The organism is Klebsiella sp. Q11 (assembly GCF_964241505.1).
Taxonomy (GTDB): domain Bacteria; phylum Pseudomonadota; class Gammaproteobacteria; order Enterobacterales; family Enterobacteriaceae; genus Klebsiella; species Klebsiella michiganensis.
Window position 1 is genome coordinate 22401 of record NZ_CAXSXW010000012.1, and the last position, 57671, is coordinate 80071.

The 57671-nt window shown below is 56.8% G+C and carries 52 protein-coding genes (1 of these 52 only partly in view); 17 read left to right on the forward strand and 35 right to left on the reverse strand.

What is annotated here, in order from left to right; genetic code table 11:
* Nucleotides 1-371: 371 nt before the first annotated feature.
* Nucleotides 372-1274, reverse strand: coding sequence for a LysR family transcriptional regulator (locus ACESQ2_RS19275; RefSeq protein ID WP_004848928.1), 903 nt, complete (start codon nt 1272-1274; stop codon nt 372-374).
* Nucleotides 1275-1669: 395 nt separating this feature from the next.
* Nucleotides 1670-2440 carry an AraC family transcriptional regulator gene (locus ACESQ2_RS19280; protein WP_285924769.1) on the reverse strand — a complete coding sequence of 257 codons (771 nt, stop codon included), beginning with the start codon at nt 2438-2440 and terminating at the stop codon, nt 1670-1672.
* Between the two features lie 14 nt (nt 2441-2454).
* Between ACESQ2_RS19280 and ACESQ2_RS19285 the strand changes: the two genes are divergently transcribed.
* Nucleotides 2455-2613: a hypothetical protein gene (locus tag ACESQ2_RS19285; RefSeq protein WP_014228444.1), complete on the forward strand. Its 159-nt coding sequence runs from the start codon at nt 2455-2457 to the stop codon at nt 2611-2613.
* Here the strand turns inward: ACESQ2_RS19285 and sucD are convergent.
* The 8 genes from sucD to sdhC form a co-directional block, all read right to left on the reverse strand.
* Nucleotides 2606-3475 carry a succinate--CoA ligase subunit alpha gene (gene sucD, locus ACESQ2_RS19290; protein WP_004100288.1) on the reverse strand — a complete coding sequence of 290 codons (870 nt, stop codon included), beginning with the start codon at nt 3473-3475 and terminating at the stop codon, nt 2606-2608. The two genes, ACESQ2_RS19285 and sucD, sit on opposite strands and share 8 nt — an antisense overlap.
* Nucleotides 3475-4641 (reverse strand): ADP-forming succinate--CoA ligase subunit beta, encoded by a 1167-nt coding sequence (gene sucC, locus ACESQ2_RS19295; protein ID WP_004848923.1) that lies wholly within the window; start codon nt 4639-4641, stop codon nt 3475-3477. The genes sucD and sucC overlap by 1 nt, the downstream gene beginning before the upstream one ends.
* 99 nt (nt 4642-4740) lie before the next feature.
* Nucleotides 4741-5964, reverse strand: a complete 1224-nt coding sequence (gene odhB / locus ACESQ2_RS19300) for a 2-oxoglutarate dehydrogenase complex dihydrolipoyllysine-residue succinyltransferase (RefSeq protein WP_046878540.1) — start codon at nt 5962-5964, stop codon at nt 4741-4743.
* Between the two features lie 14 nt (nt 5965-5978).
* Nucleotides 5979-8786, reverse strand: a complete 2808-nt coding sequence (gene sucA, locus ACESQ2_RS19305; RefSeq protein WP_004130528.1) for a 2-oxoglutarate dehydrogenase E1 component — start codon at nt 8784-8786, stop codon at nt 5979-5981.
* A 379-nt stretch (nt 8787-9165) separates the two neighbouring features.
* A complete protein-coding gene (gene sdhB / locus ACESQ2_RS19310) occupies nt 9166-9882 on the reverse strand; it encodes a succinate dehydrogenase iron-sulfur subunit SdhB (protein WP_004130526.1) in 717 nt (238 codons plus the stop codon).
* A gap of 15 nt (nt 9883-9897) precedes the next feature.
* Complete coding sequence (gene sdhA, locus ACESQ2_RS19315; protein WP_025106368.1) at nt 9898-11664, reverse strand: succinate dehydrogenase flavoprotein subunit; 1767 nt, start codon at nt 11662-11664, stop codon at nt 9898-9900.
* Nucleotides 11664-12011 (reverse strand): succinate dehydrogenase membrane anchor subunit, encoded by a 348-nt coding sequence (gene sdhD / locus ACESQ2_RS19320; protein WP_004100278.1) that lies wholly within the window; start codon nt 12009-12011, stop codon nt 11664-11666. The genes sdhA and sdhD overlap by 1 nt, the downstream gene beginning before the upstream one ends.
* Entirely contained in the window at nt 12005-12409 is a 405-nt protein-coding gene (gene sdhC / locus ACESQ2_RS19325) for a succinate dehydrogenase cytochrome b556 subunit (protein ID WP_014837839.1), read from the reverse strand. The genes sdhD and sdhC overlap by 7 nt, the downstream gene beginning before the upstream one ends.
* Before the next feature lie 639 nt (nt 12410-13048).
* On the opposite strand from sdhC, the gene gltA reads away from it, so the two are divergent.
* Nucleotides 13049-14332, forward strand: coding sequence for a citrate synthase (gene gltA / locus ACESQ2_RS19330; RefSeq protein WP_004100276.1), 1284 nt, complete (start codon nt 13049-13051; stop codon nt 14330-14332).
* A 45-nt stretch (nt 14333-14377) separates the two neighbouring features.
* On the opposite strand, the gene nei is transcribed toward gltA, so the two are convergent.
* The 8 genes from nei to ACESQ2_RS19370 form a co-directional block, all read right to left on the reverse strand.
* A complete protein-coding gene (gene nei, locus ACESQ2_RS19335; RefSeq protein WP_373171120.1) occupies nt 14378-15169 on the reverse strand; it encodes an endonuclease VIII in 792 nt (263 codons plus the stop codon).
* Between the two features lie 15 nt (nt 15170-15184).
* Nucleotides 15185-15829 carry a pyroglutamyl-peptidase I gene (gene pcp, locus ACESQ2_RS19340; RefSeq protein ID WP_014228439.1) on the reverse strand — a complete coding sequence of 215 codons (645 nt, stop codon included), beginning with the start codon at nt 15827-15829 and terminating at the stop codon, nt 15185-15187.
* Nucleotides 15830-15838: 9 nt separating this feature from the next.
* Complete coding sequence (locus ACESQ2_RS19345) at nt 15839-16834, reverse strand: DUF979 domain-containing protein (protein ID WP_025106370.1); 996 nt, start codon at nt 16832-16834, stop codon at nt 15839-15841.
* Nucleotides 16831-17556 (reverse strand): DUF969 domain-containing protein, encoded by a 726-nt coding sequence (locus ACESQ2_RS19350; RefSeq protein ID WP_004130515.1) that lies wholly within the window; start codon nt 17554-17556, stop codon nt 16831-16833. The genes ACESQ2_RS19345 and ACESQ2_RS19350 overlap by 4 nt, the downstream gene beginning before the upstream one ends.
* A gap of 62 nt (nt 17557-17618) precedes the next feature.
* Entirely contained in the window at nt 17619-18365 is a 747-nt protein-coding gene (pxpA, locus tag ACESQ2_RS19355) for a 5-oxoprolinase subunit PxpA (RefSeq protein WP_004848906.1), read from the reverse strand.
* Nucleotides 18355-19287, reverse strand: coding sequence for a 5-oxoprolinase subunit PxpC (gene pxpC / locus ACESQ2_RS19360; protein WP_009651642.1), 933 nt, complete (start codon nt 19285-19287; stop codon nt 18355-18357). Before pxpC ends, pxpA begins: the two co-directional genes overlap by 11 nt.
* Nucleotides 19281-19937: a 5-oxoprolinase subunit PxpB gene (gene pxpB, locus ACESQ2_RS19365; RefSeq protein WP_004848901.1), complete on the reverse strand. Its 657-nt coding sequence runs from the start codon at nt 19935-19937 to the stop codon at nt 19281-19283. Before pxpB ends, pxpC begins: the two co-directional genes overlap by 7 nt.
* A gap of 15 nt (nt 19938-19952) precedes the next feature.
* Nucleotides 19953-20696: a type 2 GTP cyclohydrolase I gene (locus tag ACESQ2_RS19370; protein ID WP_014228436.1), complete on the reverse strand. Its 744-nt coding sequence runs from the start codon at nt 20694-20696 to the stop codon at nt 19953-19955.
* 270 nt (nt 20697-20966) lie between these two features.
* Here ACESQ2_RS19370 and dtpD point away from each other — a divergent pair, with 270 nt between their 5' ends.
* Nucleotides 20967-22448: a dipeptide permease DtpD gene (gene dtpD, locus ACESQ2_RS19375; RefSeq protein WP_064375132.1), complete on the forward strand. Its 1482-nt coding sequence runs from the start codon at nt 20967-20969 to the stop codon at nt 22446-22448.
* Here dtpD and phrB read toward each other — a convergent pair.
* Both phrB and ACESQ2_RS19385 read right to left on the reverse strand, forming a co-directional pair.
* Complete coding sequence (gene phrB, locus ACESQ2_RS19380) at nt 22411-23859, reverse strand: deoxyribodipyrimidine photo-lyase (RefSeq protein WP_224260094.1); 1449 nt, start codon at nt 23857-23859, stop codon at nt 22411-22413. The genes dtpD and phrB overlap by 38 nt on opposite strands.
* A gap of 244 nt (nt 23860-24103) precedes the next feature.
* On the reverse strand, nt 24104-24310 hold the full coding sequence (locus tag ACESQ2_RS19385; protein WP_004848892.1) for a DUF2517 family protein: 207 nt from the start codon (nt 24308-24310) through the stop codon (nt 24104-24106).
* A gap of 309 nt (nt 24311-24619) precedes the next feature.
* Between ACESQ2_RS19385 and kdpF the strand changes: the two genes are divergently transcribed.
* Genes kdpF through kdpE form a run of 6 tightly spaced genes read left to right on the forward strand, consistent with a single transcriptional unit; the run spans nt 24620 to nt 32408 of the window.
* Nucleotides 24620-24709, forward strand: coding sequence for a K(+)-transporting ATPase subunit F (kdpF, locus tag ACESQ2_RS19390; RefSeq protein WP_009651669.1), 90 nt, complete (start codon nt 24620-24622; stop codon nt 24707-24709).
* On the forward strand, nt 24709-26388 hold the full coding sequence (kdpA, locus tag ACESQ2_RS19395) for a potassium-transporting ATPase subunit KdpA (RefSeq protein ID WP_373171122.1): 1680 nt from the start codon (nt 24709-24711) through the stop codon (nt 26386-26388). The genes kdpF and kdpA overlap by 1 nt, the downstream gene beginning before the upstream one ends.
* Nucleotides 26389-26409: 21 nt before the next feature.
* Nucleotides 26410-28458, forward strand: a complete 2049-nt coding sequence (gene kdpB / locus ACESQ2_RS19400; RefSeq protein WP_046878545.1) for a potassium-transporting ATPase subunit KdpB — start codon at nt 26410-26412, stop codon at nt 28456-28458.
* Nucleotides 28459-28468: 10 nt separating this feature from the next.
* On the forward strand, nt 28469-29044 hold the full coding sequence (kdpC, locus tag ACESQ2_RS19405) for a potassium-transporting ATPase subunit KdpC (protein WP_004848885.1): 576 nt from the start codon (nt 28469-28471) through the stop codon (nt 29042-29044).
* 2 nt (nt 29045-29046) lie between these two features.
* Complete coding sequence (gene kdpD / locus ACESQ2_RS19410; protein WP_224260096.1) at nt 29047-31734, forward strand: two-component system sensor histidine kinase KdpD; 2688 nt, start codon at nt 29047-29049, stop codon at nt 31732-31734.
* Nucleotides 31731-32408 carry a two-component system response regulator KdpE gene (gene kdpE / locus ACESQ2_RS19415; RefSeq protein WP_025106379.1) on the forward strand — a complete coding sequence of 226 codons (678 nt, stop codon included), beginning with the start codon at nt 31731-31733 and terminating at the stop codon, nt 32406-32408. Before kdpD ends, kdpE begins: the two co-directional genes overlap by 4 nt.
* A gap of 233 nt (nt 32409-32641) precedes the next feature.
* On the opposite strand, the gene araD is transcribed toward kdpE, so the two are convergent.
* The 11 genes from araD to seqA form a co-directional block, all read right to left on the reverse strand.
* Nucleotides 32642-33337 carry an L-ribulose-5-phosphate 4-epimerase gene (gene araD, locus ACESQ2_RS19420; protein ID WP_025106380.1) on the reverse strand — a complete coding sequence of 232 codons (696 nt, stop codon included), beginning with the start codon at nt 33335-33337 and terminating at the stop codon, nt 32642-32644.
* Nucleotides 33327-34226: an L-ribulose-5-phosphate 3-epimerase gene (locus ACESQ2_RS19425; protein ID WP_046878547.1), complete on the reverse strand. Its 900-nt coding sequence runs from the start codon at nt 34224-34226 to the stop codon at nt 33327-33329. The genes araD and ACESQ2_RS19425 overlap by 11 nt, the downstream gene beginning before the upstream one ends.
* The gene (locus tag ACESQ2_RS19430; protein ID WP_046878548.1) at nt 34223-35701 is read right to left on the reverse strand and encodes an FGGY-family carbohydrate kinase; all 1479 of its coding nucleotides are present in this window, start codon (nt 35699-35701) and stop codon (nt 34223-34225) included. The genes ACESQ2_RS19425 and ACESQ2_RS19430 overlap by 4 nt, the downstream gene beginning before the upstream one ends.
* Nucleotides 35702-35728: 27 nt before the next feature.
* Nucleotides 35729-36658: an ABC transporter permease gene (locus tag ACESQ2_RS19435; protein WP_046878552.1), complete on the reverse strand. Its 930-nt coding sequence runs from the start codon at nt 36656-36658 to the stop codon at nt 35729-35731.
* Between the two features lie 67 nt (nt 36659-36725).
* The gene (locus ACESQ2_RS19440; RefSeq protein ID WP_004848870.1) at nt 36726-38210 is read right to left on the reverse strand and encodes a sugar ABC transporter ATP-binding protein; all 1485 of its coding nucleotides are present in this window, start codon (nt 38208-38210) and stop codon (nt 36726-36728) included.
* 105 nt (nt 38211-38315) lie between these two features.
* A complete protein-coding gene (locus tag ACESQ2_RS19445) occupies nt 38316-39182 on the reverse strand; it encodes an ABC transporter substrate-binding protein (protein ID WP_014228426.1) in 867 nt (288 codons plus the stop codon).
* 280 nt (nt 39183-39462) lie between these two features.
* The gene (locus tag ACESQ2_RS19450; RefSeq protein ID WP_004848867.1) at nt 39463-40536 is read right to left on the reverse strand and encodes an erythritol/L-threitol dehydrogenase; all 1074 of its coding nucleotides are present in this window, start codon (nt 40534-40536) and stop codon (nt 39463-39465) included.
* A 116-nt stretch (nt 40537-40652) separates the two neighbouring features.
* Nucleotides 40653-41450 (reverse strand): DeoR/GlpR family DNA-binding transcription regulator, encoded by a 798-nt coding sequence (locus ACESQ2_RS19455; RefSeq protein WP_004848865.1) that lies wholly within the window; start codon nt 41448-41450, stop codon nt 40653-40655.
* A 322-nt stretch (nt 41451-41772) separates the two neighbouring features.
* Nucleotides 41773-42192 carry an arginine:ornithine antiporter gene (locus ACESQ2_RS19460; protein WP_373171124.1) on the reverse strand — a complete coding sequence of 140 codons (420 nt, stop codon included), beginning with the start codon at nt 42190-42192 and terminating at the stop codon, nt 41773-41775.
* A 57-nt stretch (nt 42193-42249) separates the two neighbouring features.
* On the reverse strand, nt 42250-43890 hold the full coding sequence (gene pgm, locus ACESQ2_RS19465; protein WP_014228422.1) for a phosphoglucomutase (alpha-D-glucose-1,6-bisphosphate-dependent): 1641 nt from the start codon (nt 43888-43890) through the stop codon (nt 42250-42252).
* Nucleotides 43891-43921: 31 nt separating this feature from the next.
* A complete protein-coding gene (gene seqA / locus ACESQ2_RS19470) occupies nt 43922-44470 on the reverse strand; it encodes a replication initiation negative regulator SeqA (RefSeq protein WP_004848859.1) in 549 nt (182 codons plus the stop codon).
* A 184-nt stretch (nt 44471-44654) separates the two neighbouring features.
* Here seqA and ybfF point away from each other — a divergent pair, with 184 nt between their 5' ends.
* The 8 genes from ybfF to ACESQ2_RS19510 all read left to right on the forward strand — a co-directional run bounded on the left by ybfF (nt 44655) and on the right by ACESQ2_RS19510 (nt 52312).
* Nucleotides 44655-45428, forward strand: coding sequence for an esterase (gene ybfF / locus ACESQ2_RS19475; RefSeq protein ID WP_046878550.1), 774 nt, complete (start codon nt 44655-44657; stop codon nt 45426-45428).
* 133 nt (nt 45429-45561) lie between these two features.
* Entirely contained in the window at nt 45562-45855 is a 294-nt protein-coding gene (gene ybfE, locus ACESQ2_RS19480) for a LexA regulated protein (protein WP_004848855.1), read from the forward strand.
* Between the two features lie 149 nt (nt 45856-46004).
* On the forward strand, nt 46005-46535 hold the full coding sequence (gene fldA, locus ACESQ2_RS19485; protein ID WP_004100234.1) for a flavodoxin FldA: 531 nt from the start codon (nt 46005-46007) through the stop codon (nt 46533-46535).
* Nucleotides 46536-46826: 291 nt separating this feature from the next.
* Nucleotides 46827-47279: a ferric iron uptake transcriptional regulator gene (gene fur, locus ACESQ2_RS19490; protein WP_004130476.1), complete on the forward strand. Its 453-nt coding sequence runs from the start codon at nt 46827-46829 to the stop codon at nt 47277-47279.
* A gap of 129 nt (nt 47280-47408) precedes the next feature.
* On the forward strand, nt 47409-48335 hold the full coding sequence (gene tcuR / locus ACESQ2_RS19495; RefSeq protein WP_049071812.1) for a tricarballylate utilization LysR family transcriptional regulator TcuR: 927 nt from the start codon (nt 47409-47411) through the stop codon (nt 48333-48335).
* Between the two features lie 97 nt (nt 48336-48432).
* Nucleotides 48433-49836, forward strand: coding sequence for an FAD-dependent tricarballylate dehydrogenase TcuA (tcuA, locus tag ACESQ2_RS19500; protein WP_014228418.1), 1404 nt, complete (start codon nt 48433-48435; stop codon nt 49834-49836).
* Nucleotides 49823-50962 carry a tricarballylate utilization 4Fe-4S protein TcuB gene (tcuB, locus tag ACESQ2_RS19505; RefSeq protein WP_032748722.1) on the forward strand — a complete coding sequence of 380 codons (1140 nt, stop codon included), beginning with the start codon at nt 49823-49825 and terminating at the stop codon, nt 50960-50962. The genes tcuA and tcuB overlap by 14 nt, the downstream gene beginning before the upstream one ends.
* A gap of 54 nt (nt 50963-51016) precedes the next feature.
* A complete protein-coding gene (locus ACESQ2_RS19510) occupies nt 51017-52312 on the forward strand; it encodes an MFS transporter (RefSeq protein WP_032694321.1) in 1296 nt (431 codons plus the stop codon).
* Nucleotides 52313-52364: 52 nt separating this feature from the next.
* Here ACESQ2_RS19510 and chiQ read toward each other — a convergent pair whose 3' ends face one another.
* The 4 genes from chiQ to nagE all read right to left on the reverse strand — a co-directional run.
* On the reverse strand, nt 52365-52697 hold the full coding sequence (gene chiQ, locus ACESQ2_RS19515; RefSeq protein ID WP_004848843.1) for a ChiQ/YbfN family lipoprotein: 333 nt from the start codon (nt 52695-52697) through the stop codon (nt 52365-52367).
* A 46-nt stretch (nt 52698-52743) separates the two neighbouring features.
* Nucleotides 52744-54147 carry a chitoporin gene (gene chiP, locus ACESQ2_RS19520; RefSeq protein WP_373171125.1) on the reverse strand — a complete coding sequence of 468 codons (1404 nt, stop codon included), beginning with the start codon at nt 54145-54147 and terminating at the stop codon, nt 52744-52746.
* A gap of 438 nt (nt 54148-54585) precedes the next feature.
* Entirely contained in the window at nt 54586-56253 is a 1668-nt protein-coding gene (gene glnS / locus ACESQ2_RS19525; protein ID WP_014228415.1) for a glutamine--tRNA ligase, read from the reverse strand.
* Between the two features lie 178 nt (nt 56254-56431).
* A protein-coding gene (gene nagE, locus ACESQ2_RS19530; RefSeq protein WP_014228414.1) for a PTS N-acetyl glucosamine transporter subunit IIABC crosses the window boundary here: on the reverse strand, nt 56432-57671 show its 3' portion. Its footprint extends 713 nt past the window's final position; the window shows 1240 of its 1953 coding nt (coding positions 714-1953); its start codon lies beyond the right edge, outside the window; it ends in the stop codon at nt 56432-56434.

A 57671-nucleotide genomic window follows, 5' to 3' on the forward strand; every position in this document is an offset into this window, starting at 1 on the left:
CGCGCCTTGCCCGGGCTACAGGTTCACCGCCGTCTGCGGGCCGGTAGCCCGGACAGATGCGCAGCATCGCCTCCGGGAGATGATGCCGCTCTGCGCTATGCTCCCGGGGGCGGCGCTTGATGCGCCTTGCCCGGGCTACGGGTTCACCGCCGTCTGTGATCCGGTAGTCCGGACAGATGCGCAGCATCGCCGCCGGGAAATGATGCCACTCTGCGCTATGCTCCCGGGGGAGGCGCTCGACGCGCCTTGCCCGGGCTACAGGTTCACCGCCGTCTGCGGGCCGGTAGCCCGGACAGATGCGCAGCATCGCCTCCGGGAAATGATGCCGCTCTGCGCCCGGCACCGCCGTCTGCGGCCCGGATAACGCGCCGTCAGGCTGCCGAGACCACCGATTTTTGCAGCAGCCACTCGCGGAATACCTGTAAATGTCGGGATTCCGCTTTATCCTCCTGCCACGTCATAATGAAGCGGTTGCCGGTGCGAATCGGCACATCGCAGGGGATCACCATCTCACCGCTATCCAGGTCATGCTGAATGGCAAAACGCGGCAGCAGCGCCACCCCCAGGTTCGAACGCACCGCCGCAATCAGCATTGAGAGCAGGTCAAAACGCGGACCGATGTTGATCTGCGGGCTGGTGATATTCGACAGCGCAAACCACTCCTGCCAGCCGTGAATTCGCGTGCTTTGATGCAGCAGCGGAAACTCGCCCAGCAGTTCCTCGACCGCCAGCTTCTGCCCGGGTTCGGACAGCAGCCCGCAGCCGCACACCGGCAGAATTTCCTCTTCGAACAGATACTCAACCTCCGCCCACGGCGAGCAAAAATCCTCGCGCATAATGGCGGCATCGTACTCGCGGCTAAGAAAATCGCCAATATTAGCCAGCGAATGAATATTAACGATAATGCCCGGATGTAATTTATTAAACTCGCGCAGGTTGGGGATCAGCCAGTGGGTGCTAAAGGTAGGATTGACGGCCAGCTCAAGCACCTGCACCGTCGGTTGCCATGTCATAATGGAGTTGGTATCACGTTCCAGTTTGTTAAGCGTTTCCTTAACGATAGTCAAATAATGCTTGCCAGCCGCATTTAAAAAAATCCTTTTTTTAGCATGATTAAATAATGACGTATGGAGGAAATCCTCCAGCGCCGTGACCTGTCGGAACACGGCGCTTTGTGTTAAAGCCAACTCTTCCGCTGCTCGAGTATAACTTTCGTGGCGAGCCACAACCTCAAAGGTCACCAGTAATTCAGTTTTGGGGATTTTTCCTCTCATAACGTCTTCCATTTACGGCGTGCAAAAAATTGTTTAATAGATAAAAAAAGCGCGCAAGGACATCAGATTAGCCCCGGGTGTTATATTTTATTTTACCTTCAGATGTCATTGATCTATTCCATGATAAATGCACACTGTTATTGATCAAATAATAACCAATAATACCCAGGCACTACAATAAACACAATTTAAACAATGTGATTGCCATGCAAATAACAGCAATAAGTTGTCAATATTTTTTCACATTAACTTGTTTATTTGCGAAGTCAGTCGATGAGACGATGAAATTTAATTGCCCGCTGGTGAGCATAAATGAAAATTTTTCCGCGATCGGCCACACATTATGAGCGCTCCAGGAAAAATCTGTATTAACGATAAAACGGCGGCTAATCGACTTACCGTGAAGCGGCTGCGAGATGCCGATCGCGGAACGACTGCGGGCTGGTGCGATGAGCGGCGCGAAACACCCGACAAAAGTAGCTGGTTTGCGCAAACTGAAGCTTACGCGCTACGCTGTCTACCGAATATGACGGATCGCCAAGCAGTTCTCCGGCACGCTGCATTTTGCGCTGATTAACCCAGACTTTAAAATTCACCCCCTGGCGTTTTTTAAAAAAACGACTAAAATAATTTGCGCTTAAACAAACGTGAGCGGCGACGGCCTCTAAAGACAGCTCACCATATAAATTTTCATCAATATAGCGTAATGCCGACAGCAGTTTTATTTCATGCGACGATTTTTGCGAATAATAAAACTCTCTCTTATGCCACAACGGTTTCTCGTCCACTTCACTGTTTTCTGCAATCGCAGACATATTATTAACGATAAAATGCAGTAATCGTATCGCCGCCGCCCGATGCTGGTTGTCGGTCGCGTTATGATGGTCGCAAATAATATAACCGGATAATGTATTGTCCTGAATCAGCGGTAAGGCAAAGAAATTTAACCCACCATAGCCAGCAGGTAATCGATTGTCATTCGCCTCAATCACCGTGGTCTCCAGCCCGGTAGCCCGCGAAAAAAGCGCTGCCAGCGAGCTAAAGCCCTCCCATTGTTCATGCCTTTTCTTTCGCACCACATTATTCCCCACCGCCTTTTGCAAGCACTTAATATGCAAAATAGCGCGGATAAAAAGGATGATGCCGGACGCAAAAAATAATCTCATTTGAGCAGATGAATATGATTAAACGGCATGAAATCGCGGGCGAAAACGGCGTAACGCCTGATGGCGCAGCGGCAGGCAAAAAAAAGGCCATCATCAGATGGCCAACCATGTCGAAATTGGACCAGCCCTTAACCATGCAGAACGTCAGGGCTGTTTTTTTACTTATTACTTAATTACGGTTTTCAGCGCTTCGCCGATATCGGCCAGGCTGCGAACGGTCTTCACGCCAGCGGCTTCCAGCGCGGCGAATTTCTCATCCGCCGTCCCTTTACCACCGGCAATGATGGCGCCCGCGTGACCCATACGTTTGCCTTTCGGCGCGGTCACGCCGGCGATGTAGCCGACAACCGGTTTGGTCACGTGATCTTTGATGTAAGCGGCCGCTTCTTCTTCCGCGCTACCGCCGATCTCACCGATCATGACGATCGCTTCGGTCTGCGGATCTTCCTGGAACAGCTTCAGGATATCGATGAAGTTAGAGCCCGGGATCGGGTCGCCGCCGATGCCCACGCAGGTGGACTGGCCGAAGCCGTAATCAGTGGTCTGCTTAACCGCTTCATAGGTCAGGGTACCGGAACGGGAAACGATGCCCACTTTACCCGGCTGGTGAATGTGGCCCGGCATGATGCCGATTTTGCATTCGCCTGGGGTGATCACGCCCGGGCAGTTTGGCCCGATCATGCGCACGCCCGCTTCATCCAGCTTCACCTTCACGGTCAGCATATCCAGCGTCGGGATGCCTTCGGTGATAGTGATAATCAGCTTAATGCCTGCATCGATAGCTTCCAGGATGGAGTCTTTGCAGAACGGCGCCGGAACGTAGATAACGGATGCGGTTGCGCCGGTCGCTTCTACCGCTTCGCGCACGGTGTTGAACACCGGCAGGCCCAGATGGGTGGTGCCGCCTTTGCCCGGCGTTACGCCGCCAACCATTTGCGTACCGTAAGCGATGGCTTGTTCAGAGTGGAATGTACCCTGGCTACCGGTGAAGCCCTGGCAGATAACCTTGGTATCTTTATTAATTAAAACGGACATTATTTCCCCTCCACTGCGGCAACAACCTGCTGAGCTGCATCCGTCAGACTTTTCGCTGCAATAATATTCAGGCCGCTGTCAGCCAGTTTCTTCGCGCCCAGTTCGGCGTTGTTACCTTCCAGACGAACCACTACCGGGACGTTAACGCCCACTTCGGCTACCGCGCCGATGATGCCGTCGGCAATCAGGTCGCAGCGTACGATACCGCCGAAGATGTTAACCAGAACCGCTTTTACGTTGTCGTCAGAGAGGATGATTTTAAACGCTTCGGTGACGCGCTCTTTGGTTGCGCCGCCGCCAACGTCGAGGAAGTTAGCCGGTTCGCCGCCGTGCAGCTTAACGATGTCCATGGTGCCCATGGCCAGGCCCGCGCCGTTCACCATGCAGCCGATGTTGCCGTCCAGCGCGACGTAGTTCAGCTCCCACTGCGCCGCCTGAGCCTCGCGCGGGTCTTCCTGCGACTGGTCGCGCATTTCGCGCAGGTCCGGCTGGCGGAACAGCGCGTTGCCGTCAGCGCCCAGTTTACCGTCGAGACAGATCAGGTCGCCCTGCTTAGTGATCACCAGCGGGTTGATTTCAATCAGCGCCAGATCGCGCTCAAGGAAAATGGTCGCCAGGCCCATAAAGATTTTGGTGAACTGCTGAACCTGTTTACCTTCCAGACCCAGTTTGAACGCCAGTTCGCGGCCCTGGTAAGGCATCGGACCCGCCAGCGGATCGATGGCGATTTTGTGGATCAGGTGCGGGGTCTCTTCCGCCACTTTTTCGATTTCCACGCCGCCTTCGGTAGAGGCCATAAAGACCACGCGACGGGAGCTACGGTCAACAACCGCGCCCAGGTACAGCTCTTTATCAATATCGGTCGCCGCTTCAACCAGAATCTGGTTAACCGGCTGGCCGTTCGCATCTGTTTGATAGGTGACGAGGCGTTTGCCCAGCCAGTGTTCAGCAAATGCGCGAATGTCTTCTTTGCTCTTCACTACTTTCACACCGCCCGCTTTGCCGCGGCCACCAGCGTGAACCTGACATTTCACTACCCACGGACCCGCGCCGATTTTTGAAGCGGCTTCTTCTGCTTCACGCGGAGTAGTACAGGCATAACCCACCGGCGCCGGTAAGCCATAGCGGGCAAAGAGTTGTTTTGCCTGATATTCATGTAAGTTCATGTGTTCAGTCCATCCTTCAGGGAATAATTATAAACCTGTAGGCCTGATAACGGCGCTCGCGCGCTTTACCCGGCCTACGGTAGGTCATACTCTTGCTGACTACACGTCCAGCAGCAGACGAGTCGGGTCTTCCAGCAGCTCTTTAATCGCAACCAGGTAGCCAACCGACTCACGTCCGTCGATCAGACGATGGTCGTAGGAGAGCGCCAGGTACATCATCGGCAGAATTTCCACCTTACCATTCACCGCCATCGGACGATCTTTAATGGCATGCATACCCAGAATCGCGCTCTGCGGCGGGTTGATGATCGGCGTGGACATCAGAGAACCGAATACGCCGCCGTTGGTAATGGTGAAGTTACCGCCGGTCAGGTCGTCTACGGTCAGCTTGCCGTCGCGGCCTTTTACTGCCAGCTCTTTAATTTTCTTCTCGATCTCCGCCATGCCCAGCAGATCGACGTCGCGCAGAACCGGGGTGACCAGGCCGCGAGGCGTGGAGACCGCCATGCTGACGTCGAAATAGTTGTGGTACACCACGTCGTCGCCATCGATAGAGGCGTTCACTTCCGGATAGCGTTTCAGCGCTTCCACGACCGCCTTCACGTAGAAGGACATGAAGCCCAGGCGGATACCGTGACGTTTTTCAAACGCGTCACCGTACTGCTTACGCAGATCCATAATCGGCTTCATGTTGACTTCGTTGAAGGTCGTCAGCATGGCGGTGGAGTTTTTCGCTTCCAGCAGACGCTCGGCAACGCGTTTGCGCAGACGGGTCATCGGCACGCGTTTTTCCGAGCGGTTGCCCAGTTGCGCCGCCGGAGCAGCAGCAGCGGGTGCAGCCGCCGGCGCTTCAGCTTTAGCCGGCGCGCTCGCCAGATGCTTCTCCACGTCTTCACGGGTCAGGCGGCCGCCAACGCCGGTGCCTTTAATGGCCGCCGCGTCGAGACTGTGTTCCGCCAGCAGACGGCGAATCGCCGGGCTCAGCGCATCGTTGTTTTGTTCTTCCAGAGAAGCCTGCTGGCGCTGGGCCGGCGTCGACTCTTTGGCGTCGGCTTTCGCACCGGACTCTTTGCCCGCGCTGTTGCCTTCACGCAGGCGGCCCAGGATCTGACGAGAGAGCACGGTAGCGCCTTCGTCTTCAATCACCGCGTCCAGAATGCCATCCGCTGAAGCCGGTACTTCCAGTACCACTTTGTCAGTTTCGATTTCTACCAGCACTTCGTCACGAACAACCGCATCGCCCGGTTTTTTATGCCAGGTGGCAACCGTTGCGTCAGCTACGGACTCAGGCAGGTCGGGAACCAGAATATCTACGCTACTCATTATGTATCCTTTAATTAATCGACGTTCAGCGCGTCATTGACCAGATCTTGTTGCTGTTTCTGGTGAACGGACAGGTATCCTACCGCCGGAGAGGCGGAGGCCGGGCGGCCTGCATAACGCAGAGAGGCCCCAAACGGAATCACTTCACGGAAGTGATGCTGGCTGCAGTACCACGCGCCCTGGTTGAGCGGTTCTTCCTGACACCAGACAAAATCATGCACGTGCGCATACGGTTTCAGCGCTTCCTGTACCGCCTGGTGCGGGAACGGGTAGAGCTGCTCTATGCGAACGATAGCGACATCTTTTTGCTCTTTCTTGCGGCGCTGTTCCAGCAGGTCGTAATAAACCTTACCAGAGCACAGCACAACACGCTTCACGGCTTTCGGGTCGAGATCGTCGATTTCACCGATTGCCGGCTGGAAGGTGCCGTTAGCCAGTTCGTCCATGCTCGATACCGCCAGCGGGTGACGCAGCAGCGATTTCGGCGACATCACGATCAGCGGGCGACGCATACCGCGCAGCGCCTGACGACGCAGCATATGGTAAACCTGCGCCGGCGTGGACGGTACGCAAACCTGCATGTTCTGCTCGGCGCAGAGCTGCAGATAGCGTTCCAGACGCGCGGAGGAGTGCTCCGGCCCCTGGCCTTCGTAGCCGTGCGGCAGCAGCATCACCAGACCGCACATACGGCCCCACTTCTGCTCGCCGGAGCTGATGAACTGGTCGATAACCACCTGCGCGCCGTTGGCGAAGTCGCCGAACTGCGCTTCCCAGATGGTCAGAGTACGCGGCTCTGCGGTGGCATAGCCGTATTCAAACGCCAGGACCGCTTCTTCCGACAGCACGGAGTCCCAGACTTTAAAATGGCCCTGACCGTTGTGGACGTGCTGCAGCGGCGTATAGGTTGAACCATTTTTCTGGTTATGGATCACCGCATGGCGGTGGAAGAAGGTCCCGCGCCCGGAGTCTTCGCCGGAAAGACGCACCGAAATACCTTCATCGACCAGCGTGGCGTAGGCGAGGTTTTCCGCGCCGCCCCAGTCGAACAGCTTCTCGCCGGCGGCCATTGCCTGACGATCGCCATAGATTTTCGCGACGCGCGACTGCATCTCAACGGCTTCCGGCACCGTACTGATGCGTTTCGCCAGCTCCTGCAGACGCTTAGGTTCAACTTTGTCCGGATAGCTCTCATCCCACTCGTGGTTGAGGTACGGGGACCAGGTAAAGGAGTGCATGTTCATCGGACGCCACTCCTGCACCACGCATTCGCCGGCATCCAGCGCGTCGCGGTAGAGGTTAACCTGCTCGGTAGCGTCTTCCAGCGTCGCGACCTTATCGGCTTCCAGCTTGTCAGCGTAGATTTTGCGCGGGGTCGGATGCTTTTTGATTTTCTGATACATCAGCGGCTGGGTTGCGCTCGGCTCGTCGGCTTCGTTATGGCCGTGACGGCGGTAGCACACCAGGTCAATGAAGACATCGCGTTTGAAGGTATTACGGAAATCCAGCGCCAGGCGGGTCACGAAAGCGACCGCTTCCGGGTCATCGGCGTTGACGTGGAAAATCGGCGACTGCACCATCTTACCGATGTCGGTGCAGTACGGGGTAGAACGCGCATCCAGCGGGTTAGACGTGGTGAATCCCACCTGGTTGTTAATCACGATGCGTACGGTACCGCCCACTTCGTAACCGCGCGCTTTGGACATGTTCAGGGTTTCCTGAACCACGCCCTGGCCGGTGACCGCGGCGTCGCCGTGAATGGTGATCGGCAGAACTTTGTTGCTGCTCGGTTCGTCGAGACGATCGAGGCGAGCGCGTACGGAGCCGATAACCACCGGGCTGACGATTTCCAGGTGCGACGGGTTAAACGCCAGCGCCAGGTGCACCAGGCCGCCTTCGGTTTCCATGTCGGACGAGAAGCCCATGTGGTACTTCACGTCACCGGTACCGAGGTGTTCTTTATGTTTACCGGCAAATTCGTCGAACAGGTCCTGCGGTTTTTTACCCAGCACGTTGACCAGTACGTTCAGACGACCGCGGTGCGCCATGCCCAGCACCACTTCGCGGGTGCCGCTCTTACCCGCGTGGCGGATAATCTCTTTGAGCATCGGGATCAGCGCATCCCCGCCTTCCAGCGAGAAGCGTTTCGCGCCCGGGAATTTCGCCCCGAGGTAGCGTTCGAGGCCTTCCGCCGCGGTCAGCTCGCTCAGGAAGCGTTTTTTCTCTTCGGCGCTAAAGCTCGCTTTGCCTGCTACCGACTCGATACGCTGCTGGATCCAGCGTTTTTCTTCGGTAGAAGTAATGTGCATATATTCCGCGCCGATGGAGCCGCAATAGGTTTGCTTCAGGGCGGAGATCAGATCGCCCAGCTTCATCGTGTCTTTACCGATGGCAAAAGAACCTACGTTATAGATCTCCTGGAAATCGGCCTCGGTCAGATCGTGGTATGCCGGATCGAGATCCGCCACTCTCTCTTGCTGCCACAGTCCCAGCGGATCGAGATTCGCATGCTGGTGACCACGGAAGCGGTATGCGTTGATGAGCTGCAGGACTTTAACCTGCTTCACATTGGTGTCAGGGTCGGAAATCGAAGAAGTGTAACGCGAGGCATCCTTCGCCAGGCGGCGGAAATAATCACGCGTTTTGGAATGAAATTGATCCGGTTTGACTCCGGTGCCAGGTAACTGCTGGAACATAGAACGCCAGTTGGCGTCAACAGAGTCAGGATCGGTTAAGAAGTCTTCATAGAGCTGTTCTATCCAGCTCTGGTTCGAACCAGAGAGGTAAGAAGAGTCCAGCCAGGCTTTCATTGCGCCGTTCTGCATCGTGATCCCTTAAGCATTTATATGCTTATTTCGCCGTAGAAACTACCACGCACAGAAGTTGTACGTGCCGGGGTTCACTTGTTGCGGATGAGTTGTGGTTTCGTCCGCTAAGGAACCTTTAAAAACTGCCATTAATCTTCGGCGTTCAGGCTGCGGTTGCGTTAGCTGCCTTCACTTACCCCGGTCACATAGTTCACTATGCTCCCGGGGATGCGTTCAGTTGCCGCCTTACCTCGCTCTGAACGCCTTGATTACTGGTACATATTTGGCGGTTTTTAAAGATTTCCTGCTATATCCCCCGGCGGCGCGAACGCTGCCGGGGCTACTGCTTTTGGTAGCCCGGATAAGCGCTAGCGCCATCCGGGGCAGACCGGGTTACTTACGCACTGCGCTGCAGCAGCATCGACTTAATATGGCCGATGGCGCGCGTCGGGTTCAGCCCCTTAGGACACACACTGACGCAGTTCATAATGCTGTGACAGCGGAATACGCTGAAAGCATCGCTCAGCCCTTCGAGGCGCTCGCTGGTTTCGGTATCGCGGCTGTCGATCAGGAAGCGATACGCGGCCAGCAGGCCGGCCGGGCCGATAAACTTGTCCGGGTTCCACCAGAACGACGGGCAAGACGTTGAACAACATGCGCAGAGAATACACTCGTACAAACCATCGAGTTTCTCACGCTGCTCTGGCGACTGCAGATGCTCGCGAGCCGGAGGATTTTGCCCATTATTCAACAAGTAAGGCTTAATCTTCTCATATTGTGCATAGAATTGCCCCATGTCTACCACCAAATCACGGATAACCGGTAATCCTGGCAGCGGACGGATAACAATTTTCTTACCCGGCTGATTCAGCGCGGAGATCGGCGTGATGCACGCCAGACCATTTTTCCCGTTCATGTTCAGACCGTCGGAGCCACAAACCCCTTCACGGCAGGAGCGGCGGAACGACAGCGACGGGTCTTTCTCTTTCAGCTGGATTAACGCGTCCAGCAGCATCATGTCGCGACCCTCTTCCGCTTCCAGGGTGTAATCCTGCATGCGCGGAGCATCGTCTACGTCCGGGTTATAACGATAAACTGAAAACTCGAGTTTCATATTCCTGTCTCCGCATTAATAAGTACGAATCTTCGGCGGGAATGCCGGACGCAGCTTCGGTTCCATATTGACGCTACGACGCGTCATGGATTCCGACTCTGGCAGATACAGGGAATGGCACAGCCAGTTTTCATCATCACGATCCGGGAAGTCGAAGCGGCTATGCGCGCCGCGGCTTTCGGTACGGTAGTTCGCAGACATCGCGGTGGCGTAAGCGGTTTCCATCAGGTTATCCAGCTCCAGGCACTCAACGCGCTGGGTGTTGAACTCGCTGGAAGTATCATCCAGGCGGGCGTTTTTCAGACGCTCGCGGATGGCTTTCAGCTGCTCAAGGCCCTTCGCCATTGCATCCCCTTCGCGGAAGACCGAGAAGTTATGCTGCATACACTCTTGCAGCGCTTTGCGGATTTCGACCGGGTCTTCACCATTCCGGTTGCCGTTCCAGCGGTTCAAACGTTCCAGAGAAGCGTCGATCTCTTCATCCGTCGCGTCGCGCAGTACGCCCTGCTCGGCGATAGACTCTTGCAGGTGCAGACCCACCGCGCGGCCAAAGACCACCAGGTCAAGCAGCGAGTTGCCGCCCAGACGGTTCGCGCCGTGTACCGATACGCAGGCGATTTCGCCTACCGCGAACAGTCCCGGAATAACCACATCTTCGCCCTGCTCGTTGACGGTCAGCGCCTGTCCGCTCACTTTGGTCGGAATACCGCCCATCATATAGTGGCAGGTTGGGATAACCGGAATCGGCTCTTTTACCGGGTCGACGTGGGCAAAGGTGCGGGAGAGCTCCAGGATACCCGGCAGGCGGGATTCCAGCACTTCTTTACCGAGGTGATCGAGCTTCAGCTTGGCGTGCGGGCCCCACGGACCATCGCAGCCGCGACCTTCACGGATTTCGATCATGATGGAACGCGCCACCACGTCGCGACCCGCCAGGTCTTTCGCATTCGGGGCATAACGTTCCATGAAACGTTCGCCGTGTTTGTTCAGCAGGTAGCCGCCTTCACCACGGCAGCCTTCTGTCACCAGAACGCCCGCCCCGGCGATACCGGTCGGGTGGAACTGCCACATTTCCATATCCTGCACCGGCACGCCGGCGCGGATCGCCATACCAACGCCGTCGCCGGTATTAATATGGGCATTGGTGGTGGACTGGTAGATACGACCAGCGCCGCCGGTAGCCAGCACGGTGGCGCGAGCCTTGAAGTAAACCACTTCACCGGTTTCGATACACAGGGCGGTACAACCGACCACCGCGCCATCGGCGTTTTTCACCAGATCCAGCGCGTACCACTCGGAGAAAATAGTGGTGTGATTCTTCAGGTTCTGTTGATAGAGAGTGTGCAGCAGCGCGTGACCGGTACGGTCAGCCGCCGCAGCGGTACGTGCCGCCTGCTCGCCGCCGAAGTTTTTCGACTGGCCGCCGAACGGACGCTGATAAATCGTGCCATTTTCTAGGCGCGAGAACGGCAGACCCATATGATCCAGCTCCAGAATCGCTTCCGGGCCGGTTTTACACATGTATTCGATGGCGTCCTGATCGCCAATGTAGTCCGACCCCTTAACGGTGTCGTACATATGCCATTCCCAGTTATCTTCATGGGTATTACCGAGCGCGACGGTGATACCACCCTGCGCGGAAACGGTATGGGAACGGGTCGGAAAAACTTTAGAGAGCAGCGCACAGGTCTGGCCGCTCTGGGAAATCTGCAGCGCCGCGCGCATACCTGCGCCGCCGGCACCAATGACAACTGCATCAAATTCTCTGACAGGCAATTTCATTACACACCCCACACCACAACAAATCCATAAAGAACGTAAGCCACCAGCGCAACAACGATCAGCAGTTGCAGAATTAAGCGCACGGCCAGTGGTTTAACGTAGTCCGTTAATACCTGCCACATCCCGATCCAGGCGTGGATCAGAATGGAAACGAGAGCCAGCAGGGTGAAGACTTTAGTGAACGCGGAGGAGAAAAAGCCCGTCCAGACTTCCCATGAAATTTCACCGGTGGTGGCAAAGAAGCCAACCATATAGATGATGTAGAGGGTCAGAACGATAGCGGTAGCACGGACCAGAATAAAGTCATGTACGCCGTTGCGTCCTAGTGCTGAGGCGTTGCTTACCATACGAGGACTCCTGCGAGAAGTGAAAGCACGACAGTAATAACAAAAGAAATTTTGGCGGAGCGTGTCCCTACTTCGAGGGTTTCTTCAAGGTAGCCAAAATCCATCAGCAGGTGGCGAATACCGACCACCGCGTGATACGCCAGCGCGGTCAGGATGCCCCACATGATGAACTTCACAAAGAAGCTATCCATAATGGATGCCGCAGTGAGAAAACCTTCGGGAGAGGAAAGGCTGGTGCCCAGCAGCCAAAGCAGAATCCCGATCGCCACGAAGGTGATCACTCCGGATACGCGATGGAGAATGGACGCTATCGCCGTGATTGGGAACCGGATCGTTTGCAGATCCAGATTGACAGGTCTTTGTTTTTTCACATTTCTTACCATGAATAACGCCCACATGCTGTTCTTATTGTTTCCTTCCTCCGGTCTGCTTGCGGGTCAGACAGCGTCCTTATCTATAACTAAAAGTCATGTTAAAACGCCTTTCCAGGAGTTAAAGCGTGACAAAATAACGCTGGGTGGCTCGGGATTGCAGGGTGTTCCGGAGACCTGGCGGCAGTATAGGCCGTTCACAAAATCATTACAATTAACCTACATATAGTTTGTCGGGTTTTCTCCCGAACAGTGATCCATGTCACGATAACAACATATTTTTAATTTTTAATCATCTGATTTGACAAATATTAAACATTATTGTTACAACCATTACCAGATAAATGCAATAATACGCAAAAGTTATGGGGTCACTCTTTTACCTGAGAATAAGTTATGCAACAGTGAGAGAGTATTGACCGATGTAATCAGGACAGTTATTAGTGGTATATAGTTTTATAATATTCGGGCTGCTAAAACGCTGATTTGCTGTTGTTTCGTCGTAGGCTGAAGACGTACCATCAAGCGCCCTTGCTCTGTACCCTGCCCTTTTCGCGACGCAGAGCGATGTGCAACATAACAAACTGGTAATGTCATCTGCTACGGGCTGAATGCAAATCCACCACCCGGCAGCCTTAAGCAATAAAGGCGCTAAGGAGACCATAAATGTCTGATGCTAAAGCAAAAATCACCCTGGGTGGTGATACTGCTATCGAACTGGATGTGCTAAAGGGCACGCTCGGTCAGGATGTTATTGATATTCGTAGTCTTGGTTCAAAAGGCGTGTTTACTTTTGACCCTGGTTTTACCTCCACCGCATCCTGCGAATCTAAAATCACCTTTATCGACGGTGATGAAGGTATCCTGCTGCACCGCGGTTTCCCGATCGATCAGTTAGCAACCGACTCCAACTATCTGGAAGTATGCTACATCCTGCTGAACGGTGAGAAGCCGACCCAGGCCCAGTACGACGAATTCAAAACCATCGTTACCCGCCACACCATGATTCACGAACAGATTACCCGTCTGTTCCACGCGTTCCGCCGCGATTCTCACCCGATGGCCGTCATGTGCGGTATCACCGGTGCGCTGGCCGCGTTCTATCACGATTCGCTGGATGTGAATAACCCACGCCACCGCGATATCGCCGCATTCCGCCTGCTCTCCAAAATGCCGACGATGGCGGCAATGTGTTACAAATACTCTATCGGCCAGCCTTTCGTTTATCCGCGCAACGACCTCTCCTACGCGGGTAACTTCCTGAATATGATGTTCTCCACGCCGTGTGAAAAATATGAAGTGAATCCAATTCTGGAACGCGCCATGGACCGTATCCTGATCCTGCACGCCGACCACGAACAGAACGCTTCAACGTCCACCGTACGTACCGCCGGCTCTTCCGGCGCGAACCCGTTTGCCTGCATCGCTGCGGGTATTGCCTCCCTGTGGGGACCGGCACACGGCGGCGCCAACGAAGCGGCGCTGAAGATGCTCGAAGAGATCAGCTCCGTTGAACACATTCCGGAATTCGTCCGTCGCGCGAAAGACAAAAACGACTCTTTCCGCCTGATGGGCTTTGGCCACCGCGTGTACAAAAATTACGACCCGCGCGCCACCGTTATGCGTGAGACCTGCCACGAAGTGCTGAAAGAGCTCGGTACCAAAGACGATCTGCTGGAAGTGGCCATGGAGCTTGAGCACATCGCGCTCAACGACCCGTACTTCATCGAGAAGAAACTCTACCCGAACGTCGATTTCTACTCCGGTATCATCCTCAAAGCGATGGGCATTCCGTCTTCTATGTTTACCGTTATCTTCGCGATGGCGCGTACCGTGGGCTGGATTGCGCACTGGAACGAAATGCACAGCGACGGCATGAAAATCGCCCGTCCGCGCCAGCTGTATACCGGCTACGAAAAGCGCGATTTCAAAAACGATATCGCCCGTTAAGAGGGCTATCGCAGCGACAAAAAACGCGCCTGAAGGCGCGTTTTTTTATTGCTGACATCCCGGGCACCAGTAAAACGGCCGCGACGATAGCATCGTTCTCTCGATTATTCCGCCGCAGCGCTCGCAGGCCTCCCCTTCGCGATGAAAAACCTTAAAGCGAAACAGCGCGCCGTGGTGCTTATTCTCGTCCACCAGACCGCGGGTGTTGTAGGACAAGCGCGGGATCTCCAGCAGCGCATGCGCCAGCGCATCAAGCTGTTTTTCATCCAGTTCAGAGGCTTTATGCCGCCCGGTCAGCCCCACCTGCCAGAGGATCTCCACGCGCAGATAGTTACCTAATCCGGCAAGAAACGCCTGATCCAGCAGCAGACCGGAGAACTGGCGGTTGCGGAATTTCGCCGACAGCAGCCGCGCTTTGACCTGTTCAACGCTAAGGCGCATATCGAGCACATCCGGCCCGACCCGCAGCAAAAACGGATGGCGGGCGAGCTGCTCGGCCGTCAGCATCTCAATATCAGAGGCGCTGTAGAGCAAAATCGCCCTGCGCGCGGTCTGCAGCCGAACGCGCAGAACGCGCGTCGTTTCAGGCTGCGCCCCCGCGTCCACCACTCGCCAGACGCCGTACAGCTGATTGTGGCTATACAGCGTTAGCCCGCCGGAGAAGTGGGTCAGCAACGCCTTACCGCGAGTTTCAATGTGCGTCACTCGCTGGCCGACCAGCTGAGATTGGTAATGTTGTAACTGCGGGAAGGCGAACCACGCCCCGGTCAGGGGTTCGCCTTTAATCGCCGCTTCCAGGCTATCCGCCGCGCGGCGAATTTCCGGACCTTCCGGCATAATCTTGTCCTTGTGTTAATGCGTTGCCCCACCGCCGACTTTCACATCGCCATCCTGCTGCAGGGCAACAGCGATGGCCGTTTCCAGCGCGGCCTGCACCGTCTCTACCGCCATACTGGCTTCGCCGGGATGAGCCGCGGCCTGCTCCGGCAAATACGGAATATGGATAAACCCGCCCTTCGCGCCGCTGCGATGACGCAGGCTGTGCAGCAGGCCGTACATCACGTGATTACAGACAAACGTCCCCGCCGTCTGCGACACCGACGCCGGGATCCCCCGGCTGCGCAGGGCGGTGACGATCGCTTTGATCGGCAGCGTACTGAAGTACGCCGCCGGCCCGCCGGCAGCGATCGGTACGTCGATCGGCTGCAGGCCTTTATTGTCCGGGATCCGCGCATCATCGACGTTGATCGCCACCCGTTCAACGGTGATGTCGACGCGACCGCCCGCCTGGCCAATCGCCAGGGTCAGGACGGGATCCAGCTCATCCAGCGCGGCGTTCAGCGCCGTCAGAGCGTCGCCAAAGACGCACGGCAGCTGCCGCGCCGCTACCGGCTGTCCGCCGATAATAGCGCCATCCAGCCGCTTTACCACTTCCCACGAAGGGTTAACCGCTTCGCCGCCGAACGGCTCAAAACCGGTAATTAACACGCCAGCCATGATCCCTCCTTACAGGAACATCAGGAAATAGAGCAAAAATACGTTCACGATAAGCAGCATAACGCCGGTCGGCACCTGGGCTTTGATGACCGCGTTTTTATCCGGCAGCTCCAGCAGCGCGGCAGGCACGATATTGAAGTTCGCCGCCATGGGCGTCATCAGGGTACCGCAGTAGCCGGAGAACATGCCAATGGCCGCCATCACCGCCGGGTTCCCCCCGTGCTGCAGCACCAGAATCGGGATCCCGACTCCCGCCGTCACGATAGGAAACGCGGCGAAAGCGTTGCCCATTACCATCGTCAGCAGCGCCATTCCCAGGGTATAGACGGCAACGGCGATAAACCGGCTGTCTACCGCCAGGTAGTGCTGCGTCAGCAGGGAGATGCTGTTGCCAACGCCGGCGGCGGTAAACAGCAGCCCGAGCACCGCGAGGATCTGCGGCAAAATAAACGCCCAGCCCACCGAATCCAGCAGGCGGCGGGCTTCCTGTAACGGCTGCGCGGCCGTTTCATGGGTCATGCGGATAGCCATCACCAGGCCGAGCAGCGTGCCCGCGGTCATCGAAAACAGCGTGATCAGCGTGGCGTGATTGCCCGGACCAAAGATAGCGACCTGCAGCGAGGGGAGATTATTAAACAGCAGCACGCCGATCACCGTCACCACCGGGATCGCCAGCGCCGGGAAAAACAGCCGGTTGCCAAGACGCGCGGCGCTGGCGGTACGTTCTTCCTGCGAGCGCTGATGATAGCGACCGAGGCGCACGCCGCCAAAACCGGCGATCAGCGCCAGCACCACCACCACCACGCCAACGCCGATATTAACGGCCCGCTTGTCGCCGACCAGCTCATAGGTCCAGTCGCCAAACAGAAACACCAGGCCATAGAGCCCCCAGAACAGACCGGTTGTCAGCCTGCGCGGGTTGGCCTTATCGCGCCATGACATCACCGCCACCACCAGCAGAACCGCGCCCGCCAGCCAGTACAGCCAGGTTTGCTGAAAATTCATGCGGCACCGCCTTTCGCCTGCCCGGCGTTAACCTTGTCCAGCTCGCGCTGGAGATGGCGGTCGAGGCGCCACAGGCGGGCGGAGTGGATCAGGAAGGCGCAGACCGCCGTTGGGATCCCCCACAGGGCGATATGCAGCGGCTCGGTCTGAATGCCGCCCGACTCCAGCATAAAGTTATGCATAAAGATAATCGCCCCGAAGGCGACGAAAATATCTTCCCCGAAGAACAGGCCCACGTTGTCGGTCGCCGCCGACATCGCGCGCAGACGATAGCGCACCTCGCCGGGCAAGGCGCCGAAGTTTTTCTCCGCCGCCCCTTCCGCCATCGGCGCCAGCAGCGGGCGCACCATCTGCGGATGACCACCCAGGCTGGTGAGGCCCATCGCCGCGGTCACTTCACGAACGAACAGATAGACGATAAGCAGACGACCGGCGGTGGCGCTGCGGATCTTCGCGATCCACGTCTGCGCGCGCTCTTTCAGACCGTGCCGCTCCAGCAGGCCAATCACCGCCAGCGGCAGCAGCAGAATAAACGGCAGGTTGCGGGTATTAAGAAATCCTTCTCCCAGCTTTTCCAGAATGGTCGCGATCGGCATATGCGCCGTCAGACCCGTGATGATCCCGGACACAATAACCACCAGTACCGGGTTAAAACGCAGAACAAATCCGACCACGATCGCAGCAATGCCGATCAGTGGCCAGAGAGATAATGACTCTCCCATAGTTACATCCTGTATGTTGTTGTGAATTGTTGTCTAATGTTAATTGCTTGATAATATTGTTTTTATTCTTCTACTTCCGCACTGACCTGTATATTGCGCCCGGCAAAAGCCGCGCGCAAGCGGCGCGCAAAATCCAGCGCGTGCTCGCCGTCGCCGTGCAGGCAGACGGTTTCCGCCACCACGTGCGCCCATTCGCCGGTGATGCTGCGCACCCGGCTGTGCTGCACCATTTCCAGGGTTTGCGCCAGCGACTGCTCTTCGCTCTCGATCAGCGCGCCGGGCTGGGTGCGCGGCACCAGGCTGCCGTCCGCCAGATAGCCGCGGTCGGCGAAGACCTCCTGGCGGGTGGTCAGCTGATAACGCTGTCCGGCGCGAATCAGCTCGCTGCCCGCCAGGCCTACCAGCACCAGACCCGCGTCAACGTCATATACCGCTTTGGCGATAGCGTCAGCAAGCTGCGGATCTTTTGCCGCCTGGTTATAGAGCATGCCGTGCGGCTTGACGTGCTGCAGCTCGCCGCCCTGCGCGCGCACTAGCGCCGCCAGCGCGCCGACCTGATACAGCGTTTGCGCATAAACCGTTTCCGGCGGCAGCTGCATCGCCGTACGGCCAAAATTTTCCCGGTCAGGAAAGCTGGGGTGCGCGCCCACCGCGACGCCATATTTCAGCGCTTCGCGGACGCACTGCAGCATCATCACCGCATCGCCCGCATGGAAACCGCAGGCGATATTGGCGGAAGAGACCAGCTGCAGCAGCGCGCTATCGTTGGCGCAGCCTTCGCCCAGGTCGGCGTTTAAATCAATCTTCATCGTTCAGTCTCCATGCCAGCTGTTCAAAATAACGTTGTCTGTCGGCGCGCGCCTTCAGCGCCTCCTCCAGGGAGCAGGGAACAAAGTGGATCGGCTGTCCCAGCGGGATCTGCGCCAGCTGGTACATATCGGCCTCGATAATGGTCGCGATGCGCGGATAGCCGCCGGTGGTCTGCGCGTCGTTCATCAGCACGATGGGCTGGCCGTTATGCGGAACCTGTACCACGCCGGGCAGCAGGCCGTGCGAAAGCATCTCGCGGTCGGTCGTCCGCTTCAGCGGTTGCCCCTGCAGGCGATAGCCCATGCGATTGCTCTGCGGGCTAAGCTGCCACGGCGAGCGCCAGAACGTGTCCTGCGACACGCTATCAAACTCCTGGTACTCGGGCCCGGGCAGCGCGCGGATGCGGTTGCCGATGGGGAGCTGCTTCACGCCGCGCGGCCCGCGGAACTGCTTATCCGATTTCCCCAGCTTCAGCCGGTCTCCGTCCTGCAAACGTCGACCTTCCAGACCGCCAATCCCCACTTTCAGATCGGTGCTGCGCGAACCCAGCACCTTCGGCACCGCAATCCCCCCCGCCACCGCCAGGTAGCTGCGCACACCGTGCTGCGGGTTCTTGAGCACCAGATGCTGCCCGGCCTTGACCGCCGTTCGCCAGCCCACCCATACCGGCTCGCCATCGAGTTTCGCCTCGCAGGCGGCGCCGGTCAGCGCAAACCAGCCGCTGCGTTCAAACTGAATATCCACCTGACCCAGCGTTATCTCCAGCGCCGCGGCGTTAGCGCCGTTACCCACCAGCAGATTAGCGGTGACCAGCGCCGGCTTATCCATAGCGCCACAGCGGCTGATGCCCAGCTGACGCAGCCCTTCACGCCCGCCGTCCTGCACCGAGGTATACATTCCGGCGCGGATAATTTTTAACATACGCCCTCCTTTTGCGGCACGAAACGCACTCTGTCGCCGGAACGCAGCAGCACCGGCTCCTTGCGCTTCGGATCAAACAGCGCCAGCGGCGTACGCCCCAGCAGCTGCCATCCCCCCGGCGTCGCCAGCGGATAGATCCCGGTTTGCGCCCCGCCAATACCGACGGACCCGGCGGGTACCAGCAGGCGCGGCTCAGCCCGTCGCGGCATCGCCAGCTGCTCCGGCAGGCCGCCGAAGTACGGGAACCCCGGCTGGAAGCCGAGGAACCACACCACGTACTCCACCGACGAATGCAGCTCAACCACCTGCTTTTCGCTCAGGCCGCTGTGGCGGGCAATTTCTCCCAGATCCGGTCCGTATTCGCCGCCATAAACTACCGGGACCGAGACCTCCCGCGATTCCGGTTCGAGCGTATCGCACTCCTCCCACCAGAGCTGCAGGCGCTCAATCGCGTCCCACGCCGTCTGCTGCGGGTTGCGCAATATCACGGTAATGTTGTTCATGCCCGGGATGGCTTCCACCACCTCGGTATGGCCTACCAGCCGCTGGGCTAACCGCCAGATCCGCTTCTGGCTTTCCAGCGTCACCGGAGGCTCAAGCTCCAGTACGACTGCCGTTTCACCTAATAAATAACAACGCGCTCGCTGCACTTTTGCCTCCGTTCATCAGGCCGGGTTCGGGATATCAATAAACGTGACGTCCAGTTCGGTATTTTCCGTCAGCCATTCGCTTAACGCGCGAATGCCGCCGCGCTCGGTGGCATGGTGCCCGGCGGCGTAGAAATGCAGCCCCTGCTCGCGCGCCGAGTGTATGGTTTGCTCTGAAACTTCACCGGTAATAAACGCATCGACGCCAAAGCGGGCCGCGCTGTCGATAAAGCTTTGCCCACCGCCGGTGCACCAGGCCACGCGGGCGACTTTATCCGGCCCGGTGTCGCCGCACCACAGCGGTTTGCGACCCAGCCGCGCTTCAATCCATGAAGCCAGCTCCAGGCCCGATACCGCCATCGACAGTTCGCCCCACGGTACCAGCGGTTCAATTTCCCCCATCACATTGATGCCGAGCAGCGACGCCAGCTGAGCGTTATTGCCCAGTTCCGGGTGAGCGTCGAGCGGCAGGTGCCAGCCATAGAGGTTAATGTCGTTAGCCAGCAGCGTTTTGAGGCGATTGCGCTTCATGCCGCGAATGACCGGCGATTCGCCTTTCCAGAAGTAGCCGTGATGGACGATCACCGCATCGGCCTCCAGGCGGACGGCTTCATCCAGCAGCGCCTGGCTGGCGGTCACGCCGGTGACGACTTTTTGTATCGTTTCGCGCCCTTCCACCTGGAGCCCGTTGGGGGCGTAATCACTGATGGCCGCGCTATTGAGTTTTTCATTAATCAGTTGTTCCAGTTCACTATTTTTCATTGCCGTTCCACCAGGTCATCGTTCTATGCAGAGGAATAACATAACGGTATCCGTCCGGTCAGTCGATAGTTCTGCCGCTTCGCCGTCCATTTTGACTTTTCGCGAAATCCCGCAATTTGTCTACTCCCTCGTTCGCGCATTCGTGTATATTTATGCACTATTACAGCATATTAAATAACCAGAAAGCCCATAAGGCCATGAATATCGCTAGTTAATGGCTATTCATGCAGAAAGATCGACTTTCTTTTTTACGGCAGGACAAGGCATTACATGAACACACAATCCTCACAGCCGCGGGCGATTTATTACGTCGTCGCGCTGCAAATCTGGGAATATTTCAGTTTTTACGGCATGCGCGCGCTGCTGATTCTTTATCTCACCAACCAGCTCAAGTATGACGATAATCATGCTTATGCGCTGTTCAGCGCCTACTGTTCTTTAGTCTACGTCACGCCGATTCTCGGCGGCTTCCTGGCCGATAAGCTGTTGGGCAACCGCATGGCGGTGATGCTCGGCGCGTTGCTGATGGCCATCGGCCATCTGGTGCTCGGCGCCAGCGAAATCGCCCCTACCTTCCTCTATCTGTCGCTGGCGATTATTGTCTGCGGCTACGGGCTGTTTAAATCCAACGTCAGCTGCCTGCTCGGCGAGCTGTATGAACCCACCGACCCGCGCCGCGACGGCGGTTTTTCGCTGATGTACGCGGCGGGTAACGTCGGGTCTATCATTGCGCCAATCGCCTGCGGCTACGTGCAGGAGGAGTACAGCTGGGCGATGGGCTTCGCGCTGGCGGCCGTCGGCATGATCGCCGGGCTGGTGATTTTCCTCAGCGGCAATCACCATTTCCGCCACACCCGGGGCGTCAATCGCGAAGCGCTGCGGGCGCGGAGTTTCGTCTTACCAAACTGGGGCTGGCTGCTGGTGCTGCTGATCGCCGCGCCGCTGCTGATCACCGTGCTGTTCTGGCAGGAGTGGTCGGTTTACGCGCTGATTGTGGCGACGGTTATCGGCCTGGCGGTACTGACGCGGATCTACCTGCGGGCGGAGACCGCCAGGCAGCGTAAAGAGCTGCGGCTGATTATGGTGCTCACCTGCTTCAGCCTGCTGTTCTGGGCCTTTGCGCAGCAGGGCGGCAGCTCCATCAGCCTCTATATCGACCGTTTTGTTAATCGCCATTTTATGGGCTATGAGATACCGACCGCGATGTTCCAGTCGGTGAACGCCTTTGCGGTGATGCTCTGTGGGGTGGTGCTGGCGTGGCTGGTGAAGGAGAATATTAACGGCAACCGTACCGTGCGCATCTGGGGCAAATTCGCGCTGGGCCTCGGCCTGATGAGCGCCGGTTTCTGTATCCTGACCCTCAGCGCACGCTGGTCGGCGGCTTACGGCCAATCTTCAATGCCGCTGATGGTGCTGGGCCTGGCGGTGATGGGCTTCGCCGAGCTGTTTATCGACCCGGTGGCGATGTCGCAGATTACCCGTATTGAGATCCCCGGCGTGACCGGGGTGCTGACCGGTATTTATATGCTGCTCTCCGGCGCTATCGCTAACTATCTGGCAGGCGTGATTGCCGATCAAACCTCGCAGGGGTCGTTCGACGCCGCCGGGGCCGTCAACTACTCGATCAACGCCTACATTGAGGTGTTCAGCCAGATAACCTGGGGCGCGCTGGCCTGCGTCGGCCTGGTGCTGGCTATCTGGCTGTATCACGCCGTTAAGATCCGGACTCGTCGCCTGGCGATGGAGTCTTAAGCTCTCTGGCGGCTTCCCAGGCCGCCAGCGTCGCCAGCCGCGCCTGCTTGTGGTCAACAATCGGGCGCGGATAATCCAGCGTTACGCCCTGTTTCTCCGCCCACAGCCACGGTTGATGCACCGCTTTTTCAGGTACCCCGGCCAGCTCCGGCAGCCATTGACGAATAAACTGCCCCGCTTTGTCGAAGCGCTCTCCCTGGGTCGTCGGGTTAAAAATACGAAAATAGGGCGCGGCATCGGTACCCGTTGAAGCCGCCCACTGCCAGCCGCCGTTATTCGCCGCCAGATCGCCATCAATAAGCTGTTCGATAAAGTAGCGCTCGCCCAGCCGCCAGTCGATGCGCAGGTCTTTTACCAGAAAACTGGCGACAATCATCCGCAGGCGGTTATGCATCCAGCCGGTCGCATTAAGCTGACGCATTGCGGCGTCGACAATCGGGAAGCCGGTTTGCCCGCGCTGCCAGGCCTGAAGCGCGGATTTATCGTCCAGCCACGCCACGTTATCGGTCCAGTCGATAAAAGGCCGCCCCTTACATAAGTTTGGGTAGTAAACCATCAGGTGACGATAAAACTCGCGCCAGATAAGCTCGTTGAGCCATACCGATCCGGCTTCGCCATCCAGCGCCCGCGGCTGCTCAACCCGCAAACGGTGCAGGCACTGGCGCGGTGAGAGCGCGCCCACCGCCAGGCACGGCGACAGTCGGCTGGTCCCCTCGATGGCGGGAAGATCGCGCTGCTGCTCATAGTCGGCGGCCTTTTGCTGGCAGAAGCCGCGAAGCCGGGCGATGGCGCTTTTTTCATCCGCGGCGAACAGCTCGCTATCAAATGGCGTCTGCGGATAATCTATTTTCACTTCAGTCGCCGCAGCGATGGGCCCGCCCGCGCGGACTTGCGGCGCGGCGACGCACTCCGGCAGCGCTTCCTGCAAACGGCGAATAAAGGCATTTTTAAACGGCGTAAAGACCTTATACATTTCACGACTGCCGGTCAGTACGCTGCCCGGCGGCAGCAGAACGCTGTCATCAAAGCCCTGACAGGTCACCTCCGCTAAGGTTTTCTCCACCGCCGTATCGCGCTGGCGTTCATTGATTTCGTACTGGTAGTTATAAAACAGATGGGTCACCTGCCGCTGCCGGCAAATGCTGGCGAGCAGCGCCACGCTGGCGGTGAAATCTGCGGCATGTTCAATCTGCAGCGGGATCCCCTTTTCGGCCAGCGCCGCTTGCAGGCTGTGAAGGTGGCTGACCATAAACGCCGCCTGGCGCGGCGCCATACCGTGCTGGCGCCATTGCCCTGGCGTGGCGATAAATAATCCCAGCACCTCGGCATCGGGATCGCGGCAGGCGGCGGCGAGCGCCAGGTTATCGTGGATGCGCAAATCCGCGCGAAACCAGACCAGATGGGTGGCCATAGCATTCCTTTCATCATGAAAATTGATAAGTTCGACTTATATTTAACCCTCCCGCAGGCTTAACCTTCGGGGAGTGAATAAGTGTAAGCCACTCATGGCAAAAAAAAACCGCCGGGTAAACCGGCGGCATGATGATAAGGCAATCTGTTGGCACGCTGTGTCGGGGAAAACAGGGTAAATAAACCAGGATATCAAGCCATTAGCCCGTTTTCGCAGCGCGCGCCCGCTGAGCCATAAACCGTTATTAATAAAAATCTGCGGAGACTTTTTCAGCCTGCGCCAGCCATACCGGCTGTTCGCTGGTTTTCGCCCACACGCGGTGCAGCCAGCTGTAAAAACGGGCGCGATCTTTCCAGAACAGCATTACCGGCAGCGCCAGCACGCCAGCCGCTACGGCGAAAGCGCGACGCGCAAAGATGATATGAGCAGGATAAGTTTTGTACAACGCCATAATTTCTCTCCCCTTTGTCAGGCCGGCAAGCAAAGCCGGTAAAATTAATCTGTTTCTCTGCTTAAAATAGTACCGCTTTGGCTGTAATTTTACTACTCATCCGACCACTAAAAAGCACGTATTTAGCCTTTATTTACATTCACCCGGTAACTTAGTTACAAAAAAGTTAAATTAATACTAACCATTAGTTAAATTGTGGTCTTGGCGATTTTTATATTTTTTTTACACCCCCGCCGCTGATTTTTGCGAAATCTTTGCGCCCGACTGCCTATTCTCCTCGTAAATCAAAAAGACACCCGGAGGTGGATTGTGAGTGCAGGCGTAATCGCTGGCGTAGCGCTGGTGTTCCTGTTGCTGGTTTATCTGGTTTATGCCCTGATACACGCGGAGGCATTCTGATGGCCGCTCAAGGATTTTTACTCATCGCGAGCTTTATTCTGCTGCTGATGATCCTGGCTCGTCCGCTGGGCACGGCGCTGGCGACGATGATCAATGATGCCCCGCTACCGGGCCTGGCCGGCATCGAACGCGGTTTATGGCGGGCGGCGGGCATTCGTTCGCAGGAGATGAACTGGTATCAATATTTATTCGCTATTCTGCTGTTTAACGCGCTGGGTCTGCTGGTCCTGTTCACGCTGCTGATGTTCCAGGGCTCGCTGCCGCTCAATCCGCAGCACCTGCCCGGCCTGTCCTGGGACCTGGCGCTGAATACGGCGGTGAGCTTTGTCAGCAACACCAACTGGCAGGCCTATGCCGGTGAAACCACCATGAGTAGCCTTAGCCAGATGGCCGGGCTGGCGGTGCAAAACTTCCTCTCCGCCGCCACCGGCATCGCGGTGATCTTTGCCCTTACCCGCGCTTACGCCCGGCAGAAAGTCAGCACACTGGGCAACGCCTGGGTCGATCTGACCCGCATCACCCTCTGGCTGCTGCTGCCCATTTCGCTGCTCATCGCGCTGTTCTTTATTCAGCAGGGCGTGCCGCAGAGTTTTTCCCCGAATCAGGGCTTTACCTCGCTTGAAGGGGTGCGCCAGATGCTGCCGATGGGGCCGGTGGCTTCACAGGAAGCGATCAAAATGCTGGGTACTAACGGCGGCGGCTTCTTTAACGCCAACTCAGCGCATCCGTTTGAAAACCCAACCGCGCTGACCAACCTGGTGCAGATGCTGGCGATCTTTCTCATCCCGGCGGCGCTGTGCTTCGCTTTCGGCGAGGTGGTGGGCGATCGCCGTCAGGGACGGGCCATTCTATGGGCGATGACGCTCATCTTCATCGTCTGCGTGGCGGTAGTGATGTGGGCGGAAACCCGCGGTAACCCGCATCTGCTGAGCCTTGGCGCCGACAGCAGTATCAATATGGAAGGCAAAGAGAGCCGGTTCGGTATTCTCGCCAGCAGCCTGTTTGCCGTGGTCACCACCGCCGCGTCCTGCGGGGCGGTCAACGCCATGCACGACTCCTTTACCGCGCTGGGCGGAATGGTCCCCATGTGGCTGATGCAGATAGGCGAAGTGGTCTTCGGCGGCGTCGGCTCGGGTCTGTACGGCATGCTGCTGTTCGTGATGCTGGCGGTATTTATCGCCGGGCTGATGATTGGCCGCACCCCGGAGTACCTCGGGAAGAAAATTGACGTCCGCGAAATGAAAATGATTGCGCTGGCGATCCTCGTGACCCCAACGCTGGTGCTCCTCGGCACGGGGCTGGCGATGATGACCGAAGCCGGTCGCGCGGGCATGTTCAACCCCGGGCCACACGGCTTCAGCGAAGTGCTGTACGCCGTCACCTCGGCGGCCAACAACAACGGCAGCGCCTTTGGCGGCCTCAGCGCGGCGACGCCGTTCTGGAACCTGCTGCTGGCGTTCTGCATGCTGGTTGGCCGCTTCGCGGTCATTATCCCGGTGATGGCGATTGCCGGTTCGCTGGTAACGAAGAAAATTCAGCCCGCCGGCAGCGGCACGCTCGCCACCCATGACGCGCTGTTTATCGGCCTGCTGATCGGCACCGTGCTGTTGGTTGGCGCCCTGACCTTTATTCCCGCGCTGGCGCTCGGCCCGCTGGCGGAACACTTTTCCTTACTTTAAGCGATTGCGGAGCAACCTGTTATGAGTCGCAAATCATTAGCCCTGCTGGAGCCGACGCTGGTGCGTCAGGCCCTGCTGGACGCCGTGAAAAAACTGAGCCCTGCCGTACAGTGGCGTAACCCGGTGATGTTTATCGTCTGGATTGGCAGTCTGCTCACCACCCTGCTGGCTCTTGCCATGGCAAGCGGGCAGATCGCCGGCAGCGCCGGATTTACCGCCGCCGTGAGTCTCTGGCTGTGGTTCACCGTCCTGTTCGCCAACTTCGCCGAAGCGATGGCGGAAGGCCGCAGTAAAGCGCAGGCTAACAGCCTCAAAGGGGTCAAAAAGACCGCCTTTGCCCGTAAGCTGCGCGCGCCGCAGCACGATGCGCAAATTGACCACGTCCCCGCCGAAGAGCTGCGTAAAGGCGACGTGGTGCTGGTCGAGGCGGGGGATATTATTCCCTGCGATGGCGAAGTTATCGAAGGCGGCGCGTCGGTGGATGAGAGCGCCATTACCGGTGAATCCGCGCCGGTTATCCGCGAGTCCGGCGGCGACTTCGCCTCAGTGACCGGCGGGACGCGTATTCTCTCCGACTGGCTGGTGATCCGCTGCAGCGTCAACCCCGGCGAAACCTTCCTTGACCGGATGATCGCCATGGTTGAAGGCGCCCAGCGCCGCAAGACGCCGAACGAAATCGCGCTGACTATCCTGCTTATCGCCCTGACCCTGGTGTTCTTGCTGGCCACCGCCACCATCTGGCCCTTCTCCGCCTGGAGCGGTAACCCGGTCAGCGTCACGGTGCTGGTGGCGCTGCTGGTGTGCCTGATCCCCACCACTATCGGCGGCCTGCTGTCGGCCATCGGCGTCGCCGGGATGAGCCGCATGCTCGGCGCGAACGTGATCGCCACCAGCGGCCGCGCGGTTGAAGCGGCGGGCGACGTTGACGTCCTGCTGCTGGACAAAACCGGCACCATTACCCTCGGCAACCGCCAGGCTTCGGCATTCCTGCCTGCGCAGGGCGTGGAAGAGAAAACCCTTGCCGATGCCGCCCAGCTGTCGTCGCTGGCCGACGAAACGCCGGAAGGCCGCAGCATCGTGGTGCTGGCAAAACAGCGCTTTAATCTGCGCGAGCGCGATCTGCAATCGCTGCATGCCACCTTCGTGCCGTTTACCGCCCAGACCCGGATGAGCGGCATCAACATCGACCAGCGGATGATCCGCAAAGGTTCCGTGGATGCCATTCGCCGCCACGTTGAGGCCAACGGCGGCCACTTCCCGGCCGACGTCGATAAACAGGTTGAAGACGTGGCGCGTCTTGGCGCTACGCCGCTGGTGGTCGCCGAAGGCGAACGCGTGTTGGGGATTATCTCGCTGAAAGATATCGTCAAAGGCGGCATCAAAGAGCGTTTTGCCCAGCTGCGTAAAATGGGGATTAAGACGGTGATGATCACCGGCGATAACCGCCTGACCGCCGCCGCTATCGCCGCGGAAGCGGGCGTGGACGACTTTCTCGCCGAAGCGACGCCGGAGGCCAAGCTGGCGTTGATCCGCCAGTATCAAGCGGAAGGACGGCTGGTGGCGATGACCGGCGACGGCACCAACGACGCCCCGGCGCTGGCGCAGGCCGACGTGGCGGTCGCGATGAACTCCGGTACCCAGGCGGCGAAAGAGGCGGGCAATATGGTGGATCTCGACTCTAACCCCACCAAACTGATCGAGGTCGTACATATCGGTAAACAGATGCTGATGACCCGCGGTTCGTTAACCACTTTCAGTATCGCCAACGACGTGGCGAAGTACTTTGCCATCATTCCGGCCGCCTTTGCCGCCGTCTATCCGCCGCTGGCGATGCTTAACGTGATGCATCTGCACTCGCCTTCTTCGGCGATCCTGAGCGCGGTGATTTTTAATGCGCTGATTATCATCTTCCTGATCCCGCTAGCGCTGAAGGGCGTGAGCTATAAGCCGCTGACGGCCTCGGCGATGCTGCGCCGCAACCTGTGGGTCTACGGCCTGGGCGGACTGCTGGTGCCCTTTATCGGTATCAAAGCGATCGACCTGTTATTGACCCTGACCGGGCTGCTGTGAGGAAAAAACCATGTCATTCATTCGTCCTGCTGTTGTGCTGTTTATTCTGTTAACGCTGCTCACCGGCGGCGTCTATCCGCTGTTAACCACCGCGCTGGGACAGTGGTGGTTCCCGCAGCAGGCCAACGGCTCGCTGGTGCGGATTGACGGCGAAGTGCGCGGTTCCCGCCTTATCGGGCAGAACTTTACCGCGCCGGGCTACTTCCAGGGCCGCCCTTCCGCGACGGCGGAGATGCCGGATAACCCGCTGGCGTCCGGCGGCAGCAACCTCGCCGCCAGCAATCCGGCGCTGGACAAAGCCATCAGCGAACGGGTGCAGGCCCTGCGCGCCGCCAATCCGGACGCCAGCGCAACGGTTCCGGTGGAGCTGGTGACCGCCTCGGCGAGCGGACTGGATTACAGTCTGACGCCTGCCGCCGCTCTGTGGCAGGCGCCGCGCGTCGCCAAAGCGCGCCAGCTTAGCGTGGAGCAGGTCACGCAGCTGGTGAACGAGGCAACGCAAAAACCGTTGCTCAGTTTTCTCGGCCAACCTGTGGTAAATATACTGCAGCTGAATATGTCGCTGGATGCCCTGAAGGATAAGTAAAAATGAGTGACGAGCCGCTGCGTCCGGACCCTGACCGCCTGCTGCAACACGCCGCCGCCCCGCATCGCGGTAAGCTAAAGATATTTTTTGGCGCCTGCGCCGGGGTCGGTAAAACCTGGGCGATGCTGGCGGAAGCGCAGCGGCTGCGCGCCCAGGGGCTGGATATTCTGATTGGCGTGGCGGAAACCCACGGACGCAAAGAGACGGCGGCGATGCTTGAGGGACTCAGTACCCTGCCCCAGCGCCGCCTTTCCCACCGCGGGCGCTACGTAAAGGAGTTTGACCTTGACGGCGCGCTGGCCCGTCGCCCGGCGCTGATTCTGGTCGATGAGCTGGCGCACAGCAACGCGCCCGGCTCGCGTCATCCTAAACGCTGGCAGGACGTCGAAGAGCTGCTGGAAGCCGGCATTGACGTATTCACCACCGTTAACGTCCAGCACCTCGAGAGCCTGAACGATGTCGTCAGCGGCATCACCGGCGTGCAGGTTCGCGAAACCGTCCCGGATCCGTTTTTCGACGCCGCCGACGATGTGGTGCTGGTGGACCTGCCCCCCGACGATCTGCGTCAGCGGCTCAATGAGGGAAAAGTCTATATCGGCGGCCAGGCCGAGCGGGCCATCGAGAACTTCTTTCGCAAGGGCAACCTTATCGCCCTGCGCGAGCTGGCGCTGCGCCGTACCGCCGATCGGGTCGATGAGCAGATGCGCGCCTGGCGCGACCGTCAGGGCCAGGAAAAAGTCTGGCATACCCGCGACGCCATTTTGCTGTGCATCGGCCATAACACCGGCAGCGAAAAGCTGGTCCGCGCCGCCGCCCGGCTGGCGGCCCGGCTGGGGAGCGTCTGGCATGCGGTGTATGTTGAAACCCCCTCTCTGCACCGCCTGCCGGAGACAAAACGGCGGGCGATTCTCGCCGCGCTCAGGCTGGCGCAGGAGCTGGGCGCGGAAACCGCCACCCTCGCCGATCCTTCGGAAGAGAAGGCCGTCCTCCACTACGCCCGCGAACATAATCTCGGCAAGATAGTGATTGGCCGCCAGCAGAAAAGGCGCTGGTGGGATCGCAGCGGCTTCGCCGATCGCCTGGCCCGTCACGCGCCGGATCTCGACCTGGTGGTGATCGCGCTGGATGAAAAGGCCGCCTCCCTGCCGGCGCGCGCCAGCGATAGCCGGACGGCGATGGAAAAATGGCGTTTGCAGTTTCAGGGGTGCGTCGTCGCCATCGCCCTGTGCGCGGTTATTACCGTCGTCGCCATGCAGTGGCTGATGGCCTTTGAGGCCGCCAACCTGGTGATGCTGTACCTGCTCGGCGTGGTGATTATCGCCCTTCTGTACGGCCGCTGGCCGTCGGTACTGGCGACGGTGATTAACGTGGTCAGCTTCGATCTGTTTTTTGTCGCGCCGCGCGGAACGCTGGCGGTTTCTGACGTGCAGTATCTGCTGACCTTTGGCGTGATGCTGACCGTCGGACTGCTTATCGGCAACCTCACCGCCGGCGTACGCTACCAGGCGCGGGTGGCGCGCTATCGCGAACAGCGCACCCGGCATCTGTACGAAATGTCAAAAGCGCTGGCGGTGGGCCGCAGTCGTGAAGATATCGCCGCCACCAGCGAGCGGTTTATCGCCTCAACGTTTCAGGCGCGCAGCCAGCTGCTGCTGCCCGATGAAACATTAAGACTCACGCCGCTGACGCAGCCCGCGGCGGCAATCACCTGGGATGACGCGATTGCCCGCTGGAGCTTTGATAAAGGCCAACCCGCCGGCGCGGGCACCGATACGCTTCCCGGAGTGCCCTACCAGATCCTGCCGCTGAAAAGCGCCACCCGCACCTGGGGACTGCTGGTCGTGGAGCCGGCCAACCTGCGCCAACTGATGATCCCCGAACAGCAGCGCCTGCTGGAAACCTTCACCCTGCTGGTCGCCAGCGCGCTGGAACGGCTGGCGCTCACCGCCAGCGAAGAGCAGGCCCGGCTGAACAGCGAACGGGAAAGCCTGCGCAACTCGCTGCTGGCGGCGCTGTCCCACGATCTACGGACTCCGCTTACGGTGCTATTTGGCCAGGCGGAGATCCTGACGCTCGATCTCGCCAGCGAAGGATCGAAGCACGCGCCGCAGGCCAACGAGATACGCCAGCACGTGCTCAATACTACCCGCCTGGTGAATAATCTGCTGGATATGGCGCGGATCCAGTCCGGCGGCTTTAATTTGCATAAAGAGTGGTTAACCCTGGAAGAGGTCGTCGGCAGCGCGCTGCGTATGCTGGAGCCGGGACTCGGCGGGCGGCATATTCAGCTTGCGCTGCCGGACCCGCTGCTGCTGGTTCACGTCGACGGTCCGCTTTTTGAGCGGGTACTGATTAATCTTCTGGAAAATGCGGTGAAATACGCGGGAGCACAGGCGCAAATCGGCATTACCGCGGACGTCGATCCGCACACTTTAGTACTTGAGGTATGGGATAACGGACCGGGTATTCCCGCCGGGCAAGAACAGGCTATCTTTGATAAATTCGCTCGCGGCAATAAAGAGTCGGCGATCCCCGGCGTCGGGCTGGGGCTGGCCATTTGCCAGGCGATCGTTGAGGTGCACGGCGGGACCATTAGCGCCGCGACGCGCCCGCAGGGCGGCGCCTGCTTCCGTGTTACACTGCCGAGGGAAACGCCCCCCGAACTGGAAGAGTTAGCCGAGGAAATGTGATTAACGTTCTGATCGTTGAAGACGAAAATGCTATCCGCCGCTTTCTGCGCACCGCGCTGGAAGCCGACGGCATGCGCGTATTTGAAGCGGAGACCCTGCAGCGCGGGCTGATCGAAGCCGCGACCCGCAAGCCGGATTTAACCATTCTCGATCTTGGACTACCCGATGGTGACGGCAACGCGTTTATTCGCGAGGTTCGCCAGTGGAGCCAGATGCCGATTATCGTGCTGTCGGCGCGCACCGAGGAGCAGGACAAAATCGCCGCGCTTGACGCCGGTGCCGATGACTATCTCAGTAAACCCTTTGGTATTGGCGAGCTGCAGGCGCGGCTGAGGGTGGCGATGCGCCGCCATGCCGGCGCCCAGGCCGACGAACCGCGGGTGCGTTTTGCCGATATTGACGTTGATATCCCCGCCCGCCGCATCGTACGCGGCGATCAGGAGATCCACCTGACGCCGATTGAATTTCGCCTGCTGGCGGTACTGCTCAATAATCCCGGCAAGGTGCTGACCCAGCGGCAGCTGCTCAATCAGGTCTGGGGGCCGAATGCGGTGGAGCACAGCCACTATCTGCGCATTTATATGGGGCACCTGCGGCAAAAGCTGGAGGCCGATCCGGCGCGTCCGCAGCATTTGCTGACCGAAACGGGGATCGGCTATCGGTTTATGCCCTAGCCGTTGTCCCCGGCTCGCGCTTCGCTTAGCCGGGCTACAGGTCCGCCATCGTCTGCCAGGCGGTAGCCCGGACAGGCGCGTCAAGCGCCGCCTCCGGGAAAGGTGCCAGGCCTCATAAATCAACGCTGTTTCATCCCGGTGGCGCTGCGCTGACCGGGCTACGGGTTCACCGTCGACTGCAGGCCGGTAGCCCGGATAAGGCGTTTACGCCGCAATCCGGGGAAGGCAGGCGATTATTGTCCGTAGTAGGCCCCTGCCCCGTGTTTACGCAAATAGTGTTTATCCAGCAGCGTCGCAGAGACCGGCTGTTCGTCAATGCTCAGCTGGCGGGTCCACATATTCATATAGGCAATCTCCTCCAGCACCACCGCATTATGCACCGCGTTCGCCGGATCTTTTCCCCATGCAAACGGGCCGTGGCCGTGGACCAGCGCGGCGGGCACGCTGAGCGGATCGGTATGCTGCGCGCCCAGCGTTTCAATAATCACGTGACCGGTATTGGTTTCATAATCACCGCGGATTTCATCATCGCTGAGCGGGCGGGTACAGGGGATCGGCCCATAAAAATAGTCGGCGTGGGTGGTGCCCATCGCCAGCAGCGGCCTGCCCGACTGCGCCCAAATCGTCGCGTGGCGCGAATGGGTATGCACAATTCCGCCCACGCCGCTAAACGCCTTATACAGCTCCAGATGGGTCGGCGTATCCGACGAGGGCTTATAGCGCCCCTCCACCACCCTGCCGGTCGCCAGCTCCACCACCACCATATCCTCGGCCGTCATCACGGCGTATTCCACGCCGGAGGGTTTGATTACCACCAGCCCGGCCTCGCGATCGATACCGCTGACGTTGCCCCAGGTAAAGGTCACAAGATGAAATTTCGGCAGCGCCAGATTGGCGTCAAGAACCGCCTGCTTGAGGTTATCCAACATACTTCACTCCTGAATTCACAATGCCTTCATACTGAGGCGGGCGAAACGCCTGCTGGTGTTTATCCGTTAGCCACGCTTTAGCGTCGGCGATTCTCTCGCTGTCCCGCCCGTCATTTTTGGCCCACATCTCAATCAGCCAGGCGCCGCGATAGTTCAGCGCCGAGAGCGTACGAAATATCTCGGTAAAATCGACGCAGCCGGTCCCGAATGGTACATCGCGGAACTGCCCCAGCGAAGCGTGCGAAACGGGCTGGGTATCCTTCAAATGAATGGCGGTGATTTTATGAATGCCCTTCCTCAACTCTTCGGGAACGTCGTTTTGCCAGGCGCTTAAGTTGCCAACGTCCGGGTAGACGCAAAACCACGGACTGCAAACCTTCCGTTCGAGATCCAGCCAGCGGGAGATATTGCTCATAAAGGCAGTATCCATAATCTCCATCGACAGCATCACCTGCGCTTTCGCCGCTTCAGCCACCGCCCAGTTGATGCCCTCGATAAAGTATTCCCGGGTCTGCGCCGAAGAGGATTCGTAATAGACGTCATAGCCTGCCAGCTGGATGTTGCGAATGCCGACGTGGCTGGCAAAATCCAGCGCATCAAGCATCAGTTCCCGCGCCTTGAGCCGGGTATCGCGATTGACGCTACCAAAGGGATGGCTGCGGTGCGCGGAGAGGCACATGCTCGGCACATCAATGCCGCTGTTAATTTTGTCGGCCACGAACGCCAGCCGCTGTCCCCGGTTCCAGCGCAGCCTGGCCTGGCGCTCGGGGCTTTCGTCAACGGAGATTTCAATAAAATCAAACGCCAGGCCCGCCGCCATTTCGAAGCGTTTCGGCCAGTCCAGCGCCGCGGGGAGCGCTTTTTCGTAGATGCCAAGTCTGGGTTTCATTGCGCCGCTCCCGTCGCCATGGAGAGGCTTTGCGCGACCGCTAAGTAACGGGCGTAGCCTTCACGCAGCTGCTGATGCCGATTGCTGTCGGGTTGGTAGCAGACCACCTCGGGCTGCGTGGCGGCAATCGCTTCGCTGAAGTTAGCGTAGGCGCCGCTGCCGGCCGCGGCGCACAGCGCGGCGGCTCGACAGCCGGCCTGTTCGATATCCACCACTTCCAGCGGAAGATTGGCCGCATCGGCGTACATCTGCGTCCAGCCTCTCGACTGGCTCGGCCCGCCGGTAAAGCGAATTTTTTGAATATCCCGATTGAGTTCAATAATGCGGTCCTGATGCACCAGGTGAGAAAAAACGATGCCGCGATAGATGGCCGCAATAATATCCTTTTTCGTATGATGCCCCGCGAGGCCCACCAGCGCGCCGGGCAGATCCATCGCCAGATTGGAACCGAACAAATAGGGTAAAAAAATGAGGTTGCTGTCGGTATCTTGCGCAATCCAGCTTTCGAAATGGTCATAGCAGCGATCATCGTCAGGGAAAAACTGCTTCACAAACCAGGAGAGATTGCTCGCCGAAGTGGGGCTGCCCTCGTGAACGAAGTATTTGCCCGGAATGCAGTATTTCCCCCAGATGTAGGGAAAGTCGCTGGCAATAATGCTATCCGTCACCGAGGTGGCGATACTCCAGGTTCCGGCTACCGCGCTCAGGGTATCCGCCCGGTCAATGCCCGAGGAGACGGCGGAGGCCACCACGTCGAAAAAGCCGCCGAAAACCGGCGTCCCCGGGCACAAACCGCAATCCAGCGAGGCCTGCAGGGTAATGTGGCCCACGCAGTCCGTCGAGTTCACCACCGGCGCGGTTTTATCCGCCACTTCCTCAATGCCAAACAGCGCCATCATGTCGCGGTCATAGCGGGAGGTAAACTGGTTATAAAAATTGCTGCCGGAAATATTAGTGATCTCCGCCGTCGCCTCGCCGGTCAGGCGGAAACGAACGTAGTCGTGCACCATTAAAACGGCGTCGATCCTGTCGTAATTGGCCGGCTCATGCGCTTTCAGCCACGCCAGTAGCGACACCGGATGTCCGGTCCACAGCTGCTGCAATCCTTTTGGGTATGCCAGCTTGTCTATACCTTCGCGATACCATTTTTTGACAAACGCCAGCGCCCGAGTATCGGATGAGATAATCCCGTTGCGCACCGGCTCGCCTTTTTTGTCAATCGCGTAGAGCCCTTTGCCGTGCGAGGAGAAACCGATCCCGCCGATGCTTAGCGGCGGCACCTGGCTTTCATACAGCGCTTTTTTTATCACGCTGCAAACGCTGTCCCATAGCTCATGCATGTTCCGCTCGGTAAAGCCCGGCTGTTCGGATAATACCTGCGCATATTGCGACGCCACGTGAATCTCTTGCCCTAACTCATTATATATACCGGCTTTGGTGACCGTACCACCGATATCAACCCCGATAAAATTCATATCCCTTCGCCTCATATTTAAAATAAGTTAACGTCTGGCTGAGCTAATAAAGGTGGCGCCCCAAATAATAAGCCCTTTCACCACGTACTGAACGTAAGGTGAGATCCCCAGAAGGTTTAAACCATTATTCAGTACACCGAGCATCATGGCGCCAATCAGCGTGCCGATAATCATTCCGCGGCCGCCGGCAATGGATGCCCCGCCGAGCACCACGGCGGCAATGGCATCCAGTTCAAATCCGACGCCGGCATTCGGCTGTCCGCTCATCACCCGCGAGGTGAAAATAAGACCGGCAAAACTGGCGGTAAAACCGCTGATCACGTAAACCAGCAATTTATAATATTTCACCCGCAGGCCGCTCAGGCGCGCCGCTTCTTCATTGCCGCCGAGGGAATAAACATAGCGACCAAACGGCATATGATTCAGGACGATATAAAAGATGAGATATAAAACCACCATCAGAATAATAGGCACCTGAATACCGAACAGATATTCACGGCCCCAAAAAGCGAATGAATCCGGTAAGCCGGAGATGGGGTAGCCGCCGGTATAGATCAGCGCCAGCCCCTTCGCAATAATCATTGCCCCGAGGGTCACGATAATCGGCGGCATTTTACCGTAGGCGGTTAAAAAGCCGTTCAGCGCGCCAAAGGCGACGCCGGAACACAGGCCGATAAGAATGGCTAACCACGGATCTAAACCATAGTACTTCATTAATCCCGCCATTAGGGTACCGGCCAGGGCCATGACCGCGCCGACGGAGAGGTCGATCCCACCGGTCAGGATGGCAAAGGTCATCCCGATGGCAATGATGGCATTAATCGAGACCTGACGGGCGACGGTCGATAAGTTATCGACCGTTAAAAAGTAGTCATTAAAAATAGCCATACAGGAGAACAGGAGTACCAGACCAACAAACGGCAGGAACGCGGGCATTTTTAATAAACCATGGAGCATCTTTTTATTTTTATCAGGGGATGCGGCGGGCGCTAATGACACGTTTTCATTACTCATTTAATACTCCCTAAATAATATTACCGGCAGCGTGCAGCATAATCACAGTGGAATTGATTTGGTCGTTCTCGAGTTCGGCAACGATATTACCGTCGCGAAAAACCATTACCCGGTCGCTAACGCCAATCACCTCTGGTAGCTCAGATGAAATCATAATTATTGAAATACCCTGGGCGGTGAGGTCGCGCATAATCTGATAGATTTCTGATTTCGCTCCGACATCAATACCGCGAGTCGGTTCGTCAAAAATAAGAATATTGACATCATGATTTAACCAACGGGAAATAACGACTTTCTGCTGGTTACCGCCGCTCAACGTCCCCACCGCGGTCCCGGCATCCGGCGTTTTCACGCCAACGTGATTAATTAAACGCTCGGCGGTCAGGCGCTCTTCGTTATCGCGGATAAGCGAGAACTGGCAGGCGTGTTTGTTAAGCCAGATATTATCTTTGACCGAAAAAGGCAGCACCAGTCCCTGCGTTTTGCGGCTTTCCGGCAACAGACCAATGCCCAGACGCAGAGCCCGGTCGGTGGATTTTATCGTCACCTCTTTTCCGGCCAGCCGGACGCGCTTTTTGAAGCATTTATCCGCGCCGGTCAGGGCCAGGATCGCTTCGGAACGCCCCGACCCCACCAGCCCGGCGAGGCCCAGGATCTCCCCTTTGCGCAGCGTCAGTCGATTGAGCTGGCTACTCTCGGTAAGCTGAATTTCGGCCTCCAGCAGTATCTCATCATGCGCCAGCGTCCGCCGCTCGGGATAGATATTCTCCACCTCACGGCCGACCATCATCTGGATCATCTCAGCGATATCGATATTGTCGACCTTTGCCGACCCGATATATTTGCCGTCGCGGAGAATGCTCAGGCTGTCGCAGATCTCATATATCTCCTCAAGGTGGTGTGAGATAAAGAACATCCCGACGCCTTTGGCCTTTAAATCGCGCATCACGCGGAAAAGATGCTCCGCCTCGCTCGGGGTTAAGGTCGCTGTGGGTTCATCCAGAATGAGAATTCGCGCATCCAGCGACAGCGCTTTGGCAATTTCCACAAACTGCTGTTCGGCGACGCTGAGATGGCAAATTTGCTCATCGGGATCGAGGGTCACGCCAAGATCTTTAAAAATGCGTAACGCCTCGCGGCGCATCGCTTTACGATCTAGCAGGCCAAAACGATTTACCTTTTCGCGATTAAGGAAAATATTCTCATAAGCGTTCAGATAGGGAATAAGAGAAAACTCCTGAAAGATAATCCCTACGCCGCAGGCAATCGCGTCACGATAGTTATGAAAATGCTGCTGCTTACCGTCAATAAAAATATTACCGGCGTCAGGTTGATATATCCCGCACAGGATTTTCATTAACGTCGATTTACCCGCGCCGTTTTCACCTAATAAAGCATGCACCTCCCCTCGGCCAAGGGTGATATTGACATTATCCAGCGCCTTGACCCCGGGGAAGCTTTTACTGACGTTTTTGACTTCCAGTAAGCTGGGCATAAACATCGCTCCATAATGGCTCGATAAAATAGCGAGCCATACTTTAAGAAGAATCCGGCACGGCTCACCTGAATAAGCGAGAGCCGCTGTGGCGTAATAATGCGATTACCAGTGGAAATCTTTGGCGTTGGTTTTATCGATAAGTTTCACATCAACAGGGATCTCTTTAGGAATATTCGCCCCCCAATGTTTGGCCAGGGCAATACCTAAACCAATACGCAGCTGATCGCGCGGGAACTGAGCGGCGGTGGCAATAAACGGCGTATTACCTTTAGCAATTTCAGCGACCGCTTCCGGAGAACCATCAACGCTCACCAGCTTCACATCGCGCCCTGATGCCTGAATCGCCGCCAGAGCGCCGAGTGAGCCAACATCATTCACGCTAAAAATACCGTTGAGCGTCGGGTTGGATTGCAGCATATTTTCCGTCACGCTCATGGAGGTATCGCGCTCTTGTTTACCATTCAGTTTGGTAATCACTTTAATATTGGGATGCTTTTTCATCGCATCTTCAAAGCCGCGCACGCGCTCCAGAATAGGTACCACCGGAATCCCGTCGAGAATCGCTACGTTGCCTTTATCACCCAGCGCTTTGGCTAAGTGTTCTCCGGCAATAAAGCCCGCATCATAGTTTTTTGAACCGACAAAAGAATCGATCGGACCATTAGCCTGAGCATCTATCGCCACCACCACCACGCCGGCTTTTTTAGCGGCCAGTACGGCGGTTTCCGCACCGACGCTATCAGCCGGGTTAATCAGCAAAATATCTATTTTCTTTTGCAGCATATCCTCAACGTCGCTAATCTGCTTGGAAACATCATGCGCCGCATCCGCTGTATAGACGGTGGCGTTAATATCTTTTGCCGACTGCTCAAGCGACTCTTTCATGGTGACGAAATATTCGTTATTCAATTCCTGGAACGACATACCGATAGTCAAAGGTTTGGCATTAACGCAGGCAACCATGCTCATCGCAAGAAGTCCTGAGAGTATTGCTTTAGTCTTAAATTTTACAGGCATTCACTATCTCCTTATTGAGTAATGCGCTGAGAAATAAAATTTATTTATCAGCGTTTTCATGGTACGGATGCTGCCTGATATACTGAGCAATAAATACGCCGCTGGCAGATAGCCAGAAGCCACCGATATTGATCTCAGTTATCCCCATGATTGAAATCCAGTATTTAATGAACAGCCATCAGCGGTCATTTGCGTAATAATTAAAAATGGCGAACTTAACTAGTTAAAAAATTTATGGCTTAATGACGACCTTAATCGAATCGAGCGATTTAGCCATCTCAAAAGCGGCTTTCCACTCATCAATAGAATAGAAATGCGTCACCACGCCTTTGGCGGTCAGCAGACCGCGCGCAAAGAGATCGATGGCGATTTCATAGCTGTAAGGCCCCAGATGCGCGCCGCGGATATCCAGCTCTTTACGGTCGCCAATAATCGACCAGTCGGCGGTCGTTTCTTTACCAAACACGCTGAACTCAACGAAGCGTCCCAGCTTACGAATCATCTCCAGACCCTGGGTCACGCCGATAGGGGCGCCCGTCGCTTCGATATACACATCGCAGCCGTAACCATCGGTCATGGATTTTACGATAGCGATGGCGTCCTCTTGCGCCGCATTGATGACCACGTCGGCGCCAAACGCTTTCGCCAGCGCCAGGCGGTCGTCCATCGTGTCGATGACTACCAGTTTCTTCGGCGTTTTCAGATGAGCGACCTGCACCATACACAGCCCCAGCGGCCCGGCGCCGGCGATAACAACCACATCATCCAGTTCGATATCACCGCGGCGTACCGTGTGGATTGCGCAGGCCATAGGTTCGATCAGCGCGGCATCTTCTTCACTTAATGATTCAGGAATTTTGTGAATAATCGCCCGTTCGGAAAAACGCATATATTCAGCCATACCGCCATCGGCGACATCCTTCTGGAAACCGTAAATATCATGGGTTTCGCACATCCAGTATTTGCCGGTTTTACAGAAACGGCACTCATGGCAGGGGACAATCTGTTCAGCCAGGATGCGATCGCCAATTTTTAATTGATATTTTTCAGCGGAGCCCGGGCCTAATTCGGCAACCCGACCGTAAAACTCATGGCCGGGCACCACCGGCGTTTTCACCCACGGATTATCGCCCCAGAACATCGGCGCGCCGTCCTGGGCCTTGCAGTCGCCGGCGCAGATTCCACACCCGTCAACCTTAATGACCACTTCCTTTTCTTTGGCGACCGGGCGGGGAATCTTCTCAAAGCGATAATCCTGGGGACCATGGCAGACAACCGCTTTCATATCTTCAGGTAATTGTTCCATCGTAAACCTCTTTTTCGGATAAATAATGAAGAGGGATGGTATTGCTGGCGCAATACCCCTCCATCGGGCACAAGGACTATTCAATAATAATGCCGGTAGAATATCTGGCAGAGCGGCTATTTAGTCTCGACAATATGTACCTGGTGCTGGCGATAGGTATCAGCTGGTAATTCGTTAGTGATCAACACATCAATATCCGCCAGATCGCATATTTTATAGAGTGAATAGCGTTCAAACTTACTGCTATCGACCATCAGGATTTTTTGATCGGCAACTTTCAGCATCTCCTGCTTCAGCCGGACGTTGACTTCATTGCTGTCTTTTATTTCCAACCCGGCGTCGAGACCCTGGCAAGAAAAAAACAGCTTATTGACCTTAAAGTTGTTGATAATGAACTCGGCGACCGGACCGTGAAAATCACCGTGGCGCTCAGAATATTCACCCCCAACGCTGACTATTCTTATTTTCTTACGACAGGCTAAGGTTTGAATGATATTCAAAGAATTGGTAATCACGGTCAGCTCGATGTCAGGCAGCTGGCGCGCTAAAAACCAGCAGGAGCTGCTATTATCCATGATAATGCACTCATGCTCATGAATAAACTGCAGCGCGCCTTTAGCAATACGCATCTTACGTTCCGGCTGCTCTTTGGTGCGCTTAATAAAGGCCTCGGCTTTATCGACAAAGTTCCCGTGATTTGTCGGCGTATCGGCAGCTAAAAATGATGCATTATTTTCAGAAATCATTGCACCGCCAAAGCTGCGAACTATTTTTTTATTTCTCGCCAGCGCGGTTAAATCCCGGCGAATGGTTTCTGGAGATACACCGAATATCTGTGAGAGTTCATTAACTCTGGCGCATCCTTTTTCTACGACATATTCCACAATTAATGAATGACGTTTAACTTGTAACATAGACGTTCTCAAGAAAGCATTCAGGATTTAATGACATAAATATAACAAAATCGTCCATATCAGTAAGTGACATAAATCATACAAAATCAAAACAAGTTTTTAGCTTTTTTTAGTTTGAAGTTGATCATATATATCAGGCAACGTTCATTTTGGATGGAATAAATTTGTGATTAAAATCGCAGAATTAGCCGTGATTGTTCGTTTGCTTTAGCCGTATATTCGCCAAAACGGGCAAACCCGGTCAAAGCAATAATACCCGTTTATGCCCGATTCAGTCAGCGTAATATCCGCCAGGCCTGTGCCGTCTGGATAACACATAACGTCAAACCTTGCGACATCGCCATAATGTCACGACTTTTGCCGCCTCTGAGACCAGCAGCAGAGCAATATAGAAGGCCGCGATTTTCAACGCCATCGCCTGCGCCAGCGAGACCACCAGCGAAAGCGACGGGAGCATAAAGGCCAGACGCAGCGGCGTCTGCGCATAGGCCAGCCACGGCGCATAGCGGCTCTGGCGCCAGAAGAGAATCATCGACGCGGGAATGCTGATAGTCAGAATAAAATGAAGGGTAAACAGCCAGGCGGCCGCGGAGCCCCAGGTTTGCAGCAGGGGTAAAAATGAGAGGATATCGTCGTAAAGCGGTACTCGCCGGCGGTAGATGTTCCAGCCAATAAACTGCAAGAGATAAAAGAGATCCATCCCACCCCAAAACCAAAAAACGTTTTTTCGTTCCCGATTCATCGCTATCCCTGCGAAAAAAAACAGGCCCTGAAAAGGGCCTGTTTATCGTGCGGTCAATTACGCGTTTTTCAACACTTCGCTGACAATCTCTACCGCTTCTTTCTCAATCTGCTGACGATGTTCAGCGCCGAGGAAGCTTTCGCAGTAGATTTTATAGGCATCTTCGGTACCTGACGGACGCGCGGCGAACCAGCCGTTGTCGGTCATCACCTTCAGACCGCCAATCGCCGCCCCGTTGCCCGGCGCCGCGGTCAGACGCGCGGTAATCGGATCGCCTGCCAGGGTACTGGCGCTCACCATTTCCGGGGAGAGCTTAGACAGCGCCGCTTTCTGGGCAGACGTCGCGGAAGCCTGCAGACGGTTGTAGCTTGGCGCGCCAAAGCGCTCTGCCAGCTCGTCGTAGTGCTGCTGCGGGTTTTTGCCGGTGACTGCGGTGATTTCCGCCGCCAGCAGGCACATGATGATGCCGTCTTTGTCGGTAGACCACGGCGTGCCGTCAAAGCGCAGGAACGACGCTCCCGCGCTCTCTTCGCCGCCGAAGCCGAAGCTGCCGTCAAACAGGCCGTCAACGAACCACTTAAAGCCAACCGGTACTTCCACCAGTTTGCGCCCCAGATCGTTGACTACGCGGTCAATCATCGCCGAGGAGACCAGGGTTTTACCGACAGCCACATCTTTGCCCCACTGCGGGCGATGCTGGAACAGGTAGTTAATCGCCACCGCCAGGTAGTGGTTCGGGTTCATTAACCCGGCCGGCGTGACGATACCGTGACGGTCGTAATCCGGGTCATTGGCGAAGGCCAGGTCAAACTTGTCGCGCAGCGCCAGCAGGCCCGCCATCGCGCACTCGGAGGAGCAGTCCATGCGGATTGCGCCGTCTTTATCGAGGTGCATAAAGCGGAAGGTCTGATCGACGTGATCGTTAACGATGGTCAGGTTGAGATTGTAATGCTCAGCTATACGCTTCCAGTATTCGATACCGGAGCCGCCCAGCGGATCGACGCCCAGCGTCAGTCCGGCTTTCTGGATCGCCGCCATATCGACGATATCCGCCAGCCCTTCAATAAACGGCTGCACCAGATCCTGCTCTGTGACGTGGCCGGAGGCCAGCGCCGCATCAAGAGAAATACGCTTCACGCCCTGCAGACCGGCAGCCAGCAGTTCGTTGGCGCGATTCTCTACCACCTTAGTCACGTTGGTATCCGCCGGGCCGCCGTTAGGCGGGTTGTACTTGATACCACCGTCTTCCGGCGGGTTGTGGGACGGCGTGATAACAATACCGTCAGCCAGCGGGCCGCCCTTCTTGTTGTGCACCAGAATCGCATTGGAAATCGCCGGCGTCGGGGTGAAGCCGTTGTTTTCCTGAACGATGACGTCAACGCCGTTCGCCGCCAGCACTTCCAGTACGGAAATGAAAGCCGGTTCGGAGAGTGCGTGAGTGTCCTTACCAACATAGCATGGGCCGGTGATCCCGTTCTTCGCGCGATCTTCAGCAATTGCCTGAGCAATCGCCAGAATATGCTGCTCGTTGAAGTTGTGGCGCGCCGCGCTGCCGCGGTGACCGGAGGTGCCAAACTTCACTGCATGTTCCGCGTTGCCAACTTCCGGCTTCAGCACATAGTACTGGGCAGTCAGTTGGGCGACGTTAATCAAATCACTCTGTTGCGCAGGTTGACCCGCGCGCTTATCGATTGCCATTGCCTGATCCTTCTGGTGCAAAGTTAACTAACTAGATCGTACCGCAAACCTTTTCGATCAATTCCGCAGGGAACTGCATTGACTGCATGATATGTTCGATCATGCTGCATTTGCGACCGGTATTGGTATTTGTAATGACCCACCACGGCGTTCCCGGTACCTGCTTAGGTTTCGTCTGATTACCGTTTTTCTGCAGCGTGCGTTCATCCTCAGCGAAATAAACGCGAGTGCGCCCGTGCAGGGACTCGGTCGCCTCGGCAAACGCTTTGCTGTCTAAGGCGTAGAGGGTGGTCAGAACCAGCATGAAACGGTTTACCGCGCGCTTTTGTTCAGCGTACTCATCAGATAACAGCAGCTCACGCATAGCGCGAACTTTATCTTTCAGAGGATTGGCGGGTTTCACTTCAACGACAGGCGTTGGCGCAGGGGCCGGAGCGGCTTTCGCTACCGGTGCGACAGGCTGGGAAACGGCGGAAAACTTCAACATGCGCCGTAAAATGTCGGATGCGCTCTCGCCAATATGCTTGGTGTGGCTGGCAATATAGCTATAGAGTTCATCATCAACTTCAATTGTTTTCATCTTAATCCAGTGCGATATCTTTTTCTGAATACAAGTTGTCGGGATTATAGGGACAAATCCCAACCGCGGATAGCGTCAAACCAGGATGGCGGTAAAACTCGGATATCTTCCGGGTCTTGCAGCCGGATGGCAGAATGTCCAACATAATACCCTAACCCGACGGAGCGAAAAAAAGAACTTTGCCATGAAATTAAATAGCCGAGCGCAATCTGCACAGAATCCGCACAATAATCCCCCTATCGTCCTGGTCCACGGCCTTTTTGGCAGCCTGGATAATCTTGGGATCCTCGCCCGCGATCTGGTTCTCGATCGCGATATTATCCAGGTCGACATGCGAAACCACGGCCTTTCGCCGCGCTCGCCTGACATGACCTATCCCGCGATGGCCCAGGATCTGCTTGATATTCTCAATGAATCACAGATTGAGAAAGCCACCTTTATTGGTCACTCAATGGGCGGTAAAGCGGTGATGGCGCTGAGCGCGCTGGCCCCGGAGCGCATCGCGGGCCTGGTCGCCATTGATATCGCCCCGGTGGATTATCGCGTCCGCCGCCATGATGAAATCTTCGCCGCCATCAATGCCGTCACCGACGCGGGGGCAGCTACGCGTCAGCAGGCGGCGACGGTCATGCGCCAGCACCTTAACGAAGAGGGCGTGATTCAGTTTCTGTTAAAATCTTTCGTGGACGGCCAGTGGCGGTTTAACGTACCGGTGCTGTGGGAGCAGTACGATAATATCGTCGGCTGGCAAACCGTTCCGCCCTGGCCGCATCCGGCGCTGTTTATTCCGGGCGGCAACTCCCCCTACGTCACCGATGCCTACCGCGAGACTTTATTAGCTCAGTTTCCCCAGGCGCGCGCGCACGTTATCGCCGGCGCCGGGCACTGGGTGCATGCAGAAAAACCGGAGGCCGTTATCCGCGCGATCCGTCGTTATTTGACCTCTATCGCCGCGTAACTGCCTAAAATATACTCGACCGCGCGGCTTAATGCCCGCGGCCGTTGGCGCAGCCCGTCGCCTGATGTATTATGGCGCGCTGTCTGCGTCGGCTATGCCCGATAGCTTGTTTCCCCCGAAGTCACTCTGAATCATGGCAAAAGAACAAACGGACCGTACGACATTAGATTTGTTCGCAACTGAGCGTCGGCCGGGTAGACCGAAAACGAATCCGCTTTCGCGCGATGAACAGCTGCGCATCAACAAACGCAATCAGCTTAAACGCGATAAGAGTCGCGGTCTGAAGCGCGTGGAGCTAAAGCTCAATGCCGATGCTGTCGATGCGCTTAATGAGCTGGCCGAAGCCCGTAACATGAACCGCAGCGATCTCATCGAAGAGATGCTGATGAACCAGCTGGCAGCACTGCGCGGCCAGGATAAAGCCTAAAACCCTCAAAAAATAAGCTTTCGTGTAGCAGAGTGTGCAGTTGGGCGTGATTGCTGTTTCCGCGCCCTTCTCAGTTCTGCTATCATTGCCCCTATCTGCGGGCATTACGCCACTACCACATCATTAAGTTTCAAGAGGTTATTTTACTCATGGCAATCATCGGCATCTTTTTTGGCAGCGACACCGGCAACACCGAAAATATTGCAAAAATGATCCAAAAGCAGCTTGGTAAAGACGTTGCTGATGTTCACGACATTGCCAAAAGCAGCAAAGAGGATCTGGAAGCTCACGATATCCTGCTGCTCGGCATTCCCACCTGGTACTACGGCGAAGCCCAGTGCGACTGGGACGATTTCTTCCCGACGCTGGAAGAGATCGATTTCAATGGCAAACTGGTGGCTCTGTTTGGCTGTGGCGATCAGGAAGACTATGCTGAATACTTCTGTGATGCGCTGGGGACCATTCGCGATATCATCGAACCGCGCGGCGCAACTATCGTTGGCCATTGGCCGACCGCCGGCTACCATTTTGAAGCCTCTAAAGGCCTGGCCGATGACGATCACTTTGTTGGCCTGGCCATTGACGAAGACCGTCAGCCTGAGCTGACTAACGAACGCGTGGAAAAATGGGTAAAACAGATTTCTGAAGAGCTGCACCTCGAAGAAATCAAGAATGCCTGAGTCTGAACGGCGTAATCATCAGGTTTCGCCGAATTGATAGATAAAAGCAATCAAAGTTATAGCTACAAGTTTTTAACTTTTAATCACATATCTGTACAATGTCCTCTGATTTAACGGGGTCGCGTGAAGCACTTTGTAGCGAGTGCCTCGTTTTTGACAGCATACAAGGCCCGATGCTTGCAGTTTTCATTTCACCATGGCAGTTCTATAATGAGACGCATTACATCGGGTGATTCTCTGTATTACTTCCGCTGAAGGAAGTAGATCGTTTAGCAACAGGACAGATTCCGCATGACTGACAACAATACCGCATTAAAGAAAGCTGGCCTGAAAGTGACGCTTCCGAGATTAAAAATCCTGGAAGTGCTGCAAGGACCGGATAACCATCATGTCAGTGCGGAAGACTTATACAAACGCCTGATTGATATGGGTGAAGAGATTGGCCTGGCCACCGTCTACCGCGTACTGAACCAGTTCGATGACGCCGGCATCGTCACCCGTCATAATTTCGAAGGCGGTAAATCCGTTTTTGAACTGACGCAGCAGCATCATCACGATCACCTGATTTGCCTCGACTGCGGCAAAGTGATCGAATTTAGCGATGATTCCATTGAAGCGCGCCAGCGTGAAATTGCCGCAAGGCACGGTATTCGCCTGACTAACCACAGCCTGTACCTGTACGGCCACTGCGCAGAAGGCGACTGCCGCGAAGATGAACATGCCCACGACGCGGCAGAAAAATAATCACCGCATCGTATACCGCCAAAAGCCAACCTGAAGGTTGGCTTTTTTTTGCCCGGAATCTGCCGCCTCTTTCTCTCGCGCTGCAATACGTTTACTGTCAGTGCATCCTGACGTGTACGGAGAGTCGACATGGAGCTTCGCCAGCTACGCTATTTTGTGCGCATTATTGAAACCGGCAGTATGGGCCGCGCCGCGCTTGACCTGGATATCGGCGTCTCCGCGCTTAGCCAACAGATGGCGCGCCTGGAGAATGAACTCGCCATCCGTCTGCTGCAGCGGACGTCTCGCGGCGTCATGCCGACCAGCGCCGGCCTCGCCTTCTACTCCCAGGCGCAGCTCGCGCTGCGTCACGCCGATGATGCGGTTCTCGCCGCGCGCGAGGCGCGCCTTTCCGGCCACGTCAGCGTCGGTATGGCCCCCAGCACCGCCTCCGTTCTCGGGGTGCCTTTTATTCACGCGATGCGCGAAAACTATGCCGACGTCCGCCTGCATTTGGTCGAGAGCCTCTCCGGTAACCTGGAACGCATGATCAACACCCGCCAGCTTGACCTGGCTATCGTGTTCCAGAAGGAGAAGCTCCTGCGCTGGAGCGCCAGGCCTATTCTCGAAGAGCGTCTGTTTCTGATTGGCACCCATGACGTGCTCTCTCCCCTTCCCGAAGCGAGTATCTCGCCTGGCCAGCTGGCCGCTATCCCGCTGATTATGCCAAGCCTGGGGCATGGACTGCGCGGCAGGCTGGAGGCGATCTGCCAGGAGCATGCCCTGAGCGTCGATGTGGTGGCTGAAATCGACGGCCTGGCCCTGCTGATGCGCGCCGTCCGCGACGGGCTCGGCGCCACTTTGCAGCCGGGGGCGGCAATTTCCCATCTCGACAGCGAGTCCCTGAGAGTGATCGGCGTCGACAATCCGATACTTAGTCGACCTAATTTTCTCGTCAGCCTTTCCGATGATGAACTGACTCCGGCAGGCCTTGCGGCCCGCGTAATACTGGCGAAAGTCATGCGTCAGCTGGTTGAGTCAGGTCGCTGGCCCGGCGCCAGCCTTTACGCAAACTAAACCCCCCTTTAGCAATACGCCATAGCGTCCAGCTGGCCGTAACGCATACATTTCCATTACAAATTTAACAATCAAGCAAAGCGTAATGGAGCCATAAATGGTGGATGTACTGGTCATTGGCGGCGGCAATGCCGCGCTATGCGCCGCCTTAACCGCCCGGGAAGCTGGCGCGTCCGTACTGCTGCTGGAGGCCGCGCCGCGGGAATGGCGAGGCGGCAACTCTCAGCACACGCGGAATCTTCGCTGTATGCACGATGCTCCGCAGGATGTTTTGGTCGACAGCTATCCGGAAGAAGAGTACTGGCAGGACCTGCTGCGCGTCACCGAGGGCAACACCAACGAAGCGCTGGCGCGCCTGGTGATCCGCACCTCATCGCAGTGCCGGGACTGGATGCGCCAGCACGGGGTTAACTTTCAGCCGCCGCTCTCCGGAGCCCTGCACGTGGCCCGCACCAACGCCTTTTTTATGGGCGGCGGCAAAGCTCTTATAAATGCCTATTACCGCAGCGCGGAGCAGATGGGCGTAAAGATCCGCTACAACACGCCGGTACAGGCGCTCGAATTAGATAACGGCGAATTCGTCGCCGCGCTGGCGGGCGAAGAGAGGATCGTCGCCAAAACCTGCGTCCTCGCCGCCGGCGGATTTGAATCTAACCGCGAGTGGCTGCGTGAAGCATGGGGACAGAACGAGCGCGGTGAATGGCCAGCCGATAATTTTCTCATTCGCGGCACTCGTTTCAATCAGGGCGTGCTGCTCAAGTTTATGATTGACGCCGGGGCTGACATCATCGGCGATCCTTCGCAATCCCACTGCGTCGCCATTGACGCCAGGGCGCCGCTCTACGATGGCGGCATCTGCACGCGCGTGGACTGCGTATCGCTGGGGGTGGTCGTCAACCGCGACGCCGGGCGCTTTTATGATGAAGGGGAAGATTTCTGGCCCAAACGCTATGCCATCTGGGGCAGGCTGGTCGCCCACCAGCCGGGGCAAATCGGCTACTCGATCATCGACAGCAAAGCGATCGGCCACTTTATGCCGCCTGTTTTCCCCGGCGCCCAGGCCAATACCATTGAAGAGCTGGCTCGCCAGCTGGGGCTGGACGCGGAACGCCTGGCGCAAACCATCGCCCGCTACAATGCCGCCTGTACGCCGGGCCAGTTCGATCATACCCGCCTTGATAACTGCGCGACATCCGGCCTGACGCCGCCGAAAACCCACTGGGCGCGGCCCATCGATACCCCGCCCTACTACGGCTATGCCCTACGGCCGGGGATCACCTTTACCTACCTTGGGCTGTACGTTAATGAACGCGCCGCCGTCCATTTTGCGGGCAAGCCGAGCCGCAACCTGTTCGTCGCCGGCGAAATGATGGCCGGCAACGTGCTGGGCAAGGGGTATACCGCCGGCGTGGGCATGTCCATCGGTACGACGTTCGGCCGCATTGCCGGCCAGCAGGCCGCCCGCGCGGCACAGCAGGAGACACACCATGAAATCGCTTGAAAAGCTGATCATTGACGCGCAAATCATCACCGAGCCGGAAGCGGAAGTTGAACGGGTGATGCAGGTCTGTAACGCCTGTCGCTATTGCGAAGGGTTTTGCGCCGTGTTTCCGGCCATGACCCAGCGCCTGGCTTTTGGCAAAGCGGATATAAACTACCTGGCCAACCTGTGCCATAACTGCGGCGCCTGCCTGCATGCCTGCCAGTACGCGCCGCCGCACGAGTTTGCCATTAATGTCCCGAAGGCGATGGCGGAAGTGCGCCTGGAGACCTATCAACACTATGCTCAGCCCGCGGCTTTCGGCAGCCTGTATCGTCGGGCCGGCGTAACCACGGTACTGGCGCTGGTCGGCGGGCTGATCCTCTTTCTGCTGCTGGCGATGGGGCTCAAAGGCTCCCTGCTTCATCCACCGCTGGCCGGCGATTTCTACCAGATTTTTCCCCATAACCTGCTGGCGTGGATGTTTGGCACGGTCTTCATACTGGCCATGGGGTTACTGATGGCCGGGGTGATCCGCTTCTGGCGCGAGATCTCGCCGGGTCAGCCTCAGGCCATCGACATCGCTAAAGCCTCGCATAATGCGCTCACGCTGAAGTATCTCGACGGCGGGCACGGTAAGGGCTGCAACGAGGCCGATGACGCGTTTACCCTGCTGCGCCGCCGTTTCCATCACTTTACCTTCTACGGGTTTCTGCTCTGTTTCGCCGCCACCGTGGTAGCCACGGGTTATCACTATATCGCCGGCTGGGAGGCCCCCTACCCGTTCTTCAGCGTACCGGTTGTGCTGGGTACGCTCGGCGGCATCGGCCTGCTGGTGGGCCCGGCGGGTTTGCTATGGCTGAACCTGCGCCGCTCGCCGCTGCACGGCGACCCGCGGCAAAAACCGATGGATCGCGGCTTTATTCTGCTGCTGCTGCTGACCAGCTTCACCGGCCTCGCCCTGCTGGCGGGACGAGACACCTCGTGGATGGGCATTCTGCTTGCCATTCACCTCGGCGTGGTCATGGCGCTGTTTTTGACCCTGCCATACGGAAAATTCGCCCACGGATTTTATCGCTGTGCGGCGTTACTCAAGTGGGCGATTGAGAAACGGCGCGGAAAACAGGCGGCAGTCGCAGGCGACTAGTCCGCTCATCTTACCTCTATAAAAACAAGATAAAGACAATGGAGAGCAACCCCTATGACGCAACCCTCATCGCGCGCCGGTACCTTTGGCGCCATTCTCCGCGTGACCAGCGGTAATTTTCTCGAACAATTCGACTTTTTTCTGTTTGGCTTTTACGCCACCTATATCGCCAGAACGTTCTTTCCGGCGGAGAGCGAGTTTGCGGCGTTAATGCTGACCTTCGCCGTGTTTGGTTCGGGCTTTCTGATGCGCCCCATCGGCGCGATAGTGCTGGGGGCCTATATTGACAGGATCGGACGGCGTAAAGGGCTGATGGTGACGCTGGCGATTATGGGCTGCGGGACGCTGCTGATAGCGCTGGTTCCCGGCTATCAAACCATCGGCATTCTCGCCCCCGTTCTGGTATTAGTGGGTCGCCTGCTGCAGGGATTCTCGGCGGGCGTCGAGCTCGGCGGCGTGTCGGTCTATCTGTCGGAAATCGCCACGCCGGGGAAAAAAGGGTTCTATACCAGCTGGCAATCCGCCAGCCAGCAGGTGGCTATCGTCGTCGCGGCGCTGATTGGCTACGCGCTGAATGAAACGCTCGGCCACGATGAGATTGCCGAATGGGGCTGGCGTATTCCCTTCTTTATTGGCTGTATGATTATTCCGCTGATTTTTGTGCTGCGGCGTTCGTTGCAGGAAACCGAAGCCTTTCTGCAGCGCAAGCATCGCCCTGACACGCGGGAGATCCTGAGCACGATTGCCAAAAACTGGCGCATCATCACGGCGGGGACCTTGCTGGTGGCGATGACCACCACCACCTTTTATTTTATTACCGTCTATACGCCGACCTACGGTAGAGCCGTTCTGCATCTGAGCGCCCGCGACAGTCTGCTGGTGACCATGCTGGTCGGCATCTCTAACTTTATCTGGTTACCGATTGGCGGGGCAATTTCTGACAGAATAGGCCGTCGGCCGGTGCTGATGGGCATAACCCTGCTGGCGCTGCTCACTACCTGGCCGGTCATGCACTGGCTCACCGCCGCGCCGGATTTCACCCGCATGACGCTGGTCCTGCTCTGGTTCTCGTTCTTCTTTGGTATGTATAACGGCGCGATGGTGGCCGCCCTGACGGAAGTGATGCCGGTCTACGTCCGCACCGTGGGCTTTTCACTGGCCTTTAGCCTCGCCACCGCGATCTTCGGCGGCCTGACGCCGGCCATTTCCACCGCGCTGGTCGAGATAACGGGCGACAAAAGCTCGCCGGGCTGGTGGCTGATGTGCGCCGCGCTATGCGGCCTGGCCGCTACCGCGATGCTCTTCGTACGCCTGGGCCGCGGCTACCAGCCGGCAGAAATACCCCGCTAAAATAGCAACGGGCGGAGTTGACGCTCCGCCCGTTTGCTTGCCGCCGTCTGGCTTAACGCGGCGTATTGTTGCTGTGGATCTCTTTCCAGATCTGGTCGCAGCGCGCCTCTACAGCCTGATCGTTCCCGGTTTTGCGCGCCTGGATGCACTGCTGATAATCCAGCACCCGCACGCTTTCCTGGGTCGCGAACTGCTGATGCTGTTTCTCCTGCTTCAGCACGTTCAGTACGCTCTGACAGGCTTCAACTTTATCCGGATTGCCCTCTGCGGTATTAATGCAGGCGCTGTAGGCATCTTTTAACTTTGAGTCTTCCTTAGGCGCTGGCGACTGGGTACAGGCAACCAGACCTGCTGCCATAATGGCGACAAGTATTAACTTTTTCATCATGAACCTCGGGAAATTGCGGCGGGTTTCCCCCGCCGCAGTGGCATCAGAAAATGGTGAACGGAGCGATAACCATGAACTTCACGTCGCGCTCATCCTGGAAGATGTTGCCGTAACCGCCGCTCCAGCTTGGGATATCGGAGTGGTTGTCGTATTGCGTAAAGTGGAGTTTTAACAGCGTGCCCTTAGCGCGTCCTTCCTGAACGGTGTACATGGCATCCAGGCTATAGGCGGACTCTTCCAGGCGTTTATCCGGGTTGTAGTACGCATCAGGCGAGGACATTCTCCCCGGCTTCGCATCCCAGGCATAAACGTAGGAGGCGCCGAAGGCCCAGCCCGGCATGTTCCAGTTCTTCATGTCATACATCGCGCCGAAGAACACCGCTTTTTCACCGTTGGCGTTGAAGTCCGAACGGTTATCCCACCAGATATCCAGTCGCCCGTTAGACGATGCGTAAGTTGGCGTCATACGCTGCAGGAAGTAGCCCTGCTGACCATCAGCTTTAACCCAGGTTCCTTCCAGACGCAGGTCCAGAACGTCGGCAACCTTATAGCCAAAGGTCAATGCCTGCAGCCACGCGGTGCCGTCATAGATATCGTTAACCCCGCCGTTGCTGACCTTATCGCGGGTGCCGTAGAACTGATAGCTGGTGGTTAACGGCGTGCCTGCAACATCAAACTTATAGCTGGCCTTGGCAAAATACTGGTCGATGTAACCCTGTGCCTGACCAAACGCCGCTTCCAGCACAAGGTCGTTTTTAAAATCATATTTGGCGCCGAGAGAGTGAAGGTAATCCACCTTGGTTTTCTTGTCGTTCTGGTAGAACTCATCCATCTCAATGTGCCACGGCGCTTTATATTCGTTCGTCCACATATAGGAGAAACTCAGCGCGCCCGCATCGCCGTAGTCAAAGTTCGCACCGGCTTCAGCCCCCTGATAGGTACCCGGCATAAAGCTCCAGTGCGGCGCCAGCAGCGTCTGGCCGGTTGGTTGAATATAGCCCGCGCGCGCCCAGGTCGGGCCAAATTTAAATTTTGCGGCTGCTTTATACAGGCTGATCCCGCTCTTATCGCCGGAATAGTCTTCATCGTAGGTTTTATTACGCGAGGAGAAAGCGATTTCGTTCGGGTGACCGCTCTCGCTGCTTTCGCCCATTTCGATGGCGGTAAAGGCAGCAACGTCAATACCGAACATGTCGGCGGCATAGCCGGACTGGAAGTCGAGGTTGGCGTTCCAGGTGGAGTGCGACAGGTTAGTTTTATATTTATCGCCGTCGGTCACATCTTTACGGTCGCGCTCACGCTGCCAGTAATAGATGCCGCCGGTTAACGTTGAATCATCAATGAACCCTTCTGCTTTTGCATCCGGCACCATTGCAAATCCTGACAGGGCTGTGACACCAGCAATAGCCAGCGCCAGCGTACTACGTTTGCCACTAAACGTACGCATATGCATATCCTCTTTGACGTTTTAAAAGTGCGGTTACCAAAGGCAACACGCAAAAAAATAAAATAAGACTGCTTAAAAAGTGGTGCGGTAAAAATTCGCATAACCACTGGGTATAGACTATTTTTCGTGACGCGAATTATCAATCTCTTTCGCCGACCAAAGATGAAGATTATGACAAAGCGCACATAATTTATGTCTTTTTGTTTCAGTCGTAGATGTCACACGTTTGGCGGGTGAAGTGCTTGCAAAAAAAGAGAAAATTAGGGGAAATGAAAGCGATTACATATTTATATGCACTGGATGGAAAGAGTTAATAAAAGCGGTTATTACAATCTGTAAACAAGATTAATTCGCATCGCGAAAATATGAGGATTTAATTCTCTGATTCTGAATAAAAAAAACGCCGCAGTAAGCGGCGTTCTCAATAACGGCGGGTAGCTACGCGCCGACTTTCGCCCATGTGTCGCGCAGACCGACGGTGCGGTTAAACACCAGATTGGTTGCGGTTGCATAGCGGCTATCCAGGCAGAAATACCCTTCGCGCTCGAACTGATACGCTTTTTCCGGCTGCGCCTGCGCCAGGCTCGGCTCGGCAAAACCCTGTTTGATCACCAGCGATTCCGGGTTCATCACCGAGAGGAAGTCCTCCGCCGCGCCCGGGTTCGGTACGCTGAACAGGCGATCGTACAGGCGGATTTCTACCGGCAGCGCGTGCGCCGCGCTCACCCAGTGAATCACGCCCTTCACCTTGCGGCCGTCGGCTGGATCTTTGCTCAGGGTATCGGCATCGTAGGTGCAGAAGATAGTGGTGATGTTGCCTTCCGCATCTTTCTCCACGCGCTCCGCTTTAATCACGTAAGCGTTACGCAGGCGAACTTCTTTGCCCAGCACCAGACGCTTGTACTGCTTGTTCGCTTCCTCGCGGAAGTCGGCGCGATCGATCCAGATTTCGCCGCTGAACGGCACCTCGCGGCTGCCCATTTCCGGTTTATTCGGATGATTCGGCATGGTCACGATTTCGCTGCCGCCCTGCGGATAGTTTTCGATAACCAGCTTAACCGGGTCGATAACGGCCATCGCGCGCGGGGCGTTTTCGTTCAGATCTTCACGGATGCAGGATTCCAGCGAAGCGATTTCGATAGTGTTGTCCTGCTTGGTCACGCCGATGCGTTTGCAGAACTCGCGGATGGATTCAGCGGTATAGCCGCGACGGCGCAGACCGGAAATGGTCGGCATACGCGGGTCATCCCAGCCCTCAACGTGCTTCTCGGTCACCAGCTGATTCAGCTTACGCTTGGACATCACGGTGTATTCGAGGTTGAGGCGCGAGAATTCATACTGGCGCGGATGCACGGGGATGCTGATGTTATCCAGCACCCAATCGTACAGGCGGCGGTTATCCTGGAACTCGAGAGTACACAGCGAGTGGGTGATCCCTTCCAGCGCATCGCTGATGCAGTGGGTAAAGTCGTACATCGGGTAGATGCACCACTTGCTTCCGGTCTGGTGATGGTCGGCAAACTTAATGCGGTACAGCACCGGATCGCGCATCACGATAAACGGAGAGGCCATGTCGATTTTCGCGCGCAGGCAGGCTTTACCTTCGGCAAATCCACCGCTGCGCATTTTTTCAAACAGCGCCAGGTTCTCTTCCACGCTGCGATCGCGATACGGGCTATTTTTACCCGGCTCTTTCAGCGTGCCGCGGTACTCACGGATCTCTTCCGCTGACAGTTCGTCAACGTAGGCCAGACCTTTATTGATCAGTTCAACCGCATACTGGTGCAGCTGATCGAAATAATCAGACGAGTAGCAAACATCCCCGGACCAGTGGAAACCTAACCACTGCACGTCGTTTTTAATCGACTCAACGTATTCGATATCTTCCTTCACCGGGTTGGTGTCATCGAAACGCAGGTTGCATTGGCCCTGGTAATCCTGAGCGATACCAAAGTTCAGGCAAATAGACTTCGCGTGGCCAATGTGCAGATAGCCGTTCGGTTCCGGTGGAAAACGGGTATGAACGGTGGTGTGCTTACCAGTAGCCAGATCTTCATCAATGATCTGACGAATAAAGTTAGTCGGGCGGGCTTCTGCCTCACTCATCGTGGGTTCCTCAAAGCGTAAACAACGTATAACGGCACATGATCTTACAAGCAGGGCGTAGAGACAACTATTAGTTACGCAAAATAGCGATCGGAAGGAGATTATGGGGGTGTTTGCGGTAAAAAAAAGCGGCGCAGGTTTCGCTGCGCCGCTGAGGCATAAACGCCACTCAGGAGTCTTATTTGCCTTTAATTTCGTACAGCGGCGTCTGGCCAGCAACCACTTTACCGGTTGCCTGGATAACCAGCGCGCTGTAGTCGTCGCTATTGCTGCATACGACCGGGCTAATCATCGAGCGCGCGTTAGCGTTCAGGAACGCAAGATCCAGTTCCAGAATCGGCTGACCCGCTTTCACTTCCGCGCCCTCTTCCACCAGACGTTTAAAGCCCTGGCCGTTAAGCGCGACGGTATCGATACCCATATGGACAACGATTTCCGCACCGTTTTCAGTTTCCAGACAGAAAGCATGGTTGGTATTGAAAATCTTCACCACGGTGCCAGCCGCCGGCGCAACAACAATCTTATCAGTCGGTTTCACCGCCACGCCGTCGCCGACGGCTTTGCTGGCGAACGCTTCATCCGGGACCTGCTCCAGCGCTACAATGTCGCCGGTAATCGGCGAAACCAGCGCTTCGACGGTTTTCGCGTTAGCGACAGCCTGCGGTTTAGCGGCCTGAGCGGCTACGGGGGCGCTGTGAGGCGCTCCAGCCGCCGCGGCAACCGGGCCACGGGCAACCACTTTCTTCATTTCATCGCCGACGGATTCGGCTTTCGCACCCACGATAACCTGGATGGTCTGCTTGTTCAGTTTAACCACACCGGAAGCGCCGAGGCGCTTACAGGCCGCGTCGTTAACCAGCGCAGAGTCCGCCACGGTCAGACGCAGACGGGTAATACAGGCATCAATCGCTTTCAGGTTATCCGTACCGCCGACCGCCGCGATGTAGTTGGTCGCCAGCTGGGTTAAACCTTCTTCGGTATTGCTGTTGGCCTCTTCAGTGACCACGTCATCCGCTTTATCTTCACGACCCGGCGTTTTCAGATTGAACATGCGGATTACCGCGCTGAACAACAGGAAGTAGATAACAAAGAACACAACGCCCATCACAATCAGCATCCAGACGTTTTTACTGGCTGCCGGCAGGCTGTACATCAGCACATAGTCGATGGCGCCTGCGGAGAAAGAGAAGCCCGCGTGGATACCCAGCGCCGTCGCAACGAACAGGCTGATACCGGTCAGGATGGCGTGCAGGAGATACAGCAGCGGCGCCAGGAACATGAACAGGAATTCCAGCGGCTCAGTCACACCGGTCAGGAACGCGGTGATAGCAACCGACAGCAGCATACCGCCGACCATCGGACGACGCGCTTTCGGGGCCGCGAAATACATCGCCAGCGCCGCACCCGGCAGACCGAAC

Coding starts and splice junctions, on each gene's coding strand:
- tcuR (WP_049071812.1), top strand. CDS start 47,409: ATGGAGCTTCGCCAGCTACGCTATTTTGTGCGCATTATTGAAACCGGC.
- sucC (WP_004848923.1), bottom strand. CDS start 4,641: ATGAACTTACATGAATATCAGGCAAAACAACTCTTTGCCCGCTATGGC.
- glnS (WP_014228415.1), bottom strand. CDS start 56,253: ATGAGTGAGGCAGAAGCCCGCCCGACTAACTTTATTCGTCAGATCATT.
- dtpD (WP_064375132.1), top strand. CDS start 20,967: ATGAACACACAATCCTCACAGCCGCGGGCGATTTATTACGTCGTCGCG.
- ACESQ2_RS19510 (WP_032694321.1), top strand. CDS start 51,017: ATGACGCAACCCTCATCGCGCGCCGGTACCTTTGGCGCCATTCTCCGC.
- tcuA (WP_014228418.1), top strand. CDS start 48,433: ATGGTGGATGTACTGGTCATTGGCGGCGGCAATGCCGCGCTATGCGCC.
- ybfF (WP_046878550.1), top strand. CDS start 44,655: ATGAAATTAAATAGCCGAGCGCAATCTGCACAGAATCCGCACAATAAT.
- ACESQ2_RS19285 (WP_014228444.1), top strand. CDS start 2,455: ATGATTAAACGGCATGAAATCGCGGGCGAAAACGGCGTAACGCCTGAT.
- pxpC (WP_009651642.1), bottom strand. CDS start 19,287: ATGTTAAAAATTATCCGCGCCGGAATGTATACCTCGGTGCAGGACGGC.
- ACESQ2_RS19370 (WP_014228436.1), bottom strand. CDS start 20,696: ATGAAAAATAGTGAACTGGAACAACTGATTAATGAAAAACTCAATAGC.
- phrB (WP_224260094.1), bottom strand. CDS start 23,859: ATGGCCACCCATCTGGTCTGGTTTCGCGCGGATTTGCGCATCCACGAT.
- ACESQ2_RS19450 (WP_004848867.1), bottom strand. CDS start 40,536: ATGGAACAATTACCTGAAGATATGAAAGCGGTTGTCTGCCATGGTCCC.
- odhB (WP_046878540.1), bottom strand. CDS start 5,964: ATGAGTAGCGTAGATATTCTGGTTCCCGACCTGCCTGAGTCCGTAGCT.
- pxpA (WP_004848906.1), bottom strand. CDS start 18,365: ATGAAGATTGATTTAAACGCCGACCTGGGCGAAGGCTGCGCCAACGAT.
- ACESQ2_RS19425 (WP_046878547.1), bottom strand. CDS start 34,226: ATGAAACCCAGACTTGGCATCTACGAAAAAGCGCTCCCCGCGGCGCTG.
- fldA (WP_004100234.1), top strand. CDS start 46,005: ATGGCAATCATCGGCATCTTTTTTGGCAGCGACACCGGCAACACCGAA.
- sdhA (WP_025106368.1), bottom strand. CDS start 11,664: ATGAAATTGCCTGTCAGAGAATTTGATGCAGTTGTCATTGGTGCCGGC.
- ACESQ2_RS19345 (WP_025106370.1), bottom strand. CDS start 16,834: ATGAATTTTCAGCAAACCTGGCTGTACTGGCTGGCGGGCGCGGTTCTG.
- pgm (WP_014228422.1), bottom strand. CDS start 43,890: ATGGCAATCGATAAGCGCGCGGGTCAACCTGCGCAACAGAGTGATTTG.
- sucD (WP_004100288.1), bottom strand. CDS start 3,475: ATGTCCGTTTTAATTAATAAAGATACCAAGGTTATCTGCCAGGGCTTC.
- sdhC (WP_014837839.1), bottom strand. CDS start 12,409: ATGTGGGCGTTATTCATGGTAAGAAATGTGAAAAAACAAAGACCTGTC.
- nei (WP_373171120.1), bottom strand. CDS start 15,169: ATGCCGGAAGGTCCGGAAATTCGCCGCGCGGCGGATAGCCTGGAAGCG.
- chiP (WP_373171125.1), bottom strand. CDS start 54,147: ATGCGTACGTTTAGTGGCAAACGTAGTACGCTGGCGCTGGCTATTGCT.
- ACESQ2_RS19275 (WP_004848928.1), bottom strand. CDS start 1,274: ATGAGAGGAAAAATCCCCAAAACTGAATTACTGGTGACCTTTGAGGTT.
- sucA (WP_004130528.1), bottom strand. CDS start 8,786: ATGCAGAACGGCGCAATGAAAGCCTGGCTGGACTCTTCTTACCTCTCT.
- ACESQ2_RS19455 (WP_004848865.1), bottom strand. CDS start 41,450: ATGTTACAAGTTAAACGTCATTCATTAATTGTGGAATATGTCGTAGAA.
- fur (WP_004130476.1), top strand. CDS start 46,827: ATGACTGACAACAATACCGCATTAAAGAAAGCTGGCCTGAAAGTGACG.
- gltA (WP_004100276.1), top strand. CDS start 13,049: ATGTCTGATGCTAAAGCAAAAATCACCCTGGGTGGTGATACTGCTATC.
- kdpC (WP_004848885.1), top strand. CDS start 28,469: ATGTCATTCATTCGTCCTGCTGTTGTGCTGTTTATTCTGTTAACGCTG.
- ACESQ2_RS19350 (WP_004130515.1), bottom strand. CDS start 17,556: ATGGGAGAGTCATTATCTCTCTGGCCACTGATCGGCATTGCTGCGATC.
- sdhB (WP_004130526.1), bottom strand. CDS start 9,882: ATGAAACTCGAGTTTTCAGTTTATCGTTATAACCCGGACGTAGACGAT.
- araD (WP_025106380.1), bottom strand. CDS start 33,337: ATGTTGGATAACCTCAAGCAGGCGGTTCTTGACGCCAATCTGGCGCTG.
- kdpA (WP_373171122.1), top strand. CDS start 24,709: ATGGCCGCTCAAGGATTTTTACTCATCGCGAGCTTTATTCTGCTGCTG.
- pcp (WP_014228439.1), bottom strand. CDS start 15,829: ATGGCTGGCGTGTTAATTACCGGTTTTGAGCCGTTCGGCGGCGAAGCG.
- ACESQ2_RS19435 (WP_046878552.1), bottom strand. CDS start 36,658: ATGCTCCATGGTTTATTAAAAATGCCCGCGTTCCTGCCGTTTGTTGGT.
- ACESQ2_RS19445 (WP_014228426.1), bottom strand. CDS start 39,182: ATGAGCATGGTTGCCTGCGTTAATGCCAAACCTTTGACTATCGGTATG.
- kdpB (WP_046878545.1), top strand. CDS start 26,410: ATGAGTCGCAAATCATTAGCCCTGCTGGAGCCGACGCTGGTGCGTCAG.
- ACESQ2_RS19440 (WP_004848870.1), bottom strand. CDS start 38,210: ATGCCCAGCTTACTGGAAGTCAAAAACGTCAGTAAAAGCTTCCCCGGG.
- chiQ (WP_004848843.1), bottom strand. CDS start 52,697: ATGAAAAAGTTAATACTTGTCGCCATTATGGCAGCAGGTCTGGTTGCC.
- kdpD (WP_224260096.1), top strand. CDS start 29,047: ATGAGTGACGAGCCGCTGCGTCCGGACCCTGACCGCCTGCTGCAACAC.
- sdhD (WP_004100278.1), bottom strand. CDS start 12,011: ATGGTAAGCAACGCCTCAGCACTAGGACGCAACGGCGTACATGACTTT.
- ACESQ2_RS19385 (WP_004848892.1), bottom strand. CDS start 24,310: ATGGCGTTGTACAAAACTTATCCTGCTCATATCATCTTTGCGCGTCGC.
- ACESQ2_RS19280 (WP_285924769.1), bottom strand. CDS start 2,440: ATGAGATTATTTTTTGCGTCCGGCATCATCCTTTTTATCCGCGCTATT.
- seqA (WP_004848859.1), bottom strand. CDS start 44,470: ATGAAAACAATTGAAGTTGATGATGAACTCTATAGCTATATTGCCAGC.
- ACESQ2_RS19430 (WP_046878548.1), bottom strand. CDS start 35,701: ATGAATTTTATCGGGGTTGATATCGGTGGTACGGTCACCAAAGCCGGT.
- ACESQ2_RS19460 (WP_373171124.1), bottom strand. CDS start 42,192: ATGAATCGGGAACGAAAAAACGTTTTTTGGTTTTGGGGTGGGATGGAT.
- tcuB (WP_032748722.1), top strand. CDS start 49,823: ATGAAATCGCTTGAAAAGCTGATCATTGACGCGCAAATCATCACCGAG.
- ybfE (WP_004848855.1), top strand. CDS start 45,562: ATGGCAAAAGAACAAACGGACCGTACGACATTAGATTTGTTCGCAACT.